General features: G+C 46.6%; 55 protein-coding genes (2 of these 55 cut by a window edge). 43 read left to right on the forward strand and 12 right to left on the reverse strand.

From position 1 onward, the window contains the following. The 3 genes from cyoE to MHI55_RS13120 all read left to right on the forward strand — a co-directional run. Positions 1-187 carry the end of a heme o synthase gene (cyoE, locus tag MHI55_RS13110; RefSeq protein ID WP_076318604.1) on the forward strand. It extends 671 nt beyond the left edge of the window, so 187 of the gene's 858 nt are visible here — the last part of the coding sequence; the start codon falls outside the window, past its left edge; the stop codon is at positions 185-187. Positions 188-383: 196 nt separating this feature from the next. Further along, positions 384-866: a tetratricopeptide repeat protein gene (locus tag MHI55_RS13115; RefSeq protein ID WP_036609020.1), complete on the forward strand. Its 483-nt coding sequence runs from the start codon at positions 384-386 to the stop codon at positions 864-866. A 32-nt stretch (positions 867-898) separates the two neighbouring features. Beyond that, the gene (locus MHI55_RS13120) at positions 899-1,096 is read left to right on the forward strand and encodes a hypothetical protein (protein ID WP_340390187.1); all 198 of its coding nucleotides are present in this window, start codon (positions 899-901) and stop codon (positions 1,094-1,096) included. Positions 1,097-1,138: 42 nt separating this feature from the next. On the opposite strand, the gene MHI55_RS13125 is transcribed toward MHI55_RS13120, so the two are convergent. Next, a complete protein-coding gene (locus MHI55_RS13125; RefSeq protein ID WP_340390189.1) occupies positions 1,139-2,017 on the reverse strand; it encodes a LysR family transcriptional regulator in 879 nt (292 codons plus the stop codon). Positions 2,018-2,182: 165 nt separating this feature from the next. Here MHI55_RS13125 and MHI55_RS13130 point away from each other — a divergent pair, with 165 nt between their 5' ends. From MHI55_RS13130 to MHI55_RS13175, 10 genes are all read left to right on the forward strand, one after another. Next, the gene (locus tag MHI55_RS13130; protein WP_047842617.1) at positions 2,183-3,130 is read left to right on the forward strand and encodes a DMT family transporter; all 948 of its coding nucleotides are present in this window, start codon (positions 2,183-2,185) and stop codon (positions 3,128-3,130) included. A 205-nt stretch (positions 3,131-3,335) separates the two neighbouring features. Beyond that, positions 3,336-4,349 carry a LacI family DNA-binding transcriptional regulator gene (locus MHI55_RS13135; RefSeq protein WP_340390191.1) on the forward strand — a complete coding sequence of 338 codons (1,014 nt, stop codon included), beginning with the start codon at positions 3,336-3,338 and terminating at the stop codon, positions 4,347-4,349. Positions 4,350-4,595: 246 nt separating this feature from the next. Further along, on the forward strand, positions 4,596-7,145 hold the full coding sequence (locus MHI55_RS13140) for a glycoside hydrolase family 2 protein (protein WP_340390193.1): 2,550 nt from the start codon (positions 4,596-4,598) through the stop codon (positions 7,143-7,145). Positions 7,146-7,311: 166 nt separating this feature from the next. Beyond that, complete coding sequence (locus tag MHI55_RS13145; RefSeq protein ID WP_101313885.1) at positions 7,312-7,827, forward strand: hypothetical protein; 516 nt, start codon at positions 7,312-7,314, stop codon at positions 7,825-7,827. A 77-nt stretch (positions 7,828-7,904) separates the two neighbouring features. Beyond that, positions 7,905-8,609: a response regulator transcription factor gene (locus MHI55_RS13150; RefSeq protein WP_101313886.1), complete on the forward strand. Its 705-nt coding sequence runs from the start codon at positions 7,905-7,907 to the stop codon at positions 8,607-8,609. Beyond that, positions 8,606-9,646 carry an ATP-binding protein gene (locus MHI55_RS13155; protein ID WP_017688949.1) on the forward strand — a complete coding sequence of 347 codons (1,041 nt, stop codon included), beginning with the start codon at positions 8,606-8,608 and terminating at the stop codon, positions 9,644-9,646. The genes MHI55_RS13150 and MHI55_RS13155 overlap by 4 nt, the downstream gene beginning before the upstream one ends. Positions 9,647-9,680: 34 nt before the next feature. Next, positions 9,681-10,406, forward strand: coding sequence for a cytochrome c biogenesis protein CcdA (locus MHI55_RS13160; RefSeq protein WP_257467851.1), 726 nt, complete (start codon positions 9,681-9,683; stop codon positions 10,404-10,406). Between the two features lie 18 nt (positions 10,407-10,424). Beyond that, the gene (locus tag MHI55_RS13165) at positions 10,425-11,006 is read left to right on the forward strand and encodes a redoxin family protein (protein ID WP_101313888.1); all 582 of its coding nucleotides are present in this window, start codon (positions 10,425-10,427) and stop codon (positions 11,004-11,006) included. Positions 11,007-11,022: 16 nt separating this feature from the next. Beyond that, positions 11,023-12,111 (forward strand): peptide-methionine (R)-S-oxide reductase MsrB, encoded by a 1,089-nt coding sequence (msrB, locus tag MHI55_RS13170; protein WP_340390195.1) that lies wholly within the window; start codon positions 11,023-11,025, stop codon positions 12,109-12,111. 236 nt (positions 12,112-12,347) lie between these two features. Beyond that, on the forward strand, positions 12,348-14,258 hold the full coding sequence (locus MHI55_RS13175; protein ID WP_340390197.1) for an AraC family transcriptional regulator: 1,911 nt from the start codon (positions 12,348-12,350) through the stop codon (positions 14,256-14,258). 82 nt (positions 14,259-14,340) lie between these two features. Here MHI55_RS13175 and MHI55_RS13180 read toward each other — a convergent pair whose 3' ends face one another. Both MHI55_RS13180 and MHI55_RS13185 read right to left on the reverse strand, forming a co-directional pair. Next, the gene (locus MHI55_RS13180) at positions 14,341-15,066 is read right to left on the reverse strand and encodes a hypothetical protein (RefSeq protein ID WP_340390200.1); all 726 of its coding nucleotides are present in this window, start codon (positions 15,064-15,066) and stop codon (positions 14,341-14,343) included. A gap of 44 nt (positions 15,067-15,110) precedes the next feature. Next, positions 15,111-15,632, reverse strand: a complete 522-nt coding sequence (locus tag MHI55_RS13185) for a hypothetical protein (protein ID WP_076318667.1) — start codon at positions 15,630-15,632, stop codon at positions 15,111-15,113. Between the two features lie 228 nt (positions 15,633-15,860). Here MHI55_RS13185 and MHI55_RS13190 point away from each other — a divergent pair, with 228 nt between their 5' ends. From MHI55_RS13190 to MHI55_RS13210, 5 genes are all read left to right on the forward strand, one after another. After that, a complete protein-coding gene (locus tag MHI55_RS13190) occupies positions 15,861-16,538 on the forward strand; it encodes an SOS response-associated peptidase (protein ID WP_036608866.1) in 678 nt (225 codons plus the stop codon). Positions 16,539-16,725: 187 nt separating this feature from the next. Beyond that, positions 16,726-17,856: an NADH-dependent flavin oxidoreductase gene (locus MHI55_RS13195; protein WP_340390202.1), complete on the forward strand. Its 1,131-nt coding sequence runs from the start codon at positions 16,726-16,728 to the stop codon at positions 17,854-17,856. Between the two features lie 137 nt (positions 17,857-17,993). Beyond that, positions 17,994-18,761: a DeoR/GlpR family DNA-binding transcription regulator gene (locus MHI55_RS13200; RefSeq protein ID WP_047842629.1), complete on the forward strand. Its 768-nt coding sequence runs from the start codon at positions 17,994-17,996 to the stop codon at positions 18,759-18,761. Positions 18,762-18,781: 20 nt separating this feature from the next. Beyond that, positions 18,782-19,240, forward strand: a complete 459-nt coding sequence (locus MHI55_RS13205; protein ID WP_036608858.1) for an OsmC family protein — start codon at positions 18,782-18,784, stop codon at positions 19,238-19,240. A 58-nt stretch (positions 19,241-19,298) separates the two neighbouring features. Then, a complete protein-coding gene (locus MHI55_RS13210; protein ID WP_036608856.1) occupies positions 19,299-19,889 on the forward strand; it encodes a DUF2062 domain-containing protein in 591 nt (196 codons plus the stop codon). Here MHI55_RS13210 and MHI55_RS13215 read toward each other — a convergent pair. Further along, complete coding sequence (locus MHI55_RS13215; RefSeq protein WP_036608854.1) at positions 19,867-20,796, reverse strand: AEC family transporter; 930 nt, start codon at positions 20,794-20,796, stop codon at positions 19,867-19,869. The genes MHI55_RS13210 and MHI55_RS13215 overlap by 23 nt on opposite strands. Before the next feature lie 214 nt (positions 20,797-21,010). Between MHI55_RS13215 and MHI55_RS13220 the strand changes: the two genes are divergently transcribed. The 13 genes from MHI55_RS13220 (at position 21,011) to MHI55_RS13280 (ending at position 36,925) form a co-directional block, all read left to right on the forward strand. Next, the gene (locus MHI55_RS13220; RefSeq protein WP_338708592.1) at positions 21,011-22,093 is read left to right on the forward strand and encodes a lactonase family protein; all 1,083 of its coding nucleotides are present in this window, start codon (positions 21,011-21,013) and stop codon (positions 22,091-22,093) included. Between the two features lie 381 nt (positions 22,094-22,474). Next, on the forward strand, positions 22,475-23,107 hold the full coding sequence (hxlA, locus tag MHI55_RS13225) for a 3-hexulose-6-phosphate synthase (RefSeq protein ID WP_036670570.1): 633 nt from the start codon (positions 22,475-22,477) through the stop codon (positions 23,105-23,107). 4 nt (positions 23,108-23,111) lie between these two features. Further along, entirely contained in the window at positions 23,112-23,675 is a 564-nt protein-coding gene (gene hxlB / locus MHI55_RS13230; protein WP_339286519.1) for a 6-phospho-3-hexuloisomerase, read from the forward strand. Positions 23,676-23,942: 267 nt separating this feature from the next. Continuing rightward, positions 23,943-24,302, forward strand: coding sequence for a helix-turn-helix domain-containing protein (locus tag MHI55_RS13235; protein WP_062833989.1), 360 nt, complete (start codon positions 23,943-23,945; stop codon positions 24,300-24,302). A 387-nt stretch (positions 24,303-24,689) separates the two neighbouring features. After that, positions 24,690-26,492 carry an oligoendopeptidase F gene (gene pepF, locus MHI55_RS13240; RefSeq protein ID WP_101313895.1) on the forward strand — a complete coding sequence of 601 codons (1,803 nt, stop codon included), beginning with the start codon at positions 24,690-24,692 and terminating at the stop codon, positions 26,490-26,492. A gap of 111 nt (positions 26,493-26,603) precedes the next feature. Continuing rightward, positions 26,604-27,119 carry a DUF2500 domain-containing protein gene (locus MHI55_RS13245; protein WP_245838093.1) on the forward strand — a complete coding sequence of 172 codons (516 nt, stop codon included), beginning with the start codon at positions 26,604-26,606 and terminating at the stop codon, positions 27,117-27,119. 235 nt (positions 27,120-27,354) lie between these two features. Continuing rightward, positions 27,355-28,848 carry a rhamnulokinase family protein gene (locus MHI55_RS13250; RefSeq protein WP_340390204.1) on the forward strand — a complete coding sequence of 498 codons (1,494 nt, stop codon included), beginning with the start codon at positions 27,355-27,357 and terminating at the stop codon, positions 28,846-28,848. Between the two features lies 1 nt (position 28,849). Beyond that, the gene (locus MHI55_RS13255; protein ID WP_340032755.1) at positions 28,850-29,611 is read left to right on the forward strand and encodes a DeoR/GlpR family DNA-binding transcription regulator; all 762 of its coding nucleotides are present in this window, start codon (positions 28,850-28,852) and stop codon (positions 29,609-29,611) included. Positions 29,612-29,724: 113 nt separating this feature from the next. Next, the gene (locus MHI55_RS13260) at positions 29,725-30,453 is read left to right on the forward strand and encodes a (Fe-S)-binding protein (protein WP_017688927.1); all 729 of its coding nucleotides are present in this window, start codon (positions 29,725-29,727) and stop codon (positions 30,451-30,453) included. Next, positions 30,450-31,967 carry a LutB/LldF family L-lactate oxidation iron-sulfur protein gene (locus MHI55_RS13265; protein ID WP_101313898.1) on the forward strand — a complete coding sequence of 506 codons (1,518 nt, stop codon included), beginning with the start codon at positions 30,450-30,452 and terminating at the stop codon, positions 31,965-31,967. The genes MHI55_RS13260 and MHI55_RS13265 overlap by 4 nt, the downstream gene beginning before the upstream one ends. Further along, a complete protein-coding gene (locus MHI55_RS13270) occupies positions 31,957-32,682 on the forward strand; it encodes an LUD domain-containing protein (RefSeq protein ID WP_101313899.1) in 726 nt (241 codons plus the stop codon). The genes MHI55_RS13265 and MHI55_RS13270 overlap by 11 nt, the downstream gene beginning before the upstream one ends. Positions 32,683-32,897: 215 nt before the next feature. After that, positions 32,898-33,452 carry a glutathione peroxidase gene (locus tag MHI55_RS13275; protein WP_101313900.1) on the forward strand — a complete coding sequence of 185 codons (555 nt, stop codon included), beginning with the start codon at positions 32,898-32,900 and terminating at the stop codon, positions 33,450-33,452. Positions 33,453-33,751: 299 nt separating this feature from the next. Beyond that, complete coding sequence (locus MHI55_RS13280) at positions 33,752-36,925, forward strand: bifunctional cytochrome P450/NADPH--P450 reductase (protein ID WP_340390206.1); 3,174 nt, start codon at positions 33,752-33,754, stop codon at positions 36,923-36,925. Between the two features lie 199 nt (positions 36,926-37,124). On the opposite strand, the gene MHI55_RS13285 is transcribed toward MHI55_RS13280, so the two are convergent. Beyond that, positions 37,125-37,547 (reverse strand): hypothetical protein, encoded by a 423-nt coding sequence (locus tag MHI55_RS13285; RefSeq protein WP_340390208.1) that lies wholly within the window; start codon positions 37,545-37,547, stop codon positions 37,125-37,127. Between the two features lie 123 nt (positions 37,548-37,670). Here MHI55_RS13285 and MHI55_RS13290 point away from each other — a divergent pair, with 123 nt between their 5' ends. Beyond that, positions 37,671-38,015 carry a hypothetical protein gene (locus MHI55_RS13290; protein ID WP_047842639.1) on the forward strand — a complete coding sequence of 115 codons (345 nt, stop codon included), beginning with the start codon at positions 37,671-37,673 and terminating at the stop codon, positions 38,013-38,015. A gap of 172 nt (positions 38,016-38,187) precedes the next feature. Here MHI55_RS13290 and MHI55_RS13295 read toward each other — a convergent pair whose 3' ends face one another. The 7 genes from MHI55_RS13295 to MHI55_RS13325 all read right to left on the reverse strand — a co-directional run bounded on the left by MHI55_RS13295 (position 38,188) and on the right by MHI55_RS13325 (position 47,850). Further along, positions 38,188-39,843: a hypothetical protein gene (locus tag MHI55_RS13295; RefSeq protein ID WP_340390210.1), complete on the reverse strand. Its 1,656-nt coding sequence runs from the start codon at positions 39,841-39,843 to the stop codon at positions 38,188-38,190. Positions 39,844-39,873: 30 nt separating this feature from the next. Then, the gene (locus MHI55_RS13300) at positions 39,874-41,181 is read right to left on the reverse strand and encodes an extracellular solute-binding protein (RefSeq protein ID WP_340390212.1); all 1,308 of its coding nucleotides are present in this window, start codon (positions 41,179-41,181) and stop codon (positions 39,874-39,876) included. A 39-nt stretch (positions 41,182-41,220) separates the two neighbouring features. Beyond that, the gene (locus MHI55_RS13305; protein ID WP_047844271.1) at positions 41,221-42,060 is read right to left on the reverse strand and encodes a carbohydrate ABC transporter permease; all 840 of its coding nucleotides are present in this window, start codon (positions 42,058-42,060) and stop codon (positions 41,221-41,223) included. Between the two features lie 5 nt (positions 42,061-42,065). Further along, complete coding sequence (locus MHI55_RS13310; RefSeq protein ID WP_340390596.1) at positions 42,066-42,980, reverse strand: sugar ABC transporter permease; 915 nt, start codon at positions 42,978-42,980, stop codon at positions 42,066-42,068. 116 nt (positions 42,981-43,096) lie between these two features. Further along, positions 43,097-44,656, reverse strand: a complete 1,560-nt coding sequence (locus MHI55_RS13315; protein ID WP_340390214.1) for a response regulator — start codon at positions 44,654-44,656, stop codon at positions 43,097-43,099. Further along, positions 44,628-46,445, reverse strand: coding sequence for a sensor histidine kinase (locus MHI55_RS13320; protein ID WP_340390216.1), 1,818 nt, complete (start codon positions 46,443-46,445; stop codon positions 44,628-44,630). Before MHI55_RS13320 ends, MHI55_RS13315 begins: the two co-directional genes overlap by 29 nt. Before the next feature lie 115 nt (positions 46,446-46,560). Further along, the gene (locus MHI55_RS13325) at positions 46,561-47,850 is read right to left on the reverse strand and encodes a Gfo/Idh/MocA family oxidoreductase (RefSeq protein ID WP_036670584.1); all 1,290 of its coding nucleotides are present in this window, start codon (positions 47,848-47,850) and stop codon (positions 46,561-46,563) included. A 127-nt stretch (positions 47,851-47,977) separates the two neighbouring features. On the opposite strand from MHI55_RS13325, the gene MHI55_RS13330 reads away from it, so the two are divergent. From MHI55_RS13330 to MHI55_RS13380, 11 genes are all read left to right on the forward strand, one after another. Then, positions 47,978-48,880 (forward strand): AraC family transcriptional regulator, encoded by a 903-nt coding sequence (locus MHI55_RS13330; protein WP_340390218.1) that lies wholly within the window; start codon positions 47,978-47,980, stop codon positions 48,878-48,880. After that, positions 48,877-49,323: a RidA family protein gene (locus MHI55_RS13335; protein WP_340390219.1), complete on the forward strand. Its 447-nt coding sequence runs from the start codon at positions 48,877-48,879 to the stop codon at positions 49,321-49,323. Before MHI55_RS13330 ends, MHI55_RS13335 begins: the two co-directional genes overlap by 4 nt. An 8-nt stretch (positions 49,324-49,331) precedes the next feature. Further along, on the forward strand, positions 49,332-49,922 hold the full coding sequence (locus tag MHI55_RS13340) for a GNAT family N-acetyltransferase (protein WP_340390221.1): 591 nt from the start codon (positions 49,332-49,334) through the stop codon (positions 49,920-49,922). A 146-nt stretch (positions 49,923-50,068) separates the two neighbouring features. Then, positions 50,069-50,245 carry an aminoglycoside phosphotransferase family protein gene (locus MHI55_RS13345; protein WP_340390597.1) on the forward strand — a complete coding sequence of 59 codons (177 nt, stop codon included), beginning with the start codon at positions 50,069-50,071 and terminating at the stop codon, positions 50,243-50,245. Between the two features lie 66 nt (positions 50,246-50,311). Beyond that, positions 50,312-52,534 carry a class I SAM-dependent methyltransferase gene (locus MHI55_RS13350; RefSeq protein ID WP_340390225.1) on the forward strand — a complete coding sequence of 741 codons (2,223 nt, stop codon included), beginning with the start codon at positions 50,312-50,314 and terminating at the stop codon, positions 52,532-52,534. After that, the gene (locus tag MHI55_RS13355) at positions 52,531-53,109 is read left to right on the forward strand and encodes a histidine phosphatase family protein (RefSeq protein WP_235431550.1); all 579 of its coding nucleotides are present in this window, start codon (positions 52,531-52,533) and stop codon (positions 53,107-53,109) included. Before MHI55_RS13350 ends, MHI55_RS13355 begins: the two co-directional genes overlap by 4 nt. 60 nt (positions 53,110-53,169) lie before the next feature. Beyond that, complete coding sequence (locus tag MHI55_RS13360; RefSeq protein ID WP_282321701.1) at positions 53,170-53,832, forward strand: 3'-5' exonuclease; 663 nt, start codon at positions 53,170-53,172, stop codon at positions 53,830-53,832. A 22-nt stretch (positions 53,833-53,854) separates the two neighbouring features. Continuing rightward, a complete protein-coding gene (locus MHI55_RS13365; protein WP_315370902.1) occupies positions 53,855-54,229 on the forward strand; it encodes a hypothetical protein in 375 nt (124 codons plus the stop codon). Between the two features lie 178 nt (positions 54,230-54,407). Next, complete coding sequence (locus tag MHI55_RS13370) at positions 54,408-55,412, forward strand: ABC transporter substrate-binding protein (protein WP_036608793.1); 1,005 nt, start codon at positions 54,408-54,410, stop codon at positions 55,410-55,412. Positions 55,413-55,703: 291 nt separating this feature from the next. Then, a complete protein-coding gene (locus MHI55_RS13375) occupies positions 55,704-57,182 on the forward strand; it encodes an AraC family transcriptional regulator (protein ID WP_340390227.1) in 1,479 nt (492 codons plus the stop codon). 219 nt (positions 57,183-57,401) lie between these two features. Then, on the forward strand, positions 57,402-57,671 hold the 5' portion of the coding sequence (locus MHI55_RS13380; protein WP_340390229.1) for a hypothetical protein. Its footprint extends 204 nt past the window's final position; only the first 270 of its 474 coding nucleotides appear in the window; its start codon is at positions 57,402-57,404; its stop codon lies off the right edge, out of view.

A 57,671-nucleotide genomic window follows, 5' to 3' on the forward strand; every position in this document is an offset into this window, starting at 1 on the left:
TTACGACTACGTAGGTCTGGTATTTCTGATTGTATCTCTGGTCGGTGGATTGATCTGGTTTGTGCATACCCTTAGCGGACTGAAGACACAGGATGATGAGAAGTGGGCAAAAGTAAACTTTCTGATCTCGGTGAACTATCTCATGCTTGTATTTATTGTTATGGTAGCGAATACGGTATGGTCTTAATTAGACGATGAACAGATCGTTTTCAGAGAGATTTCAGCTTAAACTAGCTGGCTGCATCGAATGAAAAAGCACACGATGGAATAGCGTTTGGACAACCTTGAGTTGTTACAACATATTCTCTAGGGTGCTTTTTTGGTATAATAAAACAATTGAATCATATAAGTGGAAATTATAATGCAAGATGGGAAGTGACAGCATGAGTAATTTGGAACAGGCCGTGCGATGGAGACAAGAAGGCAAGGTGCAGGAAGCGATTGAACTACTGCAAGAGATTACAGTCCAGGAACCCGAGAATGCGAATGTCTGGTATCAGCTGGCTTGGGCACATGATTCGCTTGGATTGGAGCGGGAAGCTGTCCCGCATTATGAGAAGGCACTAAGTCTTGGTCTTTCTGATGAGGACAGAGCAGGGGCGATACTCGGGTTGGGCAGCACATATCGAACGCTTGGACAGTATGAGCAGGCAAAGGTTTGGTTTGAAAAAGGGATGAAAGAATTCCCGGCGTACCGGGAATTTGAAGTTTTCTATGCCATGGTGCTCTACAATCTGGGTGAACATGCAGAAGCGATGCAACGACTGCTCGTGCAACTTGCGGACACATCAAGTGACAAGAGAATCAATGACTATAACAGAGCAATCCGTTACTACGCAGATCAGCTCGATCGGGTGTGGGAATAGATCGAATACACAGAAAAGGGAGAGATGGATGAATGAACTCCAATCAAGATCTGAAACAGGTAAATGAAAGGTTGGATCAAATTGAGCGAAAGCTGGATAACCTGGGAGGCAGTCAGCAGAACAAACGCTCACCTGGCGTGCGCTTCCTGATTGGTTTTGGCATCACGATTGCGATTATATCTGTACTGCTGCTGACTCTTGGTGTTATCCAATTTGTGAGTACCGGATAGGAGAAAAAGGATCATACCGATAAAGGTAGTGATTCTCCACATTTACTTACATAGCCTGGCAAGCCACTGTTGCACCTCTTCAATGAACCGCCGCGTAGCGGGCGATAGATTGCCCAAAGATGGGCAGGCGATGCCAATTGTACGATAAGGATCTCCAGAGAGTGGCACGAGCGCGAGTGAATCGGTATGATTTTGAAGAACCATTTTCGGAAGCAGGCTGATACCGAGGCCATTACGGACCATCGCCATAATGGCTTGATCCTCGGCTACTTCATAGGCGACATTGAGCTTGGCCGCATGCTGCCGGATCAGTCGTTCAATCTCGTTATCTCCACCCCACTTGGGCAGAATAAAGGGTTGTTCCAGTAAAACATCAAACGAAACAGACTCCTCTGAGGCGAGAGGATGATCCAGAGGCAGGATGCACATCATCCTGTCTTTTTGTAATGGGATCGTCTCAAAAGGTGATGAATCGCCGAGGGATAGAAATCCGAGATCGATGGCACCTCCAGCTAGCCAGCCCTCAATCTCAGCATAATCGCCTTCCCACAGCTTAATCTCAATTCCGGGATGACGCAGGCGGAATTGTTTCAGGATACCCGGCAACCATTGTGTGGAGACACTTGCGAAGGTACCAATACGCACCGTACCAATCTCCGCGCCGCGAATGAGGGAGATTTCCTGGTTCATCAGTTCCGTCCAGCGCAGAATCTCACGTGTGTATCCCAGAATGCGTTCCCCTTCAGCGGTAACCCGCACACCGGAGCGGCTGCGATGGAGCAGGGAAAAACCACATTCTGTCTCCAGACTGGCGATGGCATGGCTGACTGCGGATTGGGTGATGTTCAACGCTTCTGCCGCTTTGGTGAGACTGCCATATTCCACAACAGTATTTAATATTTCGTATTTGATCAGTGACATGAATGGTTCCGTTCCTTTCCATTTTTGATGCATGAATTTATTTCATATAATATATTATAAATATTCATTTTTATAATGCAAAGAGATCGTTTATACTTGCCAAGGCGAGTTAGTTTGACGCACGATCACACAGCTCAGAATACATAGAATGAAGGTTGAAGCAAGATGAATGGTGTACAGGTTAATCAAGGTCAGACAACAAGAAGAGCGGACATACAGATGCTGCTCGCAACGGTTATATGGGGATCTTCCTATCTGTTTATGAAATCGGGTCTGGAGTCCATGCAAGAATTGAATCTGGTCGCATTTCGTTTTGGAATTGCCTTTATTGCCGCAGGACTTCTTTTTCATCGGCGGTTGTTTAACATGGATCGCAGAACACTTGTGGCAGGCGCTATTATGGGGACAGCTTTATTCGCTGCATTTGTATTTATCACCTATGGTGTGCAACGAACAACGACATCCCAAGCGGGATTCCTGATAAGTTTGGCCGTTATTTTTGTACCGATCCTGACGACGATCCAGCATCGTCGTATGCCGGATAAACGATTGACACTCAGTATCCTGGTTGCAGTTACCGGGCTTGGCTTGTTGACGCTTCAGCATCAGCTTAGTCTGCACATGGGAGATATTCTGTGCATACTAGCAGCACTTGTGTATGCCATCTATATCATGATTGCTGGCAAGTTCACACCGAAGCATGATCCGTTAACATTAGGGACAGTTCAATTAGGTGTTGCAGCGATGTGGGGAATTGCAGCTACATTTATGCTGGAAACGCCACGTATGCCCGATACGGCTGAATCCTGGGCAGCCATTCTCGGGTTAGGTGTTTTGTGTAGCGGCTTGGGGTATATTCTGCAGACACTCGCGCAGCGTCATGCCTCTCCTACAAGAACAAGTCTGATTTTTTCACTCGAACCACTGTTTGCAGCAGCCTTTGCATTTACCTTTCAAGGGGAATCGCTAACGTTGCAAGGGTATGCGGGAGCAGCTTTGATGTTGGTCGGTGTTCTGATCACAGAGATCAAACTTCCACAGCCTATCTTCTGGCGCAGAAAACGCCCGGTTTTACAGTCGGAACTTGGCGATCAGGGAGTATCAGGCGTATAATTGGGGGACAAGGGTCCTTTCGTCATCTTCTATGGAAGGTGGGGAGAGGGCCTTTTTGGTTATGTCGCACACCTTGTGAAACAGATAAACTACTACCTAACAAAAACAGAATAACATAACCTTGTTTTGTTGATTTTTGTTTTTTATGCTACACTGAATGGAAAATTAGGAAAAACGGGTGAGTAGGATGGCCAAAAGAGTAACGATGCAGCAAATTGCGGATGCTGCGGGGGTGTCCAAATTCGCAGTCTCCCGTGCGCTGACGGGCAAGCCTGGTGTGAGTGAGCATACACGCGAGATGATTGTCAGAACGGCGGGGCAGCTTGGGTATTTCAGAACTGAGCCTAAGCGTTATCCGGGGGAGACACAGATATCAGCTGAGATGAAGCCAGAAGCGGAGCGACAAGGCACGATATTGATTTTGTTTCCTAACGTTCGTTCTCAGAATCGATCTTCCTTATACTGGGGGCCAGTATTTGATGGCATTTCTGAGAGGTTGAATGAGAAGGGAATGGATATTTTAACGCTGACAGAACCCTCTTCAGATCGGATGTTCTCGGTCCTTAATCCCGAAGCGATCAGCGGAGTCATTACCGTGGGTACCATCTCGACATCGGTATTGCTGGAGATTTACAGGCTGCGTATTCCGCTTGTCATGGTGGATCATGAAGACCCTGCCATATACGCAGACTCGGTTTTTACGGACAATATGAAATGTATGAAAGAACTGGTTCTTATGCTCGTTGGAAAAGGATATAGAAGGTTCCAGTTTGCAGGGCAACTGCCCGATGCGGCAAGTTTTAGAGAACGCTGGCTTGGATATCGTACGGTGCTGGAAGAGAAGCAGTTGGAGGGGAAACAGCAAGAAGGCTTGCTGGGACCAGAGTATGATGAGATCCGGAGATCCATTGCTGAAATGGAACTGGAGGATATACCTGAAGTTATCGTATGTGCAAATGACCATACAGCTGTCATTGTCATTCAGGCACTCCAAAGTCGAGGCATTCAGGTGCCCGAACGCTGTGCCGTAACCGGATTTGACAATACGCAGACGGATGAACCCATTCTTGCTTCGGTACATATTAACAAAGAGAATCTGGGAACGAGAGCAGTAGATCAGCTATTGTGGCGGATTAAACATCTCGATGAGCCTTATGAACGCAAGCTGATCTATTCGGAATTAATTATTCGTGATGAATATAACGCCAGTATACAGTAATGGGATATGAATTTAAGGGTCATTTTAACAATGATCATACGGGTAAATGAAATCAGGTGAAAGACATGGAGAGGTTAGAGCTTCATGTCTTTTTGGTATGCAGAAACCAAATAATAAATTAAATTACAAAACAGATTGACTATAAGAAGCATATCGTGTTAATTTTGTTTTGTAAGTTATTTGTTTTTATAATAACAAAACCTAACAAAATAATGTTTACCAACTCTAACAACAATGGAGGCTGTCATGAGCACAATACAATCACATGTTTTTCAGAATTGGACGTTCAAGGCTTGCGAAGATCAAGAGTGGATGCCGGCTCAGGTGCCCGGCTGTGTGCATACAGATTTGCTGAAGCTGGGCAAGATTCCAGATCCTTTTTATGGAACAAACGAGAAGGAAGTACAATGGATTGATAAGATAGATTGGGAATATCAGACGGAATTTGACGTTGCCGAAACGTTGTTCTCGCAGGAACATCTGGAACTGGTGTTTGATGGTCTGGATACATATGCTGATGTGTATGTGAATGAGGTGCATGTGTTATCAGCAGATAATATGTTCCGAGTATGGAAGGCAGATGTAAAGTCTGTATTGAAGGGGAAAAGCAACATTCTCCGAATACGTTTTCGGTCACCAATTCAGGAAGATCTGCCGAAGCTAGAGAAGCTCGGATATGCATTACCGGCATCGAATGATCAGTCCGATGTTGGCGGACTTGGCGACAAGAGAGTAAGTATTTTTGCACGTAAAGCCCCGTATCACTATGGTTGGGACTGGGGTCCGCGTTTTGTAACCAGTGGGATCTGGCGTGAAGCACGTCTTGAAGGTTGGACACAGGTACGAATCAATGATGTGTATATCCAGCAAAATGAAGTAAGCGCTACCTCAGCTTCATTAACTGCTGTTGTGGAAGTCGAGACATCACAAGCGGTAGATACGATTATTCGTATCGGCGCAGATGGACAGAGATGGGAAAGATCCGTATCACTACAACCCGGAACTCAGACTGTGGAGATTCCAATCTCCATGGATGAACCGAAACTGTGGTGGAGCCGTGGGCTTGGTGATCCGCATATGTACACCTTCCTTACCGAAGTGCTTCAAGGTGAGCGAGCTGTGGCTGAATCTACAGTGAAGACTGGGCTTCGTTCCATTCGCTTGGTACGTGACAAAGATGAAGCAGGAGCATCCTTTTATTTTGAATTAAACGGGGTTGCGGTCTTTGCCAAAGGGGCCAATCACATTCCAAATGATAGCTTCATCACTGAAATTACTCATGAACGTTATCGTCATGAGATCGTATCCGCAGCCGAGTCCAATATGAATATGCTGCGCGTGTGGGGTGGCGGAATCTATGAGCAGGATGTGTTCTACGAACTGTGTGATGAATACGGAATCCTGGTATGGCAAGACTTCATGTTTGCATGCAGCATGTATCCAGGAGATGAAGCGTTCCTGAACAGTGTGAGACATGAGGCGATTGATAATGTGAAACGTCTGCGCAACCATCCAAGTATTGCACTCTGGTGTGGGAACAACGAGATTGATTCGGCTTGGGCTCACTATGTTGAGAATGGTGGCTGGGGTTGGAAAAAGGAATTTACTGCCGAGCAGCGTGAAAGCATCTGGGCCGATTACGAAGCCATCTTCCATGATCTGCTGCCAGAAGTCGTTGAAGCGTATGCGCCAGGTGTGGATTACTGGCCTTCCTCACCACTGGTATCACTGACAGGGGATGAGACGCAACATGCGCACCCATCCACAGCTGAAGGGGATATCCATTACTGGGGCGTGTGGCACAATGTAGAACCATTCGAAAACTACAACGTGCATGTGGGTCGTTTCATGAGTGAATACGGATTCCAGTCTTTCCCGGAGTACAAGTCAGTACGCACTTATGCAGAAGAAGAGGATCTGGCTCTGGAATCGGAAGTCATGTTGGCTCATCAAAAGAATGGAGCAGGTAATCGTCTGATCAAACAGTATATGGATATGTACATGCATGAATCGAAGGACTTCCCATCGTTCCTGTATATGAGTCAGGTGCTTCAAGCGGAAGCGATGAAGACAGCCATTGAAGCGCACCGTCGCCGCAAACCATTCTGCATGGGCACACTTTACTGGCAAATGAATGACTGCTGGCCAGTGGCTTCATGGGCAGGTATGGACTACCTTGGTCGTTGGAAAGCATTGCAATATTATGCGAAACGCAGCTTCAGCGATGTGTTGGTATCGGTAGATGGAACAAAAGAAGATACAACAGATATATATATCATCTCGGATCAATTACAACCTGTAAAAGGGCAGTTACAGATTCGTTTGCTCGGGTTCGATGGAACGGTGCATTGTGATGAAACACATGACGTGACCTTGGCATCTAATACAGGTGATCGAGTGCTGTCATTACGTAACGTGGAATGGCTTGAAGGTCATGATACAGCTAACACGCTGCTGCGCCTGGATCTGAAACAGGAAGGTGCTGCGAATATCGTACAGGAACACTATTTTGTACCGTCCAAAGACCTTGCTCTGCAGCCTGCAAACATCAATGTAAGCGGAGGAGCGGATGAGAACGGCGTTCATCTGGTACTGGAAAGTGACGTGCTTGCTAAACAGGTATGGTTATCTTCGGATGTGGAGGGTGTCTTCTCAGATAACTTCTTCGACTTGATTCCTGGCATTCCGGTGAAGGTGCAGTTCACTTCCAGAGAGGGATTGCAGTCTAATGATGTGATATCAAATCCGGGACCGATCGAGGTTCGATCCATGATTGATTTTATTCGTTTGACCTAGAAGAAACGGTTGGAGTCTCTCGTAAGAGAGATTTCAACCGTTTTTTTATTGAAACCTGACCCCATTTATATATCGTAATGGTTTCGTAATACTTCGCTTAGAGAATCGTAAGCTGTCTTGCTTATTGTAATCCATGTAAGTAATAAACGAATGGAGAGTGATAAGAATGATGAAAACAAATAAGAGCAAAAAAGTGATGGTAGCAGCGGTATTGGTGATGTCTATGGCCTTTTCTGGATTGGCAAGTGCTGCAGATATGAAAACGATTAAAAAGGATGGCATGGAGCTTGTTCAATTGAGACAGGCGGCGAAAATGTATGATTACAGCATTATGTGGGACAGCAAGGATAGATCTGTAACTCTGATGTATATGGGCAAAATGGACGACAAGATGATGAAAGACGACAACATGATGGAAGATGACATGATGATGAAAGACGACAACATGATGGAAGATGACATGAAGATGAAAGACGATAAGATGATGAAAGACGACATGATGATGGAAGAAACGATGATGCCTGCGGGAAAAACGATTAAATTGTGGATTGGATCGAAAAAAATCATGGTAGACGGTATGCAAGTTAACTTGAAATCGATGCCTGTCATCCATGAAGGGAATTCGTATGCGGCTGAGTCTGTAATTAAACAATACATGATGCCCGCCATGGTAATGAAGTAATTTAAGGGCTAAGCATCGCCATCACCATATGATATGATTGGCTCAAATGTATTTTCTGGAATATGGGGTGGGTTCGTTTGAATGAATGTGTACTTGTTGCTGATGATGATACAAATATTACGGACGTTTGTCGCAGGTATCTGGAACGGGAAGGTTATCTTGTCGTGACGGCTAAGGACGGTTTGGAGGCTATTGAGCTGTGGCACAGCGAAACGCCAAGCTTGATTGTGCTCGACCTGATGATGCCACATAAGAATGGCTGGGAAGTTTGCAACGAGATTCGGCAAACTGAGGATGTGCCCATTGTAATGCTGACGGCCCGGGGTGAGGAACAGGACCGTCTGATGGGACTGACGATGGGGGCGGATGATTATCTGACCAAACCATTTAGTCCGAGAGAACTTGTTTTACGTGTAAAGGCAATCCTGCGGAGAATGCGAACTGCGCAGGCATCACCTGTTACAACATCTGAATATACGATCAATTATGAAGGGCTTACCATTGATTTTACCAAGCGTGAAGTGCATATCAGCGGGCAGGTAATTGAATTGACCGTTACAGAGTTTGAGATGTTGTATTTGCTGGCAAGTCACCCGGGTCAGGTGTTCTCCCGTAATCAGATGTTAAGCAAGATTTGGGATTTTAGCTATGAGGGAGATACAACAACGGTGACTGTACATGTTCGGAGATTACGAGAGAAGATCGAACAGAATCCTTCTGATCCAAAATATATTAAAACAGTTTGGGGCATAGGATACAAGTTTGCGGGTGGTAGTTCATGAAACTTCGCACATACTTGGTGTTGTCCAGTCTCACGGGCATTGGCGTATTATTAATTTGTTTGTTCATCAGTTATTCCAAAATGCTGCTTACGATCGAACAATTGTATTGGTTATCGGCTATAACGGCAGGGGTAGGCTTACTTTCGTTTATTCTTCAATATTTGCTGACTAAGCCATTAGAGAAATCAATTGCGCGTATTACACAGCAGACTATACGAATTGCCGAAGGGGATTTCCATACGGAAGTCCCTCTCATCGGTACGCAGGAATTTAAGCTTCTGGCACAGCAATTTAATGAAATGAGTTCCAAGCTGAAGGAAAGCTTTGATCATCTGCATCACTCAGAAACCGCCAGACGAGAGTTGATCGCCAATGTTTCCCATGATTTACGGACTCCATTGGCATCCATTCAGTCATTCGTCGAAGCGTTGGAGGATGATGTCATTAAGGATAAAGAAACCTTTCAACGTTACCTGAACACGATACGACTTGAGACGAAGCGTTTGGGAGGGCTTATTCAAGATTTGTTTGAATTATCCAGCCTGGAAGCGCAAGGGGAGGTATTTGACCCTCAGCCTTGTCACGTCGATGAGTTGCTGCTCAGTACGTTGGAGAGTTTTTCGTTTCATCTCGCCGAGAAAACGCTGAACGTTGAAATCGATTTGCCCGATAAATTACCAGCCGCGGTCATGATGCCTGCACAAATGAAGCGGGTCCTTTCCAATTTGCTGCAAAATGCCATTCAATACTCTCCTATTGAAGGGAAAATCATTCTGGCTGCCGAAGAAAAGGGGCCGTTTATACGAATTTCAGTTACGGATGAAGGGGAAGGCATTGAAGCGGAGGAAACTTCGCGTATATTTGAACGTTTTTATCGAATTGACAAATCACGTAGCAAGAGCAATGGGGGGGCCGGGCTTGGCCTTGCCATCGCTCAATCGATTGTGGAACTCCATGGTGGCGAGATCGGGGTTCAGAGTACAAAAGGAGAAGGAAGCTGCTTCTGGTTCACGCTTCCGATCTACGTCAGTCGTTAACCTTGGTTAATCCAACGCAGTATTTATTCAGGTGGTGAATGACTTGACCAGTGATTTAGTATTCCTTTTCGGTGTTTTTGGTGCAGGATTGTTATCGTTTTTTGCGCCATGTATTCTGCCGCTGATCCCGGTATACGTGTCTTATCTGTCCGGAAGCATGGTCAACGGTACGAATCAGCAGCAGTCCGACACCACTTCGGATCGGTTGCGGTCCACACTTGTTTTGCGGACATTTTTATTTGTTCTTGGGCTGTCCCTGGTATTTGTTTTACTCGGTTTTGGTTCCGGCATCGTTGGTAATTTGATCTCAAGTCCTGTGTTTATTGCGATCTGCGGAGCCATCGTAGTGCTTTTTGGGATTTATCAAACCGGGTTGATCCGACTATCCTGGCTGGAACGGGAGAGAAAGCTGTCAAACAATCAAGCCAAACGGGGAGGGGATGTCGGAGCGTTCCTGTTGGGTCTAACGTTTAGTTTTGGCTGGACGCCTTGTATCGGGCCTGTGCTCGCGGCCATTCTTGGTATCGCCGCAGGAGAAGGCTCTCCACTGTATGGCGGGTTTCTCATGTTCCTGTATACCCTTGGGTTAGCGATTCCTTTTCTGATTCTGTCTGTTTTTTCGGAATATGTTATGAAGCGGATACGTCGTTTATACAGGTACATGGGCGTCATCAAAATAACTTCCGGCTGTATTCTTATTATCATGGGACTATTGTTAATGACAGACCGGCTAAACAGCTTAGTGACCTGGTTTCAATAATCATTGGAGGAATTTGGTATGAAGACGGCACGGAAATGGATGGTATCTGTAATCGTATTCACTGGAGTACTATTGATCTTGAGCGCATGTGGATCACAGCAAACAGATACAAAACAAACGGGGTCATCATCAACCCCAGCATCAACATCCGATATGAGTTCGTCAACCATGATGAACAAGGGAGAGACGGCTCCTGAATTTTCATTGCGTGATCTGAAAGGAAACACGGTTGGACTTTCTGATGTTCAAGGCAAGAAAGTGTATGTGAAATACTGGGCTTCCTGGTGTTCCATCTGTCTTGCGGGTTTGGAAGACCTGAACAATTTGGCTGGTCAAAACAATGATTTTCAAGTCATTACGATTGTGACGCCAGACTACAAAGGAGAGAAATCCTCCCAAGCGTTTACCGAATGGTTTGACCAACAGCCGTATGATAACATAACTGTTCTTTTGGATGAGAAAGGTGTATGGGCCAAGAAATTTGGCGTAAGAGCATATCCTAGTTCCTTTTATATTGGCTCTGATGGTATTTTAACGAAATCGCAGCCAGGGCATGCATCCAATGAACAGATCATGGAGTCATTACAAGAGATTTTGTGAGAAAGGAGGAAGTGTCATGAAAAGGACGCTGCTGGGCCTGTGCCTCCTTGTTATAGCGATAGTTGTGTCTGCTTGTGGAAACAGGGCTGAGAGCCATTCAGCTTCATCTTCGATATCCACTCAACCTGTCAAGGCATCGAGTGTCTCCGAGGAAAACCTGAGTAACCTGTACTTGGCAGGAGGCTGTTTCTGGGGTGTGGAGGCATATATGGCTCGTATTCCGGGGGTTCAGGATGTGACTTCCGGTTATGCCAACGGTGAAGGAAAGAATCCAACCTATGAGGATGTTATACGCGGGGACCAGGGGTTTGCGGAGACTGTTCATGTAAAATATGATCCGCAGCAAGTATCTTTGCAGAAATTGCTTGAATCTTATTTTCGAGTTATTGATCCTACCAGCTTGAATAAGCAGGGCAATGATCGTGGCATTCAGTATCGGACTGGAATATATTATACGTTGCCTGAAGATACCAAAATTATCGAGCAGGCTGTAGAGGCAGAGCAAGAAAAATATGACCAACCTATTGTAACGGAAGTAATGCCTCTGCAGAATTATTATTTGGCGGAGGAGTACCATCAGGATTATTTGGAAAAAAATCCGAACGGATATTGTCACATTGATATGACTGTCCTAGATGACCTGGAGATTGGAATTGATCCCGCTCAATATCCACGTCCAACAGATGAACAATTAAAGGAACGATTAACAGACGAACAGTATGCGGTCACGGTAAACAATGATACGGAGCATGCGTTCAGTAACGAATACTGGGATAATGAGGAGCCCGGTCTGTATGTGGATATTGCAACGGGAGAGCCGTTATTCACCAGTCGAGATAAGTATGATTCCGGTTGCGGGTGGCCGAGTTTTACAAAACCGATTGTACCTGAGGTTGTTACCTATACAACGGATACGAGCTTTGGGATGGATCGCACGGAGGTACGAAGCCGGGCAGGTGACATCCACCTCGGTCATGTGTTCGATGATGGTCCCAAAGATCGCGGCGGCAAACGTTACTGTATTAACAGTGCATCGATCCGGTTTATTCCGTTAGACAAGATGGAGGAAGAACGGTACGGATATTTATTGTCTTTTGTCGAGTAGAGAAGGGCAGCTGACTTTATTAAAAGATAATAAGGCCATAATCTTAGAACGGTTGAGATCTCTCTATGAGGGATTTCGACCGTTTTTTATTTTGCGGCATCTAACAAAAACGAAGGTAGGCTTCAAAGATGGTTGCATCATTGTTATAATTGATAATCATTATCAATTATAGGTGGGTTTTTAGTCACAATGCCAAGGTATTGTGTGTGTTTGATCGCTTAGGAGAGGGAGTTTATATGGGAATTCAGAATGACATCAAGCTGTGGGATCAGGTTCAGGTTCGCGTGCTTGATGTGCGTCTTATATCACTCGGAACACACGAGTTCATACGCAATTATGTGTTACCGACGAGTGCATTTGTGTATGTTCAAGGCAGGGGGCAGGTCTGGCTTGATGAAGAGGTATGGACTACAAACCAGTTCTTGTTGCTGCATGGGGGAAAAGGAAGACGCCTAACACTTGAAGCGACAGGGGTTATGGAGGTACATCTGATTTTGTACAAATCAACCTTGCCCTCCAATGTGCTTGTGGAGTACCGAATGATGTTGAACCAGCGTAATCCGTTTGAAGAGTCCTGGGCGACAGTGCCGGATCATACACTTGAGCTGCGTGAGCTTGTGCGGAATATACATGAATGCTGGTCAGGGCAGGAGCGAGTGGGCAAAATTCAGGTTAAAGTGTATTTTTTTCAACTGGTACAGCTTGTCTTGTTACAGCGGAGTCGCATGTTTAACGAATTTCAACAGCCTTCGCTTACCGATCAGGTTTTGCGATATATCAAAGCTCATTACCGGGAATCCATCTCACTTGATTTGCTTGCCCAGTCCTTGAGTTACAGTCCGCAATATTTATCACGCAAATTCAAGGAACAGACGGGATGTACACCGACAGAATATGTGATTCGGTTACGAATGGGTGAGGCAAGGAGTCTGCTTGCGTCCACAGAAGCTTCATTACAGGAGATTGCTGCGTATGTGGGTTATGTGGACCCATTTTATTTCAATCGTATATTCAAAAAAGAGACCGGAATCACACCAGGGCAATATCGGTTGAAGCAGCAGGAAAACTCGAAATCAGTTTCAAAAAGTACATTAAATGCAATAAATCAATCTATTGTAACAGGAGGGGATGAACGTTATCCTTTAATTGATGATGATAATCATTATCAATATAAGGGAGATGAGGAAATCAACATGTTTAACCATTTTAAATCAGCGATTATGTCGCTTGCGCTTGTACTCACATTGAGTGCTTGTGGAACAGCCCAGCAGGGGGCAGAAACATCCGAAGTTGCGGCTGAACCCGAACAACCGGCAGTCGTGGAAACCCAAATGGTAAATACGACCTTTGGTGAGGTAGAGATTCCTGCACATCCCGAGCGAGTTGCTGCCATAGATTATCTGGGAACGGTGCTTGCTCTTGGTGTCAAACCGATTGGTGGAGGCCAATTTCTGATGAACAGTCCTTATCTGGAAGGTCACATGGATGGTCTTGAAACGATAGGGGATTCCGTTGAACAATTGATGGAGCTGGAACCTGATCTTATTATTACATTGAATCCGGACAAGGCGGCTTATGAGAAATATAGCAAGATTGCTCCGACCGTTTCGATCGCATCCATCACTTTTCCGACACTCAAGGACGAAGTGAACTATTTCGGTAAAGTCCTTGGCAAAGAAGCGGAAGCAGAGAAGTGGCTGGCTGATTTTGATGAGGAGATTGCCAAAATCAAGCAGGAGGTGCAGAGTGTTGTTCCAGCTGATGCTACATTCTCCGTTATGCAGGAATATGATCGCCAAGTCTTCATTTTTGGCAATCAGTCGGGCCGGGGAGGGCGTAACATCTACGAATTGCTTGGTTTGCAAGCACCAAAGAACATTCCATCCGAGTTGATGCAGGGCGCCTATCATGAATTCTCCATAGAACTGCTCTCCAAATACGCTGGAGATTACATTGTGCTGACCAGCAAGTCTCAGTTGAAAGACCTTCAGGCAGATCCGATCTGGGGTTCATTGCCTGCTATCAAAAATGGAAAAGTGTACATATGGACGGAAGAACAATCCTGGTTCCGTGACCCTATTGCCTTGTTGAAACAGACACAGGATCTGGCTGAATGGATTATTGGACTTAATACACCGTCTAAATAAGGAACTTCAAAAAACCGTGCCGCCCAGTTTGCTGAGCAGCACGGTTTTCATTTTCTTATGTAGGACTGAACAGTAGAGGGGATTAGCTGCCTGTACGGAGATGAAATAACAGTGTGGTGTGATTACCGTATAAGAGTTTATTCGCTCTTTTTTCGTTCTGAATTTCTTGCAGATCCTCCAGTTGCAGTGTGAGGTCATTCTCGGGGTTTGCGCTCACAATGACTTCTGACTGTGATTGTTGCTGACCTGGCTGATTCGACTTGAAGGCAGGTTTAATCACGTAGAGACTTTGAACGGAGTTGAGCAGGCTGGCAGGGGTGTCTTCATACGTTTCCAGGAAGAGTACATAGTCTTTGGTAGGAATCAGCTTGAGGTTGTCATCATTAATAATCTCGGTGTTGCCAAGTTGTCCGCCAAGTTGCTTCACTTCAAGTTTTTCCCCGGCAGTGTAACCGCCTTTATAGGATTCAGCGACCTGAATCGTGTGGATCGTATAGATTTTGTCAAAAGAAGATGGCTCTCCACCCGGATCGGACGCAGGGTTTAACTCGTTTTCATTGGCAGCATCAGTAACTTGTACGATATCGTTTAAAGCTTCCACACGAGTCTCAACAACACTACCTTTCACAATGGTATTTGCTCTCTCGGACAGGTCGCCAATGCTGCCATAACTCGGGTAATCTTCAGAAGCAATAATGGTCATGGGTGCATCGGATGGGGACGCGGTAGGTGTAACAGAAGAACATCCAACAGCAGATAAAATGAAAATGGAAGAGAGAAGCAGCGTTAATACTCGATTTTTGTTCATGGACAGGAATCCTCCTTGGATTTTTGGGATAAGTTCGTAGCGGATTAGTACTTGGATTTTACGTTATTGATATCAAAAGTTTGGGGTTGGGTCATGGAATTGCGGTTACGGGAGTAAGACATAATGGAAGGACTACTTGTTGTCGGGTTGTCACCGAGCCAGATGGAGTGTCCGAGTTCGTGGACAAATACGCTTTGAATGAAGTTGGATAAGTTGGTCGCGTCAGGGGTGATTGTGGATGCATTGAGTTCGATGCGGAAGCTTACGACTTGACTGCCGGATACGGAGGCGTAGTTGACACCATATGCTGTATTATTGAAGTTTCCTGCGGTGATGGTGTTTGGGGAGTTACTTGTTTTGGTGAATTTAACTTTGGCACCTGCATTGTTCCAGTTGGTAAGGGAAGTGTCCATGGGAGTCTGCCATGCGGCGGCGTAATTATACGTACGAATGGGGATGGTGGTGCTGGGATAACCGTAGGTCAGAAAGGTTGCCGCATAGATGGTACTGCCAAACATCGCAATCGCTGAGAACAACATGATGCTCATCAAAAACTTCCTTTTCATACTTAAAACCTCCAATAAATGTATTTTATTCTCTATTATAGTAACAAGTAATATTGGAGTTGAAATGAGTCCGAGGTCGTTGTTTTTGTCGTGAAAAACATGAAATATATCTTGATCCGACCCTAATGGTGTCAAAATAAGTCATTTTCTGTTCAATGTTCATGAATAATTTCCCTAAAATTACAAACAATACGTTCAACTTCTCATAGGGAAAGGTAGTGCTTGAACATGTGCAACCGTTTTTCATTGGCAGCTGATTTGGACGATGTCAGAGATCATTTCAAGATTCAGCGAGTGATGTATTATTACAAAAACCGATACAATATCAGCCCAACCCAGCATACGCCGATTATTTTGCATCAGGATGGTGAGCGTGTATTGGATGAGTTCCGGTGGGGGTTCATTCCATTCTGGGGTCGTGATGCCGTTAACGCAAATCTCATGACAGTGCATGAGAATCCTTCCTATTACAAACTGGTAGAGACCAAGCGCTGCGTTATTCCCTGCAATGGATTATATTACTGGCGGCAAGAGGGCAAAAAAAGTTATGCGGTTCGTGTTGTTATGCCGGATCGTGGCCTGTTCGGTATTGCTGGGTTATATGAGGTGTGGAGAGATACACGGAAAGAGCCGCTTCGTACCTGCACGATGCTTATGACAGGCGCAAACATGGTTACACGCGAGTTTGGCAGTAAAATGCCAGCGATCCTTTCCGAAGAAGAGATCAACACCTGGCTTGACCCGGCAAATACACGGGTGACTCAGTTGTTACCGCTATTGAAATCGTATAACAGTACAGAGATGAATCTGTATCCAGTAACCCCAATGGTCGCCAACGATGAACACGATTGTTACGAATGCGTAGAAGAGATGGATCAGAAGCTGGCTTACGTTCGGAGTTTCTGAGTATCTTTTGGATGATGTGAAGAAAATGAAGAGGGCTGAGAGTCTGGAGACACTCTGCTCTTTTTTTCCTTTCTGAAAATGAAAAGTTGCAATTGCAGTGAAACGTAACTATAATCATTACAGTAAGTGAACGCATATATTCATATATCTATTAAAAGAGATATTTATAATCAGGAGGGAACCACGAATGAATCCAAAGTTTAACCAGATGTTTGAACAAGTTTCACTACCGACTGGCATTACACTGAAAAACCGAATCGTGCTCGCTCCCATGACTCATATGTCCTCGAATGCTGATGGTACAATATCCGACGCTGAACTTGCTTATTATGCACGTCGCATCGGTGGTGCGGGCATGTCAATTACGGCTGTAGGGCATGTAACAGAGACAGGCATTGGTTTCCCAGCTCAATTTGGTGTTTATGACGACCGCTTCATTCCTGGTCTGAAAAAACTGGCTGAGACCATTAAAGAACAAGGCTCCGTAGCCGTATTGCAAATTTTCCATGCGGGCCGTCTGACGCCTGAACAAGCTGTACCTGCGGGTCAAGTGGTTGCTCCTAGTGCGGTTGCAAGTGAGCGTCCAGGATCTCCTGAACCAAGAGAATTGACGGATGCCGAGATTACTTCGATTATCAAAGACTTTGGTGAAGCGACACGTCGTGCAATCGAAGCCGGCTTTGATGGTGTTGAGATTCACGGTGCTAATGGTTATCTGATCCAGCAATTCTTCTCCCCGCATTCCAACCGACGTGAAGATCGTTGGGGCGGAAGTGTAGAGAAACGTCTGACATTCCCGCTTGCTGTAGTAGATGAGATTCAGAAAGTGGTTGCCGAACATACCAAACTGCCGTTCATCATTGGTTACCGTTTCTCTCCGGAAGAACCGGAAACACCGGGACTCACAATGGAAGATACGTACCTACTAGTGGATGCGCTGAAAGATAAAAACCTGGATTACCTTCATGTCTCTGTGAACGAGTTCTGGTCCAAGCCAAGACGTGGCGAAGCAGATACACGTTCTAGAATGGAATTCATCCTGGATCGTGTGAACGGCAAATTGCCTGTTATCGGCGTAGGTTCAATTCATACTGCTGATCAGGCCGCTGAGGCGCTCCAAACGGGAGTACCTCTGCTAGCCATTGGACGTGAACTGATTATCGAACCGGATTGGGTCGAGAAAATCGAGAGCGGACGTGAAGAAGATATTGAGACGATTCTGACCAAATCCGATCAGGAACGTCTGGTTATCCCTGACGGGTTGTGGAATGCAATCATCCACACGCCAGGCTGGTTCCCTATGGCAGAAGATAAATAAGATACACTTCAGAACTGGAATGGAGGGGGCGAAAGCTCCCTCTTTTTGCACATGGTCCAAATTCTCCTTGTCATCGCTCTGTGGTATGATGGATGAACAGGATCAACTGGATAATCAACGGTTTGGAGTGAAGGAATATGCTCGTAGCTGAACGGTATGAGAAAATAGTGGAATGGGTGGATACGCAAGGCAGCATGCGTGTGACCGAACTTAGTGAGCGCTGCGGGGTGACGGAAGAGACGATTCGTCGTGATCTGGACAAGCTCGAACAGGCGGGCAGGCTCAGACGGTCCCATGGCGGGGCGGTCAGCGTAAAATATAAGGATGAGTTACAGTCGGAGATTCCGTATCCGGAACGGGCTGTAGCCCATGCAGAAGAGAAGCGCAGAATTGCAAGCGAAGCGGTGAAAATGGTGGAATCCGGCGACCGGATCGCCTTGGATGCAAGTACAACGGCGTGGTATATGGCGGCAGGATTGCCAAACATTCCACTGACGGTATTAACCAACTCGATTAAGGTCGCCGCTGAGCTGAGTAACAAGGAGCAGATTCGTGTGATTGCCACAGGTGGGCAATTGGCTTCGAAGTCACTGTCTTTTGTAGGACCGCTGGCGGAACGTTCGCTTGATGCCTATCATGTGGATAAAGTATTCCTGTCTTGCAAAGGAGTGCATCTGACCAAAGGCATCAGTGAATCCAATGAATTACAGGCCTTGGTGAAGCAGAAAATGATCCATATTGCGGATGAGGTCATTCTACTTGCAGATTCCAGCAAATTTAACATACAGGCGTTTACCAGAGTTGCTGCGATGAGCAGTGTGGGCAAAGTGATTACAGATCAGGGTGTAGATGAAGAGCACGTTAGCGCATTGATTGAGCAGAATATTACGTGTATACGTGTGTAAACAAGAAAGGAATGAATGTCATGAAACATCCTTTTCATCTGAAAGCGGTATGGAATGGTGGGCGTAACAGTGAGGGAACAATCGATGCAGGTGGATTAAAAACGGTCATATCGATTCCGCAGGAGATGGGCGGACCCGGTACGGGAACTAACCCGGACGAGATGCTGCTGGGTGCAGCCTCCACCTGTTACCTGATCACGCTGGCAGCGATGCTGGAGCGTTCGGATATTACGCCGGATGAATTAACGCTTGAATCGGAAGCAACGGTAGATGTTACGAATAACGTATTTACGTACGAACGGATCGTACATAGACCTCGGATTGTGCTCAGCGCAGATGCCTCTGAGGCGGATCTGACAAAGGCTGAGCGCTTGGCGCATAAGGCTGAATCCTCCTGTATGATCTCCCGAGCGGTGGCAGGTAATGTCCAGATGGAGACACAGCCAGTCATTGTTATCACTGGAGCTAACGCGGTGTGATATACTGAAGAATAGACGATTCAAGTCGTCATTTGTACAAAATAAGGAGAAATTCGGTATGAACACACAGAAGCGCAAGACTAACCTCTGGGTACGTTTAACACGTGCTATGAAGCTGAATTTCCTCAAATTGTTACGTGCTCCCGGAGGTGCTCATAAAGTATCTACCGGATTTGCCATAGGGTTCGGACTGGAGCTGATCGTGATCTCGACCGCATCCCTGATATATCTCATATTCTACCCAATTGTGCGACTGTCTGGGGGTTCGATGCCAGCAGCGATTGTTGGTAACGTGATTGGAAAACTTACGTTTTTGCCTATCATTCTGATGCCGCTCGCGAAGCAGATTGGTTCCTGGATTCTACCTGCGCACAGCATGGGACAAGGACCGGTACATGAGAGTGCATTCATGGAGCTGTTTCGCGGGAACTGGTCGGCCGTGAGTGAATTGTTGCTTGGTGGACTGGATATTCTGGCAGGGATGTCAGTGTTTGGTGTCATTCTGGGTGTGATTTCGTACTTTGTCGTGAAATTCTTCTACGTCAGAGCGCTCAACCGGCGTTATGAACGCCGGTTGGAGAAACGCCGACAAGCGGATCTAGCGTCGGTGTCGCCTCCGGTACTAATCAGGAAGCCATCACAATCATAATCGGCAGCATCAACATGGATGCAGCGGTTGTCCACAGGATGCAACGGGATACAAACTGCGGAGAAGCATTGAACTGTTCAGCCAAAATAACGGCGTTCACTGCGGTCGGCATCGATGCGAGGATCAGCAGCACACTGAACAACGTACCCTCGACCTGAAGCGCGGTCAGAATCACCCAGGAGAGGATGGGCGCAGCTGCGAGACGGACCACAAGTCCGGTCCAGAAGGCTCGGCGTACATTGGGCAGCCAGGGCACTGTAGCACCTTTTGGTCTGAGCATCTGTGCTCCCAGAATGGCGAGAACGACAGGAGAGTAACCCGCGGCCATCATGGAGATGCCTCCATCGAGTGCGTCAGGCAGGCTCAGATTGGACGCACGTAGCATAATGGCGATGCCAGCAGCATAGATGGATGGCATGCGGAAAACGGACAGAATCGCATCTTTTACCGTGAATTGGGATCTTGCGGCAAAAAAGATACCTACCGTATTAACAATGATCATCTGTCCAATGACATAGACGGAAGCCTTGTCCAGTCCAAGTTGACCAAAGGCAAGCAGTACAAGCGGGAGCCCGTAATTCACGCAGTTCGTAAACGTGGACACGAGGGTGAGACCCGCTTTTTCGCTTGCACCCAGACGGAAAACCCGGCTTAACAGCTCGGCGAGTGCCCAGAGGGCAATCAGATTAATAATAGAGAACCAGAACGTGCTGGTGACGTCCGTCCAGGTAATCTCTGCATGCAACAATGTATTGAAGATGAGCGCAGGGCTCAAAATATAAAGGGAAAAGGTCGAGAGCGACCGGGTATCCCAATTTTTAAAGCGTTTTAACAGAATACCTCCGATCACGGGAAGTGATATGGGCAAGAACACATGGTATAAGGTGAGTAAAAATGAGTGAAGCAATGCAATTCAGTCCCTTCTGGATGAAAAACCTATCTTATCATAGCAGAAGATGCATCTCATATGAATGGATTTCAGTATGATGATGTGTAGTAATCGCCTTGCTTAACTAAGGATTTCCCTGATGGGCAGCGACAGCGGATTGCTATTTTGATATGGCAGATTTATTATAGAAGAGGTGCAACAAGATTACATACACATAGAGGAGGAAACTGTAATGAGTGAATCAAAACGCTTGCTCGTACTTGCTGGCTCTTACGCCGAAGCGGAAAATGAGGGCATTTATGCATATGAATTGAATGAGGATACAGGCAGCTTGTCCAAGCTTGACGGCATCGCGGGTGTGAAAAACCCAACGTTTGTCAACGTGGATGCTGAAGGAAACAAACTGTATGCGATTGGTGAAACAGCGTCAGCTGAAGGCAACAAAATGTCTGAAGCTGTAGCTCTGAGCATTGATCCTTCTACAGGAAAATTAACGTTGCTGAACCGGAATAACTCCATTTCAGCTCCGCCATGTCATATCCAGCGTGACCCTTCCGGCAAATACTTGATCCTCTCCAGCTACCACGGTGGTCTGGTAGGTCTGCAAGCCTTGACGGATAACGGTGAAGTTGGAGCGCTTCTGGACGAGAAGAAACATGAAGGACAAGGTGCGCATCCTGAACGTCAGGACAAGCCACATGTTCACTCCGCATTCTTCAGCCCAGATGGTAAATACATGATGGTACAGGATCTGGGCGCAGATAACATCGCGATCTATTCTATTGATGCAGACAAAAATGAACTTGTGCTGCACAGTGAAACGAAAACACATCCGGGAGCAGGCCCACGTCACTTGGCGTTCCACCCGAATGGTCAGTTCGCATATGTCATCAATGAAGTGGATTCTTCCATTACTTCGTTCAAATATGATGCAGCAGCGGGCACGTTGACTGAATTGTCTACTGTATCCACACTGCCTGATGGATATGATGGCAAAGAGAATACAACAGCCGAAATCACGGTTTCCAATGATGGACGTTATGTATATGGTTCTAACCGTGGACATGACAGCATCGTTGTATTTGCAGTAGATGCAGACAAAGGTCACCTGACACTGGTTGAGCATGTATCTGCAGAAGGTGAGCACCCGCGTCACTTTGCGCTGACACCTAACGGCAAATTGCTGATCGCAGCTAACCGCGATACCAACAACCTCGTGACATTCACGGTAGATCAGGAAAGCGGACGTCTGAAATACACTGGTCACAGCACAGGTGTATCCAAGCCGGTATGCGTGAAACCTGTATATCTGTAAAATGATAAATTTCTAAACCAGCTTTGGCTGGATTGAAAATGAAACGATAAAGATAAAGACCCTGCCATGTGGCGGGGTCTTTTATATTGAATATATAATTGGATGATTAGGCTGCTGTTCTGCTGTAAGCATGTGGATTGGAATAGAGGATTAATTCTATGTTTGATTCACCTAACAACGAATAACTATCAATAGTATCCCCCAAGTAACTACCCCACTTCAAAGTGCGTACTTCCTGAATGGATAGTCAGGGTCTACAATGAGTGAGTAGCCAAAACAAACACTGCATGCATCTGAACAGACAAATTGGTGCAGGCTAAATATCTGATTATTATTTTTACAGGAACGAATCATACTTGAACAACAAAGGAGAAATAAATGATGAAATTGCAATTGGCGCTTGACTTGGTAAATATCCCTGAAGGTATCGCACTGGTTAAAGAGGTTGAACAATATATTGATATCGTTGAGATTGGTACTCCAATCGTTATTAATGAAGGTTTGCACGCGGTAAAAGCGATGAAAGAAGCATTCCCTAATCTGCAAGTTCTTGCAGATCTTAAAATCATGGACGCTGGTGGTTATGAAATCATGAAAGCAGCTGAAGCTGGTGCGGATCTAATCACTGTGCTTGGGGCAACCAATGACAGTACGATCAAAGGTGCAGTAGCAGAAGCGAAGAAACAAAACAAACAAGTTCTTGTGGACATGATCAACGTGCCTAACCTTGAACAACGTGCTCGTGAAATTGATGCGCTTGGCGTAGATTACATCTGTGTACACACGGGTTATGATCTGCAAGCTGAAGGACAAAGCCCATTCGAAGATCTGCAAACGATCAAAGCTGCTGTGAAAAACGCTAAAACGGCTGTCGCTGGTGGAATCAAGCTGGAAACATTGCCAGAAGTAATCAAAGCACAACCGGATCTGGTTATTGTAGGCGGCGGTATCACAGGACAAGCAGACAAAGCGGCAGTTGCAGCTGAAATGCAACGTCTCGTTAAACAAGGGTAAGCAGATGAGCAAAACACAGTACGCAGCTGACATCTTGAAGGAGCTGGAACGTACGTTAAGCCAGATCGAAGATGCAGAGATGCAAGCGATGGCTGAGCACATTCTGGCTGCGGAACAGATTTTTGTAGCAGGAGCAGGCCGGTCAGGACTTATGGGGAAGGCTTTTGCCATGAGACTGATGCAGATGGGGCTTCGTGTATATGTGGTGGGCGAGACCGTAACACCTGGGATCAGCTCGAAGGATTTCCTCTTGCTGTGCTCTGGCTCAGGAGAAACAGGCAGTCTGGTGGCCATGGCTCAAAAGGCTAGTCAAGCTGGTGCGCCTGTAGGTCTCATTACGATTAAGCCAGAGTCCACGATTGGGAAATTGGCAACTACGGTAGTACGTCTCCCGGCTTCAGCCAAAGAGGACACAGCAACTTCCGGAGCGGCAGTAACCATTCAGCCGATGGGCTCGTTGTTCGAACAAGGACTGTTAATCGGCATGGATGCTCTCATTCTTACGATGATGGAAATGAAGGGTATGACCGGAGCGGATATGTTTGGCCGCCACGCGAACCTGGAATAGTGAATAGATGAAAGACCGGAATCCTTTGATCATGAAGGGTTCTGGTCTTTTCTGCGATACATAATCATTCATCTATATAGGTTTTATCCGTGATTTACAGTTAAACTTTGCATCCCGACCAGGCTGTAGTAGAATTAATAGATAGCTGTATCGAATGAATGTACTTATTACATCATGCATGGAGCGGAAAGCTTACCTCGTGAGAAGTGTCCCCGTGATATGTGTAATATACGCGATATAAGATTGAAGATGAGGGGGCTCGGAGCCATGGCAGCCGAAGTGAAGGAACGGATTAATCTGAAAGAAATCAACTGTGAGAAGGAATTGACCCTTGCGGTGATCGGTGGCAAGTGGAAACTGATTATTTTGTGGCACTTGGGCCTGGAAGGCACCAAACGTTTCAGTGAGCTGAAACGCCTAATCCCTCATATTACCCAGAAGATGCTGACCAACCAGCTTCGTGAGCTGGAGGAAGACAAACTGATTGAACGCAAGGTGTATGCAGAGGTACCACCTCGGGTGGAATATACGTTGACAGATCACGGTCAAAGCCTGATGCCCGTCCTGCACGCGATGTATAACTGGGGTAAAAATTACGGTGAAAATGTAATCTGGAAAGAAAGCTAAATAAGTAAGTTCTATAATGAACCGCCGGGTAAATGGATTCTTCCATTACCTGGCGGTTTTTTTAGTTACTTTCAGACCATGGTCACATGAGCAAAAGCATATACTGGCCTTTATCCTAGATACCCCTTTTATATAGATGGAACTAAACATTCACACGAGAACGTAGAGGACAGAAAGAACCTGAAGAAGCGGAGCGTGCGCCTTTATCACCGGATTTTTACCTTTGAAAAAGGGGAATCAAAAAATCTGGGGATAACAGCGATCGGAAGGTTGTTCTGTCATCGAAGTGGTAAGTGAGAATAATCTTTAGTCCAATCTATACTCCCTTGAACTGGAATATGATACGATGAGAGATATTGGAAAATGCAAGGAGGATGACAACTAAAGATGGAAAAAATACGTACACGTGCTGAGGTAAACCCAGAAACCACTTGGGATCTGAGAGACTTGTTTGTAACCGATGTAGAGTGGGAGCAGGAGCTTCGATCACTTCCTCAGGCTGCTACCCAGATCGAAACGTTCAAAGGACGTCTGGGCGAAGGGGCTGAACAATTACTGGCTTGTCTAGATGCGCGTGAAGCTTTGCAGGAGCGGATCGGCAAGACGGCTTCTTATGCTCGACTGAAGCAGTCAGAGGACAGCACCAATCCGGTGAATATTGAGAATTCAGCCAAGGCAGGAGATATCCTATCAAATCTGTCTTCGTCCTTGTCTTTTGTCAATTCGGAGATCGTTGATCTGCCGGAGGGAACCGTTGAACGTTACCTTGAAGAACTTCCGGGATTGGAGCCGTATGCGCGCAGTTTGGAGCGTTTGATTCGAGAAAAAGAACATCGGCTTACGCCCGAGACCGAGAAGGTACTCGCTTCATTAGGAGAGGTACTGGATTCGCCATACCGTATCTATCTGCGCGGTAAACTGGCAGACATGACGTTTGACGATGCTCTCGATGGAGAGGACAATAATCGTCCGTTATCCTGGTCATTTTATGAAAATAATTATGAGATGTCGTCTGATACAAAGCTGCGCCGTTCTGCTTATGCTGCATTCAGCTCGACATTAAATGATTACAAAAATACGTTTGCAGAAGGTTATGCAACCGAAGTGAAGAAACAGGTTGTTTTATCCAGGCTGCGTGGTTACGACGATGTTACAGATATGCTTCTCAGCCCACAGCAAGTGAGCAAAGAGATGTACAATAATATTCTGGATATTATCCAGCAGGAACTCGCACCTCATATGCGCAGACTGGCGGCTCTCAAGAAACGTGAGCTGGGTCTGGACAAACTGATGTTTTGTGATCTGAAGGCGCCGCTTGATCCTGAATTTAGCCCTGCCATTACATATGATGAGGCGTGCATACTCATTCGAGAAGCACTTGATGTGCTTGGGCCGGAGTACGGCGAGATCGTAGAGCGCGCATTCAGTGATCGCTGGGTGGATTACGCAGATAACGCAGGCAAATCCACAGGGGCATTTTGCTCCTCTATATATGGTTCACACTCTTATATCTTAATTTCATGGGCGAACAATATGCGCGGAGCATTTACACTTGCCCATGAAGTGGGGCACGCAGGCCACTTCATGCTTGCGGGACGTTACCAACGGCTCACGAATACACGGCCATCTCTTTATTTCATTGAGGCGCCGTCGACCATGAATGAAATGCTTCTGGCCGATCATCTATTGAAGCGTTCCGATAATCCGAGAATGCGTCGCTGGGTCATTTTGCAATTGTTGAACACGTATTACCATAACTTCGTTACACATCTGCTGGAAGGTGAATTACAGCGCAGGGTGTACGCACGCGCAACCAATGATGAGCCCATTACGGCGAAGACGTTAAGTCAACTCAAGGGAGACATCCTTTCCGAATTCTGGGGACCTGATCTGGTAATTGATGAAGGGGCCAAGCTCACGTGGATGAGACAGCCTCATTATTATATGGGACTATATCCGTATACCTATGCGGCAGGCTTGACGGCTTCCACAGCGGCTGCACAGCAGATTCGTGAAGAAGGACAGCCTGCGGTAGATCGCTGGCTTGATGCACTCAAAGCTGGTGGAAGTCTCACACCACAGGAGTTAATGAAGCTTGCGGGTGTGGATATGTCCGGACCTGAGCCGATTCGCTCTGCGGTTGCTTATGTCGGCAGTCTGGTCGACGAACTTGAACGTCTGTATTCCTGATCTGGTTCATATAGTATATGGACAAGGCAGAACGGGTTGTCTGCATGCACCGCCTTCCTTGCGTGGGGGGCGGTGCATCTTATTTTTGCAAGGGGAAAGGAACGATGATGAATGGCGTTAACGAGCGTGTCCTCATCGATGGGCCGATTAAGCGTAGACGGCTTTGGTGTGTTTGACGACATGAATGGAGTACCAGGTTTTGAAGGCAATCAGGGTGGTTTTTTTTCGGGATTTAATGAGTTTGCTACAATGAATGCATTTGCTTCGATTTTCATTGGCGCCATATTTCTCATCATTGCGGGAGTCATTGTTTTTGTTATTATTTCAGGCATACGCTCAGGGATGTCAAATAACGCGGCAGCCTTGTTAACCCTGCACTCAACAGTGGTAGCCAAACGAACGGAAGTCTCAGGTGGAAGCGGCGATAGCAGTGCGACTACCCGGTATTATGTTACATTTGAATTCGACAATGGGGAGCGCACTGAACTGATTGTTGGCGGAAACCATTATGGTATGATGGTGGAAAATGATCGAGGGATGCTGACGTATCAGGGGACACGTTTCAAGCATTTTGAGAGAGATGTACAACCCCAGTCGGGGGTAAGCAAAGGTCAATTTTATACGTAAAAAAAGAAATGCGGCTCCTCCCAGGTGGGAGAGAGTCGTTTTTGGTATACCCAAAAGAAAGAAAAACTGAAGGGTATTCAAACGCTTACATTGGTGATATACTCGTAAAATAAAGTTAAACAGTATTAAACAAAAACAAACAAACAATAAATACAGAATAAAGTACAGGGTTACGGACTGAATCAAGGGATACCGTTTGGAAAATAGGATGGGTTCGAAAGGTTGGTGAAGCGCGGTGAGTGTGCTGGCTTATGATTTGGGCGCTGGGAGCGGGAGAGCGTTACTGGGACATCTGAATGATCGAGGGATCGAAACGAGCGAAATCCATCGGTTCAAGAATGAACCAGTGAAGGTTGGCGAGCGGATGCACTGGGATATTCTGCGATTGCATCATGAATTGTTGCAGGGGCTTACCCTTGTGAAACAGCAGGGAGAACAGCCGGAGAGCCTGGGGATCGATTCCTGGGGCGTTGATTTTGGTTTGCTTGGCAGTAATGGTGAGTTGCTGGGTAATCCGTATCATTACCGTGATACACAGTTTAACGGCATGATGGATCAGGTACGGCAAGAGCTGACCTCTCAGCGAATCTTCGAACGTACAGGGATACAGTTTCTTAGCTTTAATACCCTGTATCAATTGGCAACGCTTCAACGTAGCGGTTCCCCGTTACTTCATGAAGCAGAGCGTTTTCTCATGATTCCGGATTTGCTACGTTATTTCCTGACAGGAGAAGCGGTGAATGAGTTCACCAATGCAACGACAACGCAATTATACAATCCATCGGCTGGTCAATGGGACAGTCAGTTGCTGGCGCATATTCGTATTTCGGAAAAACTGTTCGGTGAAGCCGTACTGCCAGGTACCCGTGTTGGACAGTTACGCAGCAGTATCTGTAACGATCTGGGTCTTACCCCGATTCCTGTGATCGCGGTTGCAGAGCATGATACGGGTTCAGCCGTTGTGGCTGTTCCTGCAACGGAACGTTCATTTGCTTATCTGAGCTGTGGAACCTGGTCCCTGATGGGTACGGAGATAGATCATCCTGCGATAAGTAGCCAGAGTCTGGCCTTGAACTTCACGAATGAAGGCGGGGCGGGCGGAACATTCCGTCTGCTGAAGAACATTATGGGTTTATGGATTTTGCAGGAAAGCATGCGCGAGTGGGAGCGCCAGGGGCAGGGAATTAGCTATGATGCGTTATTGGCAAAGGCGGAACAGGCACCTCCATTTTCCAGTTTGTTTGATCCGGATGATGAACTGTTCATGCCTGCAGGAGATATGACGACCCGTATACGTCAGTATTGCCGTGATACAGGGCAAGTGGTACCAGAGAATCAGGGGGCTATTGCCCGGGCAATTCTGGAGAGTCTTGCATTGAAGTATAGAAGAGTTCTGGAATGGACGGAGCAATTGTCGGGTCAGGCGTTCAACGGGTTGCATATGGTCGGTGGAGGCATCCAGAACCGCCTGTTATGTCAGTGGACTGCAAATTCCATTGGTAAGCCGGTATGGGCGGGTCCAGCAGAGGGAAGTGCCATCGGGAATATGGCTGTGCAATGGATGGCGAGCGGAGCTTTTAAAGATATCTGGGAAGCGCGTAAGGCCATTCGTGATTCATTTCCGGTAACTGTGTATGAGCCGCAGGACAGGTCAATCTGGGAAGATGCTTATGGCAGATTTCTGCGTGTGACGGCTTCATCTAATTCACAAGCGGGGAGTGAGGTGTAACATGCTGGCAGCCGAGCGGTATGACCGGATTGTGGAGATGGTGAATGTAAAGGGCAGTATGCGTGTATCCGAGCTTAGTGAGCGCTGCCGGGTGACGGAGGAAACCATCCGGCGTGACCTGGATCGGCTGGAACACGCAGGACGACTACGCCGATCTCACGGTGGTGCAGTGAGTGTGAAGGAAGATCAACCGGAGATCCCTTACCGGATCAGGGAGACAACCCATGCGGAAGAGAAAAAGCGGATTGCACAAGCGGCTCTGACGATGATTAATCCGGGTGATCGCATTCTGTTGGATGCGAGCACAACGGCAGGTTATATGGCAGCGAACATGCCGGATTTTCCGCTGACGGTCTTAACCAACTCGATCCAAATTGCCACTGAACTCAGCAACCGTGACAAGGTTGAGGTCATCTCAACAGGGGGCCAGCTGGCATCGCGCTCGTTGTCTTTTGTTGGGCCGCTGGCGGAGCGTTCTTTGGAAACGTATCACGTGGATAAAATGTTCATGTCGTGCAAAGGTGTACATCTCGAAGGTGGCGGAATCAGTGAATCCAATGAACTCCAGGCAAGGCTGAAGCAGAAGATGGTTGGCATATCCGATCAAGTCATCTTACTTGCAGATGCCAGTAAATTTGGTGTACGTGCTTTTGCCCGAGTATCCGGGTTAAATGCAGTCCATATGATCGTTACCGATCAGCCATTGGAGGCTGAACAGACAGAACATTTGAGCGGATACGATATTGGTATCATCACGGTTTAATCTTTCAGATTTTATCTATATAAAATGAACTAAACATTTACACGAAACGGAGTGTCCAGTGTAAATATTCATAGTAAATTTATCTACTAATCAGTTAATAGGAGCGTGTAATTATGAAGGTCTCCTTATTCATTACCTGCCTCAGCGATGCCATCTATCCCCGAGTGGGGGAGGCCATGGTCAGATTGCTCGCCGCTCATGGCGTTCGGCTGGATTTTCCGCCGGTGCAGACCTGCTGCGGTCAGCCTTCCTACAATAGCGGGTACTGGGATGAGACTCGGGTAGCGGCCAAAACGATTCTTGAAGCGTTTGACGACAGTGATTTTGTGGTATGTCCTTCGGGATCGTGTACGTATATGATTCATCATTATCCCGAGCTGTTCGCGGATGAACCAGTATGGTTGGAGAAGGCAAAACGATTGGAAGCCAAAGCTTATGAGTTTACTCAATTCCTCGTTCAGGTGCTCGGGATAACCGATCTGGGCGCACATTTTCCGCACAAAGTAACCTATCATCCATCCTGTCATGGTAGCCGTCTGCTTGGTGTGAAGGATGAGCCGATGGCGCTGCTCTCTCAAGTAAAAGGTCTGGAATTGGTTCCGCTCCCATTTGCTGAGGATTGCTGCGGGTTCGGGGGCACGTTTGCCATCAAAATGTCCGATATTTCAGGAGCGATGGTGACGGAGAAGGTCGATCATGTCAAAGAGACACAAGCCGAAGTATTGGTGGGGCTGGACATGGCCTGTCTGATGAATATCGCAGGTAATCTGCGTTATCGGAATGAACCGGTGCGTGTAATGCATCTGGCGGAACTACTGTATGAGGGGGTGCGAACAGGATGAGCCAACCGGGAGTTATGGATACTACGGTCAAAGAACGTGCCGGACTGGCCTTGAATGATGATTTTCTGCGAAAAGCAGTCAAATTCACGACAGAACGATTGCGTAACGGCAAGAAGTCTGCCTCAGAAGAACATGGAAACTGGGATGAATGGCGGGAGCGTGGCCGTCAGATTCGTTTGCACACGATTGCGTATCTGGATTATTACCTGAATGAATTTGTGAATAACGCCCGTGCGAACGGGGTTCATATTCATTTTGCAGATACATCGGTGGAAGCAGCGGCGATTGCGCTGGATATTGCGGCGCACAAGCAGGCTTCTACGGTGGTGAAGTCCAAATCGATGGTGTCGGAGGAAGTACACCTGAATCATGTATTGGAGTCGGCGGGCATTGAAGCCATTGAGACCGATCTGGGTGAATACATCATACAGTTGGCAGGTGAAGCCCCTTCTCATATTGTCATTCCAGCCATCCATAAGAACCGCTACCAGATTGCAGAGTTGTTATCGAAGGAAGCGGGTGAAATTCTGGAGCCGGACACAACGGTACTTGCCGGATTTGTTCGCAAAAAGCTACGCGAGAAGTTCCTCGAAGCAGATATCGGCATGACCGGCTGCAATTTTGCGATTGCAGAGACAGGTTCCATGGTTTTGTTCGAAAATGAAGGCAATGCCCGTATGGTATCCACTGTTCCAAAAACGCAGATTACACTGATGGGCATGGAGCGGATCATCCCGTCGTGGACGGATCTGGAGGTCATGGCAACCTTGTTGCCACGCTCCGCAACAGGTCAGAAATTAACGATGTACATGTCAGGCATCACAGGTCCTCGCCGAACAGCGGATGCGGATGGACCGGATGAAATGCATATTATTATCGTGGACAACGGTCGATCCTTACAGCTCGGTGATCCTGAATTCCAGGAGTTGCTGAATTGTATTCGCTGTGGTGCTTGTCTGAATGCTTGCCCAGTATATCGTCATATTGGAGGTCATGCCTACGGTGGAACATACAGTGGTCCAATTGGCGCAGTACTGACACCTGCACTTAATGGCAACATTGATGAATGGAACGATATTGCGGGTGCTTCGAGTCTGTGCGGAGCCTGTTATGAAGCATGTCCAGTTAAAATTCCATTGCATGATATGCTCGTTTATTTACGCAGGCGTAAAGTGGAAGACGGCCATGGAAACAAAATGGAAAGCATGGGCATGAAGGGATTTGCCGCTGTTGTATCCAATTCCAAACGTTTCAGTGCGGCCATACGCCTGGGACAGATCGGGCAGAAGGCAGTTGTACGCAACAACGGCATTTCTCTCAAGTTGGGTCCTCTCAAAGGCTGGAACAAGTATCGGGTTGCCCCAAGTCTCGCCAAGAAATCCTTCCGGCAACAATGGAACAAGCTGGATCAGGAACTGAACCAAGAGCAACCGGCCATGGATTCTTCCGTTCGCAGTCGTATGGAGCAGATTATTCGTGAACGAGAAGAAGGGGAGGATAAGCATGGTCACTGAACATCAGCAATGGCTCGCACAATTGGAGAAGAAGTCCATGGAGAAACAGGAGCAGTTCATGAATGATATTGCTTCGAAATTGAGGAGACCAAGGCAACGCCATGCGCCGACCCAACCCTTTCGGGGAGCACCCGACTTTTGGACTGAACTGGAATGGGATGAAGAGAAGCGTATTCAAGCATTTACAGATAACTTTGTGAGTGTAGGCGCACACATTGCCCGGGTTCAGAACATGGAAGAAGTATCTCAATTTATTGCCAACAAGTCTCATGAACTGAGTGCCAGGTATATCATTCGTCAGAATGAACAGGCGTTACAGGATCTCGGATTGGAAGAGCAGCTTCCGGATGTACAGATCTCAGTCTGGAATAGTCAGGCGGATGAGAACTGGAAGGCTCGGGCAGCTGAGGCTGATATCGGTGTGGTCATGGCGGATTATGCAACAGCATACACAGGCTCGGTTACTGTACTTTCTTCACCGGAAAAAGGTCGTTCAGTCAGTCTCTTGCCTACGGTACTCATCATCATTATTCCAGTAGATCGACTGCACACCAGACTGGGTGAGACGCTGGATCGATTTGACGAAGCGGGGAGAGAGAATCTTCCAGCAGGCATCCACTTTATTTCCGGGCCAAGCCGCTCTTCCGATATTGAAAATGATTTAACCATTGGGGTACACGGACCAGGCATTGTATATGGTTTAATTATGGGTTAACGATGTGTTTAGCGTGATTTAACATCATGATTTTGATAACTGTCCGAGATGCAGTGTGTGACTGCTAAGGGCAGTTTTTTATTTCGTATACTATAGTTAAAAGCTATTAAAATTATATTTATTATATATTTCACCTATTAATAATGGAGGTGTATAATCCATCTCAAGAGAGAGTTCATATGAGATACAAAAGAGAAAGAGGAGGATGAATACAGATGAGTATATTTTCTTACCAAGTTCCGTTTATGGATAGACACAAGGGTGATTTTTCTGCTTTTAAAGGGAAGGTGCTACTTATTGTGAATACAGCAAGTCGGTGCAGCTACTCCCGGCAATTCAGTGAACTTCAGCAGATGTATGAGAAATATGGTGATCAGGGGCTGGAGATTCTGGCGTTCCCGTGCAACCAGTTTAACGACAAAGAACCTGGTAGTAGCGCTGAGGTAGCTGAGTATTGCAGAAGTCAGTTTCAGATATCCTTTCCGATTTTGGAGAAGGTTGAGGTCGTTGGGCAATCGATGCATCCTGTGTTTCGTTATCTGACTACAGAAGCGCCATTTCAAGGTTATGATCTGGACACGAAGGAAGGAGAGTGGATGGACACCTTTGTGAAAGAGAAGCATCCAGAATTGTATCAAGGTGACGGCATCAAATGGAATTTCACCAAATTCCTGATTGACCGTAATGGGGACATCCATGGCCGTTATGAAACGACAGTTGCTCCATTAGAGATGGAGTCTGTTATTCAGGTTCTGTTAAAGAATTCATAATTATACCTTAATCCCTGTCCTGAGGTCCTATGACTTTGGGACTGTTGAAGATTAGAACTGGAAATGTTAGGGTAAAAGAAGATAACGAAGTGCTCCATTTTTTTTAATCAAAAATGACCAATATACCATTTCAGTCAGTTAGTTCTTTGATGGTTTTATCGTTATCTGGATGAAATATGAAAATGTGCAAAAAATAACTTGAATCTGTTGATCTGAAGAGTAAGTGTAATCGAGTCTGTAAATCAAGTCATTATTTTTTAGTTGTAGAACTCTTACCTTGGAAAGAAGGAGTGAGCGTCATGCCACCAATTTCAGTGCCTCAACCAAAAACATTTGGCCCACTGGGCAATTTGCCGCAATTGAACTTTGAAGAGCCGGTGCAATCCTTGGTGAAACTGGCTGAAGAATACGGACCGATCTTTCGTATGGAGTACCCCGGACGAAGTGAATTGTATATTTCCGGTCACGAACTGGTCGCCGAGGTAACAGATGAATCCAAATTCGACAAACGGGTGTGGGCACCCCTTGCGAAGGTTCGTGCTTTTGCAGGAGATGGGCTATTTACGAGTTGGACCGAGGAGCCGAATTGGAAAAAAGCCCATAACGTACTGCTGCCAAGTTTCAGTCAACGTGCGATGCAGGGATATCACAACAAAATGATTGATCTGGCTGTGCAGCTGGTTCAGAAATGGTCACGATTGAACCCGGATGAGACGGTTAACGTTCCGGATGATATGACACGTCTTACGCTCGATACGATTGGCCTGTGTGGGTTCAACTATCGGTTTAACAGCTTCTATCGGGAAGAACCACATCCATTCATTACGAGTATGGTTCGTGCGTTGGATGAATCCATGAGTTCATTGCAGCGACTGCGTCTGCAAGACAAGCTGATGATCACCAAAAAGAAACAGTTTGAACAGGATATCCGTTCCATGTTCTCTTTGGTGGATCACATTATTGCCGAGCGCAAAGAGAAACCGCAGGAAGGCGCAGATGATCTGTTGTCCCACATGCTCAGTGGCAAGGACCCGGAAACAGGAGAAACGCTGGATGATGAGAACATCCGTTATCAGATTATTACATTCCTGATTGCTGGACATGAGACCACAAGTGGACTGTTATCCTTCGCCGTTTATTATCTGATGAAGAATCCGGATACGCTGGCTAAAGCACAAGCTGAGGTGGATCAGATTCTGAAAGATCCGGTTCCCACGTACAACCAGGTTCGCAATCTGAAGTATGTTCGCATGGTTTTGAATGAAGCACTGCGGTTATGGCCTACGGCCCCGGCATTTTCCCTGTATGCAAAAGAGGACACGGTACTTGCGGGTCAATATCCTTTGCAAAAAGGAGACAGTGTCAGTGTACTTATTCCCAAGCTGCATCGTGACCGCGAAGCATGGGGAGACGACGTAGAGAAATTCCGCCCGGAACGGTTCGAAGATCCGAGCAAAGTGCCGCATGATGCCTATAAACCTTTTGGTAACGGTCAACGGGCCTGCATTGGTCAGCAGTTTGCACTTCAGGAAGCAACGCTGGTACTGGGCATGGTGTTGAAGCATTTTGACTTCATAGATCATTCGGATTATCAGTTAAAAGTGAAAGAAACGCTGACGCTCAAACCGGATAACTTCACAATTCGTGTACGTGCGCGTGGGGGGCAGCCAGTCATGGCCGTTCCGGGTGTAGCGGTCGAAGAACCAAAGCCGGTTGCCAAAAGAACGGAGCCAGATGCAGCCAATGCTCACCACACACCGATGCTTGTTCTGTACGGTTCCAATCTGGGTACCGCTGAAGGCATTGCACGTGAAATTGCGGATACCGCCAGATATCAGGGTTTCCGGAGTGAGGTCGCTACGCTGGATGATCGTGTTGGCAAACTGCCAAAGGAGGGTGCCGTCATTATTGTCAGTGCATCCTATAATGGTCAGCCGCCAAGTAATGCCAAGATGTTTGTCGAGTGGATCGAACATGCAGATGCGAATGAATTCAAAGGTGTGCGTTTCGCCGTTCTTGGATGCGGTGACCACAACTGGGCCAGCACCTATCAGCGTATTCCGCGTTTAATAGATGAACAGTTATCTTCCAGAGGAGCAGAGCGGTTATCACCGCTGGGTGAGTCCGATGCCAGTGGAGATTTCGAGAAACAGGTGGGGGATTGGACAGAGCAATTATGGCCAGATCTCGCACGAACGATGGGACTGAAACTGAACACAAGCTCCAATAGCGAACGCAGTTCACTATCTGTACAGTTTGTCAGTGGACTCGCCGTAACACCGCTTGCGGATACGTATGATGCACATGTGGCAGAAGTACTTGAGAACAGGGAGCTTCACGACGCGGGCAGTGAACGAAGCACACGTCACCTGGAGATCAAATTGCCAGAAGGCATAACCTACAGGGAAGGGGATCACCTGGGCATTCTGCCGCAGAACCCACCGGAGCTGGTGGAACGCGTACTTCGTCGTTATGGATTCACCGGAACGGAGCATCTCGTTCTGGATGCATCCGGTCGCAGTGCCGCGCATCTGCCGCTGCATCAGCCGGTGAACCTGTATGATCTGCTCAGTCATAGTGTTGAGCTTCAGGAGGCGGCAACTCGTGCGCAGTTGAGAGAAATGGCAGCATACACCGTATGTCCACCACATAAGAAAGAACTTGAAGCGCTGCTTGATGAATCTGTGTATATGGATGAAGTTCGGAACAAACGGATATCCATGCTGGATTACCTGGTGAAATATGAGGCATGTGAACTGCCGTTTGAGCGTTTCCTTGAATTATTGCCTTCATTAAAAGCCAGATATTATTCGATCTCCAGCTCACCGCGTGTTCAGCCCGATCAAGCGAGTATTACGGTCAGTGTTGTGCGCGCCCCGGCATGGAGTGGGCAGGGGGAATACAAAGGTATTGCGTCCAACTATCTGGCTACCCTGAAGTCGGGTGACAAGATCGTGATGTTCACGCGGACACCGGAATCCGGGTTCCAACTGCCGGAGGATGCACAGGTTCCCGTCATCATGGTAGGCCCGGGTACAGGTGTTGCTCCATTCCGAGGTTTCTTGCAAGCAAGGCATGTATTGAAGGAACAAGGTCAAGAGGTTGGTGAAGCCCACCTGTACTTTGGATGCCGGAATCCCGAACATGATTATCTGTACAAAAATGAACTGGAAGCAGCCCAGCAAGAAGGGCTTGTGAAGCTTCATACGGCCTTCTCCCGTGTAGACGGGGAGGAGAAATGTTATGTACAGCATCTGATGAGAGACGATGCCCATCATCTGATTCCTTTGTTTGAAGAGGGTGCGCATCTGTATATCTGCGGTGATGGCAGCAAGATGGCACCTGATGTGGAAGCTACACTCCAGCAGGCATACGCTGATATTCATGGCAAATCCGCGAAGGAAGCAGAAGATTGGATTAATCAGCTTCAGCAGGAAGGTCGTTATGCCAAGGATGTATGGACAGGCATCTGATGTACACATGTGAAGGGTCAGCTTGATCCGTAACTGGCTGAGCGGTGAGATACAGAAGGAGTTCTGTTCTCACCGCTTTTTGACATAAAATGATTCTTCAGCAGATAAGTGGTTGCATGGGTTATAATTATATATTGGAAGGGAGCACCCGTATGCAGACATTTGGGAACCATTGTATGGCTTGCGAAAAGAACCAGCTTTACTTCCGCCTACAAGGCCGTTTCAGGTTTTTTCTTCCGGTGGTTGGCCGATAGATCGACTCGACGCTGGAGAGAGGAAATAATATACGGGAAGGGACTCTGCCTTTTCCCTGGAGTTCAAGATAATCCAGTCCCACGCCCACAAGTCTGATATTGTTAAATGCATCCCTGGAAGGGAAAGTCGTGCGGATTCCCACTCTGACGCCTCGCCGTGTTCGAGGAATATCGAATACCCGAATGGAATTCAGACTAAGTGGAATGAATAACTGCCGGTTTACTTTGATAAACTGCCTTGGATAGACACGACGAATACGTCCCGGTTCCAACCCGGAGAGTGGAGTATTCAGTTCTGCAAGGTGCCCCTGGAGTTCTGCCAGGCGCTGCTGAAGTGTTTTTCCAGTATGGAGATGCTGCCAGCTCATAAGTATTCCTCCGTTCGCCATTTGTACCTAGTATATGAAGGAACGGGGTAGGAAGGTGTACGTTTGATAGCCCATGTTCGTTACGGCTAACGGGGTTTCTTTTATAATAGAGGAGTGATTCACATGATCGTAGAGATGTATAAAGACCTCATTAAGGATGAGCGTGGCAATTATTATCTAGCAGTGCAGATCGAGGGCAATGAGCTTACGCTCGTTAATGCTTTCGTCGAAGCGGCATTCACACCTGAACTGATCTACAATGAAGAGTTTCGTACCAAGCATAAAGAGATGGAAGGCGGGTTTGTTGGCAAAATTGCGATGGACCTGCTAAGGCATGATGTGGTCATGGGGATGAAGCAAATCGACCGCAAACTGTTGAACCTGTCGGATGTGGAACAGCAGTTCACGGTAAATTATATTGATACGATTGAATTTTATCGTCACCCGGCGTGGAACCGGAAGGTGTAAGGTGAAACTCATCTCCTCTGTAACCAGAGAGAGAATGATTTCCGCAGTGGTAGTCAATTTCTATCTTGTGTCCTTATGAATAAGAAATAAAGAAATATAAACGCGCAAAAGGGGAAAGCGCAAGTGCAGGGGAAGTATACCTCGGCAACTTGCGCTTTTTGCATACAAACAATTAACGATACGTAGGATGGATGATGCCAATATCGCGCTCGGTGCTCAAACTTCCATCAGCGTAACGCTGCATTTCATTTCCTTTGACCCGAATCGGAATGCGCTCTCCTTGATAGAAAAGCTCTCCCTCGACCGTGCGAACGCTCATTCCAATAACGCCTTCCAGATGTCCACTATGATCCGTCACCAGTCGAATCCCTGACGGGCCATCCAGATGAACCTTGCCTTCCAGATATACCGTCATGCGATCAGGCGTGTTGACCAATTCATATCCTACTCCGTTGACTTTCCGGCTATAAGCCGTGTTGCCAGATACGATCTCAGCATGATCCATGTCGATGGGGAGCAGTCCGGTAAACCAGAGCTGATTCGATCCAACAGGCATAATTCCGCATAGTCGCTCCACATAATCGAGGAGACAGAGGATGGAGGGTGAGTACGTCTCGGTAAAACCTTGTTCTCCGGTCCAGGGGCTTAGTACCTGACCAAATCGCTTATCTTTGGATAGAGCGGACAAGATAGGCTGCATTACCCAAGTTAGCTCTACATATCGATGATGATACTCGAATGCGTGTGGCGCCCGAATCAGACTCAGGAAATTGGATGCCCCTCCCCAGCTGTTATAGGAGGAAAAGGGATCGAATCTGGGATCATCCATTGAAATCGATGTAAACGGGTATTTAGCGAAAAACTTGCTTGTATTCAACAGGTACCGACGCAGTAGGTTATCGAATAATTCACGGTCGCCCACCTCGCAGGCCATTACGCGGAGCAACACATCAGATTGGACTCTGACCAATTCGTCATTGCGATCCCGATCATAGAAGAACATATCCTGTTCGTCGTAACAATAACGGAAAAGACTTTCCAGGCTAGACTCGGCTTTTGCTTTCCAATCCGTTCCCGATTCCCCCAGTTCTTCAGCCATACGGGACAGATACATGCGCTGACAATAGATATTGGCGGTCAGATCCGGTGCCAGAAAAGGCAGAATCGGAGAATCCGGATGATAGGCAGAAGCATCATTCATATAAGGTGTATCCGGAACATGCCAGAATCGCGGGGATAAGTCATGTCCGGTGTCAAACGTACTGAAGGCCTCTACACAGCCAGTTCCTCGGGTATCACGGTTGCGTGCAATCCACTCATCGTAACGAACCATAGCCTTATACATCGTGTTCAGGAAAGGCGATTGCTTCCCATGATTGCCATGAAGCTGATAGTGGTTCCATACACTGCGTGCCAGCGGAGTGACCAACTGGATTTGCCGGAAAGAGGGTCCGTTTGCCGTGAGTTTATACGGGAGCAATCCATCATCTCTTTGCTGCTTGGCAAATGCGAGGTACGTTGTTTCGGACACAGATGGAAGCAGGCGAGACAGCAGCTCTGCATTGATGGTACCTGTACTCTCTAACCAACAACCCAGATAGATGCCACCTTCTTGTAAAATAGGATCGTTGTCTCCCATGGGCAGAATACAAGCAAGCAATTTCTCCACCGCTGCAAAATACGTAGCTTCCAGTTGTCCGCCCGATGCCGCAAACCGGATACCCGACGCATGCCATTCTTGTAATAACTGCTGATCTTCCGGTTTAACTGGCTGAACTTGATCCATAATCGAAATGTTGCGCAGCCGATTCAGTATCTCTTCTGTCATATGTTCCTCCTCACAGTGTCTGGTTTCTGGTTATTGATTCGATTCAAAAATACGAACGGTCCCGTTATAGAAGTCGGAGACAGCTTGCTCCACACTTTTTCGTCCAAACCCGATCTCTTGATTTGTCGTCTGAGCTAACTTGGAGAACTCTGCAAATCCAGGTGGGTTGTAACTCACGTCAAAAGGTTCAGTCTTCGTTGCTTCAGAGACAAGGTTTGTATAGTTATAGACAATCTCCTCCACAGGACCAGCGCCTTCCTGAAGAAGATTTCGATTGGCTTCCGTAACGGGCACGCCGCGGTCATTACCAAGGATTTTGGCTGCTTCCGGATCATGAATCCAGAAATCCATTAACGTTGCCACTTCCTTCGGATGTTTGGTATTCGCATAACCCGATAATCCCTGACTGGATTCAAATACAACACCCGTTCCCTTAGGGCCTCGTGGTACAGGGAGTAACACCAGAGGATCTTCCGTCAAACTCTGGAATGCAGCAAGTTGGTTGGATGGTAGTAGAGTCATGGCTGCTTTGCCTGTGATCAACAGGGACTTACTGGTGTCATCATGCGGGTTGGATACCTGTAATTCCGGTGTGACTACACCGCCGGATGCCGAAGTCTTTTCCCAATACTGGAACCATTCCAGAATGTCTTCCTTGGCGAATCCAAGTGTGCCATTTTTCATGTCATACAGTTGTTTACCCCTCTGTTTTAGATAAATATCCATCCCGTCGACGGTAAAGTTGTACGTTCCATAGAAGCCGTCTCCGAGCTTGTCGGACAACTCTTTGCTAGTGGCGGCATAGTCCGCCCAGTCCCAATCGGAAGCTGGCAAAGGCACGCTGGCTTTCTCAAAGAGTGCCTTGTTAACAACAATTCCTCGTGCGTTCGCACCGGCAGAGATATGTTGTAGCTTCCCGTCGAGACGTCCGTATTCGATCATAGTTTCATCCATACCGTCCAAATTCAGTTCGTTGCCAACATACGGGTCCAGGTTAAGGAGGACATCTTTTTTGGCATAATCAACGACATTTCCACCTAGGAAAAAGATATCCGGTGCTGTGCCTGATGCCAACTGGGTATTCAGCTTGTCGAAATATCCGGAGGAAGGTGCAAATTCTCCTGAAATTTTAATATCTGGATATTTCGCCTGAAAGACTTTGAGGGCTTCATTCGTAATATCTGCCCGTTTCTGGTCACCCCACCACATGATGCGAAGTTCGACCTGTCCGCCCTCGGTAGTTCCATTATCATTAGCCCCTGTATGGTCTGTTCCAGAGCAAGCTGTTACGAGTAACAAAAGTGAAGTAATTATACCAATCATGAAACGTTTGAACATGGTAAATCCCCCTGTCTATGGATAATGAGAAACGTGTTGTTACTTCAGACCTGTGGTCGCAATGCCCTCAAGGAAATATCGCTGAAACAATAAAAAGATGATGGTCACGGGAAGCAGTGACAGGGTGGACATGGCGAGTAATGCGCCCCAATCGGATTGTCCTGAGGGATCAAAGAGAGAGCGAATGCCCAGCTGCACGGTGAACAGATCAATTTTGCTCAGATAGATCATCTGGCTGAAAAAGTCATCCCAGCTCCACAGGAAGGTGAAGATCGCTGTTGTAATCAGTGCCGGAACGAGCAGAGGCACTACGATTCGGAAAAAGATCTGTGATTGCCCGCAGCCGTCAATGGTCGCACTCTCGTCCAGCTCTCGCGGTATACCGCGTATAAATTGAACCATAAGCAAGATGAAGAAGGAATCCTGCGCAAGCCACTTAGGCAGAATCAGCGGGAAATACGTATTAATCCATTGAAGCTCATTATAGAGAATATACTGGGGCACTAGAGTAACATGGTAAGGCAACATAATTGTGACCAACATCATGCTGAACCACAGGCCTTTGAATCTAAATTTCAATCTGGAGAAGGCGAAGGCTGCAAGGGAACAGGAGATCACATTGCCCAGCACACTCATGACCGAGATCAGCACGGAGTTGCCGAAAAAACGGCCGAAGGAGATGCCCTGTAGACCTTTCCAACCATTAATATAGTGCTCCAGCGTGAAGCTGGTTGGAAATAGACTACCGCTGGTGAAAATGAGATGGTTCGGTTTAAATGAACTGAGAATCAACCATAGTACTGGATATAACATCAGCAGACCGAAGAGTATAATGGCGGCATGCCTCCCGGCCTGAACCAGTTGTCGTTTGATTGGCATATGCATTACCTCCCCTCCTGATTATCCCCGTAGAACACCCAAAATCGGGATGTAACAAAGACGATTGCGGTGAATACTCCGATAATGACCAACATGATCCAAGCCAGAGCTGAAGCATAACCCATATCAAAGAACGAGAAACCTTTCAGATACAGATACAAGGTATAAAACATCGTTGCGTCGAGTGGACCCCCGCGGCCATCTCCGATCACGTAAGCTGGTGTAAACGCCTGAAATGAATTGATCATGCTCATGATCAGGTTAAAAAAGATAACGGGGGAGAGCATGGGCAGAGTGATTCCGAAAAATTGACGTATTTTTCCCGCTCCATCGACATCGGACGCTTCATATAAGTCTGCCGGGATCTGTTTCAGGCCAGCAAGAAAGATGACCATGGCAGACCCGAATTGCCACACGGATAGTGTAATGATGGTGTAGACCACATAATCTGGATGCGCAATCCAGGATGGTCCCGAGATACCAAACCAGCTTAAAAACTGATTGACCAATCCATTCCCCTCAAAGAGTTGCCGCCAGACGATTGCAATCGCAACGCTGCCGCCCAAGAGGGAAGGGATGTAATATACAGTCCGGTAGATGCCGAGGGCTCGAATACCTTTGTTCAGCGCCATCGCCACCAGTAGAGCAAAGGCAAGCCTTAGTGGAACAGATAGAAAAACATAATAAAACGTCAGCCCAAGGGACCTGCGAAAGGTATCGTCCTCGGTAAAGATGTGAACATAGTTGCTAAGTCCAGTCCAAGTCGGTGATGACAGTAGATTGAATTTGGTCATGGATAAGTATAGGGACGCAACCATCGGTCCCAGTGTCAGACAGAAGAGTCCGATCAGCCAGGGCAGAAGAAACAAGTAGGCTGTGGTATTGTGCTGACCGTATAAGGGTTTGGTCTTTTTTTTCATCATGTGCCTCCCTTCTGAATGGGTAAGAATAATAGTTACCAGTTATGAATCCGCTTACAACATGCGGCGTTCTCTTGGTAACCACATCATACCGGGGAAGGGGAGAAGCTTGAATCTCATTTCTTCGGATCATGGCTATCGATTTTTTCGGAATGCAGCAAGCGATAGTCTGACGGACTCATGTTGAACATTCTTTTGAATTTCGAACTGAAATAACTTGGCGAACTGAAACCGGTCAGTTCTGTAATATCCCATACGGTTAATTGGGTTTCCTTCAGCAGTTGCAAGGCGTGTTTCATCCGAACACCCGTCACATACTGAATAAAAGAGGTCCCTGAACCTTCCTTAAACAGTTCGGAGAAATAGGTAGGATAATAGTTAAACCGTTCAGCGAGTAACGTCAAGGTTAGCTCCTGCATGTAGTTCTCCTCGATATATCGCTTGGCTAAGTCTATAACCGTCTCATCCCCATCTTCTGAAGGAAGTTGTCGACTCAGGAAGTCTTGAGCCCATTGCATTAATAAGCGTTCTGCTTGATCTGGCGTCTTAAGCCACAGTATCCATTCCGGGGCTATAGGAAAATCCATCAACAGTGAAATTTGAAAAATACTTCGTGTCATTCGAGAGGGAGAAAGCTGGAATGCCTCGTGAAGTTCCTTGTGGATGATGCTGCGGAAGGAGCCCAATTCTCCTCGAATGAGGCAACGATGCAGCTTGCGTGTTGTTTCTTCAGGCAGTAATGGACTATAGTCTGTTCCTGCCTGAAGGTTTGGCCCGCTGACAGCCCGTTCAGCTGAATTCCATGCCAGAAGGGAATGGATATAACCTTCTTTCCAGTGCTCAAGTCCGGAACCAGAAAGCCCCACCCCAATCTTGAGTTCCATGGAAAAAACGGATGCCGTATGTTCCGTAAGCTGTTGGATGAATTCATGCTGCATACCATCTTGCACTATGAAATGCATGATCCCTGCGTGTGCCGAATCATGAAAAACCTGGACATTGTCTGAATCAGACTGGGCGATTTCATAACATACCATCTCAAAAGGAAGATGCATCTGCTCGTGTGAGCGATCTTTTCGAATATCCTGCTTGTCCGATTGACTTATACTGGCGGTGATGAAACAGACCTTCTGATCTTGCCATGATTCGAGATGAAATAATCTGAGCCGTTCTGGCATGGAGGAAGGCGGTAGGCGATTGCCTTTAACGAGATCAAGAAGGAAACGTTCCTTCATTTCCCGGTAATACTGAGAGAGTCGCCATTGCATCAATTCGGAATTGCCTCGAACTTTACGTTGTTCATCCAGATCCGCTTTGATTTTGCCTAATGTGGCTTTCAGTTCATCCCGGGTTACAGGCTTCAGTAAATAATCCATGACCTGACTGCGGACCCCCGCTCTGGCATATTGAAAATCTTCATAACCCGTGATAATGATAATCTGAATAGAAGGATTATAACTGCGGCAGACATCCAATAGTCTGATGCCATCCATGACAGGCATATTCATATCGGTAATCAGCAAGTCAAAATGTTCAGATTTCAAAAGTTCATCCGCTTCGATCCCATTAGAGGCTTCTCCTGTTATGACAAAACCCATGCCATGCCAATCGACTTTCAATTTTAATCCTTCGCGAACTTCGATCTCGTCATCTGCGATTAATACGTTGTACATCATATTCCTCCTGTACGGGTAGAATCAGTTCAATACATGCGCCTCCGCGCTCATCGTTCTCCATGTGGACAGTGAACAAGCCACCATAATGCAGACGGCAACGAGCAATGACATTGCTCAGTCCAATATGCCAGCCTTCATTATGTAATATGGATTCCAATGAGGAGGGAGCAACCGGATGTTGCAACTTGTGGATTATTTCTGCTGGGATACCCGGTCCATTGTCTGAAACGCTAATGTGCAGACGATCATACATCCGATTGATTCGTATCCTTACCTGAGCTGTCGTCTGATGCTGGAAGCTGTATTTCACTGCATTTTCAATAAGTGGTTGAAGAATAAACTTGATGATGACCACGGAGTTCAGTGTGCCTTCCAACGTTACCGAAATGTCTAGCTTATGACCGAAACGAGTCTGCAAAATGGAGATATAACGCTGCACATAATCCAGCTCTTCGGTTAGGGAAACACGGTCGTCATTGGTGTTGATAGAAAAGCGCATCATTTTACCCAAATCCTCAATGACCTGAACCGTATCATCCGTTCGGCGCTGAATGGCAAGGCTGCTCACCAGTTCCAGGGTATTAAACATAAAATGTGGATTAATCTGTATGAGAAGTGCTTTGTACTCTGCTTGCTGGCGAAGCAGTTTCAGTTCAAATTCATTCTGAATATGCTGGCGGAGCTGACTGATCATATAACGGAAAGTGAAGATTACATAACTAATCTCGCTCTTTACATTTTTATCTGGAGGCAGTAGTGAATCCGCTTGATCAAAAGCACCTCGTTGAACCTGTCTCATTGCCAGCACCAGTCTGGTCAAAGGTTTGGTTACGCCATGAGATAGCCATGCAGCAGCCAAGAGGGAGACCAGAATCAGGGCAATCGTCACCACCACAATTGTGCTTTGGAGTTTATGGAGAGAGAGGTACATTTCCTTTTCCGGTGCAAGACCCGCCAACATCCAGCCGGTACGTCCCAGTTTCTTGAATACAAAAATGTCTCGCTGTCCTTCCTGGTTCGTGAGGTATGTCACACCGGATTTGAGTGGGCTTTTTCGAATACGATCGATCTCTGCGGTAGCTACAGCACCCAACGTGTCTACCTGCTGTGACAGAATAGGATTTCCTTGCTCGCCCAGTAGAAAAATAGTGCTACTCTCCGCAAGATGTATGCGCCGGAGCGGCTCCAGAAAATAAGATTCACTGACATTCACCTTCATGACATTCTGCGCTGTAGCATGATGAAAGGTGCCAATGGGCATCAGCAGACTGACCACCGGATTGCCATGATCTCTGACACGTTCATATTGATCGGTGTGTGCAGGTAACCAGTGTTCCCCCAACGTGTAGAAATTCGTATACCAGGATTCTTGTACAAAGGCAGGGTCATATGTTACCTGATTCTCGCTGCCAATTCGCAGTCCATTCCGTCGATAGATGGATACATCCGAGATACTAGTGTAACTGTTGGTTGCCTGAGTGAGAAAACGGCTCATCGCGAGGTTGGCCAGCATCTTTTCTCCTTCCGGCAGGTTCAGATCACCGATCGCGTTATCCCAGTTTTTGCCCATATCACTGTTGAAAACAAGAGAGGCGACATCATAGATCTGCATCTGCACCATGTCTACGTATGAACCGTATTCCTCCATTTTCTCAAGAGCAGAGGATTCGATGTAAGAGCGAATGACCGTGCGTGATTCCTTGAAGAGCAGGTAGGAGAGTGTGCCAAAAGCGAGGACAAACAGGACAACGATAAAGGCAATCAGGCGGTTTTTTAAAGAGAAGAACATAGATTTCCTCCTTCTACCGAGTCGAGTTGCAGATTAGCCACAAAAATATAAAAAAGACTGCGTGATATGCGCAGCCTTTAAATGAAATTAATAATGTATTGCAGACCTGGGGGACTTAGAAACGAACCAGATTATTGACGTTGACAGGCAAACCCGTCGCGATGGCGCGATTGGCAGCAATACCCGTCAGAATGGATCTGGCACCGTCCACGTGGTTAGCAGCGCGATGGAACGGATCTTCAACTGGCTCTCCAAACAAATCATTCAGCAGAACCGGGTCACCTCCGCCATGTCCACCTGCTTTCTCTTCCACTTCAACCTCATATGGCGCATCAAACATTGGAAGAACCCGCAACGTTTTACCGATTAAAGCACCTTCTTTACTTTTGTCACCCAATGAATTGACATAGGATTGCTCCACAATGTTCATTTCAATCCGGCCTTTGGTGCCATTAATGGCAATGCGATAACCCTCCCATGGCTGGTAGGCAACGAGGGAGTAGGTCAGAATGGCTTTGTTCCGATACTTCACAAGAACACCCATTGTATCCTCAATGTTGATGCCATCCCCAAATACACTCTGATCGCGCTGGTAACCATCTTCCGATTCGGCATCCAGATACATGGACTTCATATGTGCGTCTGAATCCAAATGCAGTGCAAAAGGGTCATCCTTTGCGATCGGGTTGCCGGTTGCCCGGTTGTAGAATTGCGTTACACCGCGTTCTTCTGCGTTTTCTCTGCCGTAATACATCAGATCACCAAATGCAAACACGGTATCCGGTTGCGAGCCAATCCAGAAATTCACCAAATCGAAGTGATGGGTGGATTTGTGCACGAGTAATCCGCCGCTATTACGCTTGTCCCGATGCCAACGGCGGAAATAATCTGCCCCGTGGCGGGTATTCAGCAGCCATTCAAAGTGAACGGAAGTGACTTTCCCGATGGTATCATTCAGAATAAGTTCTCGAATCTTAGTATGGTGCGGTGCATAACGGTAGTTAAAGGTGACTCTTACGTTCTGGCCAGTCCGCTTGACAGCATCCAGAATCTCCTGACATTTCTCCTCATCGATGGTCATCGGTTTTTCGGTGACAACGTCACAACCCAGTTCCATCGCACGAATGATGTACTTGTGATGGGTGCGGTCAACACTCGTTACGATGACATAGTCAGGCTTCTCGTTCTCAATCATCTGATCAAACTGATCTGCAGGATAAGTGGGTACCTCAGGATACTCGTACTTTTCCTTCAATAGTTGATTCGCGTAGTTCATGCGGACTTGATTTATATCACAAAAGCCGACAAGCTCGGATGTATCCCTATAATCCCGGGTCAAAGCACCATAAAAAAATTCGGCGCGGCCGCCAGTTCCGACTAATACATAACGTTTCTTGTTACTCATGTCTATCGCCTCCTTGAATATAGCTCTAGACTATAACAAGGGAGTACTTCTTTCGCCGCATTTTATGCGTAACCGCTTTCAAATGCCGCATATTTTGCTATAATTTATGGAAAGGAGAGAGGGCGATATGACAGAACCTTTCAGTGCAGATTTTCATGATCCCTCGGATTTACTGCACATCGAATATGATCGTCGAATCGGATATTTCTCGATGACGGATGACCATCTGCATGATCATTATGAGTTATATTACCTGTTGTCTGGTGAGCGTATCTATTTCATCAAGGACCGGACTTACCGGGTAAAGGCTGGTGATCTGGTGTTTGTTGACCGAAATACGGTTCATAAAACATTGGAGAGCGGTATGCCTGACCATGAGCGGATGGTGCTGTATTTGAAGCCTGAGCTTTTTGCAGCCATAGCTATTTCCGCGGAGTTAGTTGAAGGCTTGAAGGAACCCTTCTGTTGGGAGATTCCTATTGTAAGGTTTCCATCTCAAGTCACTGAGGTTCTAGAACGGATGGTTAGCGAAATGGTGGATGAAATGCTTCGTCCTCAACCTGGAAGCAACCTGTTGCTCCGTCACCGGGCTGTTGAATTGTTGCTCCATGCCTATCGTAATCAACACTTGGGCAGGTTAAGCTCCGATGATCGTGAGCCGATTCTTCATCCCAAGACACAGGCAGTTGTACGTTACCTGAATGAGAACTATCAGAAACCACTGACATTACCGGAGGTGGCGGGCATGTTTCGCATTAGTCCGCATTATCTGAGTCGATTGTTCAAACAAACGACGGGCTTTACCTTCAGTGATTATCTGAATCTGTTACGGGTGAAGGAAGCGCAGCGTTTACTGCGAGAAAGTGAAGAATCCATTACGGACATCGCCTGGCTTGCGGGGTTCAGTAACTTCTCTCATTTTGGCAAGATGTTCAAACGTACCGTTCAGGTATCACCAAGAGTTTATAGACAGGAATACAAGGAATCGGGTTCCGTGAGGACCATAAAAGAGGGAGAGAATATACGATGATTGAAGCGAGATTAAATGAACTGGGGATCATTTTGCCACAGGCCAGTGCCCCCGCAGCGAAATACGCCAATGCCGTTATTGTGAATGGAATTATGTATGTATCGGGGAAAGGACCGGATACCTCCGAACGTGGCAAACTGGGATCAGACTTCACAACAGAGCAGGGGTATGATTTTGCCCGGAATGCTGGACTGGAGGTGCTTGCTGTCGTTCGAGATGTGTTGGATTCACTGGATCGGGTGAAGAGAGTGGTTAAAGTGCAGGGATTCATTAATGCGTCCGCTTCGTATCAGGAGCATCATAAAGTGCTAAATGGATTCTCGGATCTGATGATGGAGGTATTTGGGGATCAGGGGGTACACGCTCGTTCCGTGTTCGGTGCAGTGTCCGTAAGGGATAATTTGCCGCTGATCATTGATTCTATTTTTCAAGTGGAGGAGTAGGTATAACGATGACAGAATCGTCAACATTTAATCCGATTATGCTAACGCTTCCCGAGAGCTTCCATACGGAACGCCTCACAATTCGAGCACCGCAGTGGGGGGATGGCGCAGCCGTTAATGAAGCGGTCCGTGAGAGTGCGGAGCAGCTGCGGTTGTGGTTACCTTTTGCCGAGAAAATCCCTTCATTGCAAGAGTCTGAAGTGACTGTTCGCAAAGCAAGGCTGCAATATCTGGAACGTACCGACATGATGTTACATTTGCGTGATAGACATACGGATGAATTCGTAGGTAGCAGCGGGTTACATCGCATTGACTGGAATGCACGCTGTTTTGAGATCGGTTACTGGATTCGAACATCGCGAGTTGGTGAGGATTTGATGACGGAAGCGGTGAGAGGCATTGAGCAATTTGCCATTACTCATCTGGAGGCGAACCGGCTGGAGATCCGCTGTGATGCCCGCAATGTGCGAAGTGCCAAAGTAGCCGAACGAGCGGGTTATACACTGGAAGGTGTACTGCGCAAGATGAGACGTGACAGCACAGGTACGCTGGTTGATTGTATGGTTTTCTCCAAAATCAGAGGCAGTGAGTTCGAGTAAAGGGAGGGTAGATATGGAGCGAATCGGTCAGGGAAGAACTGCGGAAATCTATGCCTATTCGAACGAGCACATTATGAAGTTATATAGAATGGATTTTCCACTCTAAGCAGTCCAGAAAGAATAAAATATTGCCTGATTAACAGCAGATCTGTCATGGCGATTTTCACCCTGATAATGTTATGCTCAGTGAGGGCGGCGATCAATACTGGGTCATTGATTGGATGACTGGTATGTCGGGTGATCCTGCGGGTGATGTGGCTCGAAGCTGGGTAATATTAATGAGTGGTACTTTACCGGAGGATACAGAGCCAGTTATACAATAGTTTAAAATCTATAAACGAATCTAACTATATTATATATAAGGGTAGAGAAAGAGAGGGGACATATTTATGCTGCATTCATTAAAGGCCATACAATCATACAAGTCAGGTAATACGCCGGAAGCCCAGCAGCTATGGCTGCAACTGCTGGCAGCAGCGGAGAAACCCCATATTAACCTCGAACGCATTCATTCCATTGCCGAACTTGAGGGAACAAATCCAGTACTGGACTACACCGAGCGTACACTGCATGTGTTGGAGGAGCTTCAGGTTTCTTTTTGGGTGCGAGAAATTCTGGAAGACGTATTAACCTGGTCAGAGACGGCGAAGGCCGGATCACGGGAGCAACGGCGGGTATGGCAAAAGCAGGGCGTTAACTTGTTTGTACACAATGTGGGGTCCGCTCAGTTATATGACTTATACGCAGTGGCAGAGCACCTGGATAATGACATCGATAAGACCAAGGAGACGAGTATATATCAACTTGGTTCTCCGAGTGGTGCTCTAAGTAACAATGCGGATATAAGCGAGCATGATGCGCTGAATACACACACTCCAAGGCATGAGATTATACGTACTCTAATTGCTACACATGGACTTATTGGTCAATACATACGGGGTGAGATTCCATTTGCCGAAAATGCTCCGCTTCACGGCTTGATCGTCAAAGGATGGCTTACTACAGATGAATTGCACACCATACTGATGGCATTAAATGAGTGCATTATTGCAGGCGTTGATCGAGCGTTATGGAATCAGGTTCAGGCTGAGGTACAGCGAATTGTAGGCTGGATTATCACCGGACCGAATCATGAGGACTGGAGCGTGAAGGAACGGTTATCCCGCTTAAGAAGTTCATCCATTCGGCAAGGAGAAGCTATGGATACGGCTTATGCCAGGCTCCAAACGGAACTGGATGTAGAACAGGCGCTGGCTCCGCTGGCTCATCGCACATTATGGTATGTGGAGTCGGCCATGCAGGATTTTTCGTTGCAGGAGATGGTGAAAGTGTTCCTGTTGACACTTCGCAGCGAGAGAATGCATCCAACATCCATGGAGAGTCGATCTGAAATCGTTCGCCATATCAGCTTTGAACCATTGATGAATACGATGTATTACGACTATAAGGGCGTCAAGAAGCTCAATATTTACAAGAAACGAATGATTGAAAAATATTTGGAACAGTATTCGTGGGAACAGATTGTGGCAGGGGAGCAGATCGTCTATCCCCATCTAACCCATCGCATTGAACGTCATACGGATCTGCCGGATACATTATTCGTGACCTTCGAATTTTCTCCGGCTGCCGAGAAGCTGATTGCATTCTGTATTGAAGCGGAGAAGTCGCCGTTATACGAGAAGGCTGTACTGCTGTTATTTGACCTGTTCGGATTACGCCGGGATGCGTATGATCGTTTCCACAACGAAGAGACGTATTTGTCCGATATGAACAGCTCCGGTGATTACAAAAAAGTACTGCTCGACTATATCGTTGGTAAACGAGTACTGGATATTGGTCCAGGTGGAGGAATTCTGCTGGATCTGATTGAGCAGGAAAAACCGGAAGTGGAGCCGATTGGTATCGATATCTCAGCCAATGTCATTGAAGCGCTGGAACGCAAAAAACAACGTGAGGGACATCGCTGGCAAGTGATGAAGGGCGATGCCCTACAACTGGAGCAATATGTGCAGCCGGGCACAGTGGATACGGTTATTTTTTCATCCATTCTGCATGAATTATATTCATATATTGAACTGGACGGTCGAAGATTTAATTCCGATACGGTTGTAGCAGCGCTGAGAAGTTCATTCCGTGTGCTGTCACCTGGAGGAAGAATTCTGATTCGGGATGGGATCATGAGTGAGCCGGAGGCGCAGAAGCGCCGGATTCGTTTCCTGGAACCGGATGGGATGCGCTGGCTGGAGCGGTATGCAGAGGATTTTCAGGGACGTGCAATTCAATATGAGCGGGTCTCAGACAATGAGGTCGTATTGCCGATCAACGATGCAATGGAGTTTCTCTACACCTATACGTGGGGCGAAGAGGCATACGTGCATGAAATTCAGGAACAGTTCGGTATATTCACGCCGACAGCCTATGAGAACTGTATTCGAGAAGCGCTGGGTGAACAAGCCGAGATGATTACGTTCCGACATTTTCTCCAGGAGGGGTACACGGAAGCACTTGGAGAACGAATGATCTTCATGAAGGAAAATGGTGAGCCTGCGCCTTTGCCAGACAGTACCTGCCTGATTGTCATTGAGAAGAAAAAAGGGGTGGCGGATGGATGATGAGTGAGGCCAGTACGTTTTTATATTTTGTCAGACATGCGGAGTCTCGATATGTTGAAGGACAGGAACGCGAGCGTGGACTGACAGAGCAAGGTCATCAAGATGCGGGAACGGTTGCCAGTCTGCTCCATGGGGAGCAGATTCAACTGTTTTATTCTAGCCCCTACAGGCGAGCGGTAGATACGATTCAGATTCTGGCAGATTGGTCAGATGGAATTGTGGTGACAGAGGAAGATTTGCGTGAACGCCAGTTGTCGAGTTCAGATGTGAAGCATGCTAATTTTCGTGAAGCCAAGCAGCAGTTGTACCGTGATCCTACGTATGCGTATTCAGGTGGGGAGTCTGGTGAACAGGCTCGCTCAAGGGCAGTAGCGGTAATTGAGAAAATTTTGGATAAACATGTGGGTCACAAGGTAGTCATCGGAACCCATGGAGATGTAATGACACTTATTTTACAACACTATGATTCTTCCTACGGGTATGACTTTTGGGAGAGTACTACGATGCCGGATATTTTTAAATTGCAGTTTGATGGAACGCGCAAGTTGGTCCAGGTCACCCGATTGTGGGAGTGACAGAGTTATATATGAGAAATGCATTTGCCAGAATGATAGTGGGGAGGAGTGAGTTGGCGGATGAAAATTACGCTTTTGCCTGATACATACTTTATTGAAAATCTAAGCGTATCTCCATTACAGGATAGAATGTACTGCATATTTGATCTCGAAGGTACAGGCATTAATCCTGTGGTGGAGAGTGTGACTCAATTTGGTGCGATGCATTACCAAAGAGGTCAACAATGCAAGACAACATTTTCTTCACTAACACGCGCGAACAAACCAATACCAGAACCTGTGGCGAAATTAACAGGAATTTCGAATGAGGAAATGTTGGAGGCTCCGTCGTTCGTAGAAGCATTTCAGGAATTTCAGAAATTTATTGGTGATAACGTTCTTGTGACACAAGCTGGATATGAGTATGACCTACCCATCTTGAAGCGGCATTGTGATGAGTATGGGCTTCCGATGTTGACCAACCCGGTGCTCGATACAAAAGCGATGTTCACCTACATTCATCCTGAGATTAACGAGGTCGTTTCTACAGATTTTCTGATTCGGTATTACGATCTGAATACAGATGGAATTCACAGGCACAATGCTTTGGCAGATTGTGGTGTGATCGCTGGTATCTTTGAAAGTATCCTTAGCGAATATGAGGAACTTCAATTGGATCATTTTACAGCCGATCCAAAGCAGATGATGAAACGTTTCGTTATACCAGAGATGTATCTGACTTGACGAGGAACTGGAGGAGAGATCAATGAGCAAAACGGATGTGGAGAAGCTACTGTTGGATCTTAACGAGGGACAGATTCTGACCCAGCAGACATTCGAAGGATTGGATGTGGAAATTTACTTGGATGAAAGGGATGCTTCTGCATTTGCTGACGAGTGGATGCAAGCTTTTGTACGATGGGCTCAAGATACCGCGGTAGCTGAAGAAGAGGTGCTGCGCGCATGCAGGGAACAGGCGTTTAAACAAACCTTGGCTCTCACCGGCGAACCTGAGTTAGCGGGGTATGTGAGTGATGATATGGGTTTAATTGGTGCTGCATTGTTACAGGGTACGGCGAACGATTTCTTTGTGGATCAGTTGTTGGAAAGTTACCGTCAAGGCAGGTTGCCCCTGCGATAAGCGGGGGAGGACCAACAGGGTTGTTTTCGTTTGTATAAAAAAACAGCATCAAATGTACATTGTGGGTCGGCTGAGGCATAAGGTACAATTCACCTAAGCAATCGATGAGAATGATAATCATTATATGTGAGATATTCTCACGGTTACATCAACAGATCACATAGGGGTGAAGGGTAACATGGTAGGTTTAGTTAAAGGTTTCAAAGGGTGGACGATTACATTACTGCTCATGGGTCTGGTTATTTCAGGATGTAGTACAAATACCGCTACGAATGCGGAACAGACTCCTGCAACTGCAACTGAAAGTGCGGCTTCTGGAGAAAATACTTCTGGAACCGAGACAGAGCCTGCGACACGAGTTGTACAGGATGAATTTGGAGATGTGACAATTCCGGTTCAACCACAGCGGATTGCTGGAATATATGTGGAAGATTATTTGAAGGCGCTTGATATTACACCTGTAGTGCAGTGGTATAACCCGATGTGGGGTGTACAGGATTATTTAGGACTGGATGTTCCTCAATTTGATACTACGGGGAGTATTGAAGCTTTGTTGGAATATGATCCGGATCTCATCATTGTAGATGGTGGGGTAGATATGGAGAAATATGAGATGTACTCCAAGGTGGCACCGACATATCGTCTGCCTGAGAGCGTACTGCAGGATTCGAATCAAATTTTGAAAACCATTGCCGATGTTGTAGGGAAACCGGACAAGGGTGAAGAAGTTGCTGCGGCATTTAAGGCCAAGATTGCAGATGCTAAGGCGAAGTTGCAGGAAGCGGTTGGAGACGAGACTGTCGCAGTTGTCCGACTGAATGTTAACGATGATACACTGGCACTGTTCGGTGTGAAAAATCGGTTCACCGGATTTATTTATTCGGAGCTTGGCCTAACACCTCATCCTCTGGTTAACAAGATGGAAGAATACCAGGAAATTCTGTCTGAAGAGGCCGTGCCGCAACTTGATGCAGATCATCTTATTGTGTTCCCTTCCAATGGTGAATGGTCTTCTCCTGAGAACAAGGAAGCCTTGAAGGTACTTGACAGCAAATTGTGGAAATCTCTTCCGGCCGTTAAGAACAATCAGGTATATATTATGGAAAGATCACATTGGCAATCAGGTGCGATTACAGCAAATTCCATGAAAATTGATGATCTCTTGGAAAAATTGACTCCATAATTGAATCGATTACTTAAAGAAAGTTCTTCAGCCAGGGTTGAAGAGCTTTCTTTTTTCGTATACACTATTTTAAATGATAATAATTCTCAGTTAAGGACGATGAACATGTGCCCTACGATAATACAACTGATCCCCAAGCCCTGGCTATGCTCACTTCAGCATATGGAATACGTAGATCACCATCAATCTCATATCGATAAACGTTTGTTATACAGAACGTCGTCTTCACACGCTATTTTTGTTGTAACGTCTGGGAAGGGTTCAATAGTTTGCTCAGATCGGGAATCTCATTTGGAAAAAGGAATGATTATGTTTGTTCCGGCTGGAACATCCGTTAAAATAGAAGGTTCGCCTTGGACAGAAAGTGAATTGCAGTATTATAAGCTTGATCTGATGGTGGCTGAGTTAAGCGAAGATATTTCGAACGCTTTGTCTAGAAGAAACACGGAGGAGCAGCAGGAACTTTTCCAAAGTTCAGATTCTTCGACATTTTTACCTCTTATGCAACTCAGCTTCAGTCCGTGGAGTTCTTGTCTGGAAGCCTTGGAACAAATACTGCGTCAACAGGTCACTGGCGATTGGCTGGAGCAATGGGAGGTACAGCTTCGTTTCCAAGAGTGGTTCCGTGCCTTAATTCGCCAGAGTGCCCCCGAAACAGAAGTACCCGATGATCGTGCCCGTCTTCAAAGTTCAATTCGTTATATTGGCGACCACTATGATCAGACGATAACCGTGGATGAGCTCGCGGCAGATATTGGTCTTACCAGAGCCAGCTACACTCGGCAATTCAAAAAAATTACGGGCAAACTCCCGCTTGAATATGTAAATGCGGTTCGGCTTGAACGCTCGAAGCAACTATTGCAGCTCACAGATGATCGCATCCATGAAATTGCACAGAATGTGGGATTTAGCAGCGAGTATTATTTTGGCCGCCGATTTAAGCAATATGCTGGTATTTCACCTGGACTATACCGCCGTCATCACCGTCAAGAGGTTCGTGTCTTTGCTCCGTATCTGGAGGACTTTGTGTTGGCTCTTGGCGTAAAACCCGTATTGCAATGTTCGCATCACTCCTGGGGTAGACAGCATTATTTGGGATTGGATGACGTACCTGAATTTGATGTGAGCCAGATGGATGCGCAGTTTAATCTATGCAATGTACCTGATTTTATCATGCTGGATAAGGGATATGATCGATGGAATCTGGACCGCTTTGAGCAGGTAGCACCTACATTTTACGTAGATCATCTGGGGGAGGATTGGCGCTCTATTTTGAGATCGACCGCCGATGTATTGGGAAAAGTGAATCGGGTTCAAGATGTAATTGGTGCGTATGAGGACAAGGCAATGGAAGCTAAGAGCCGGTTAGCACGTTATATGCGTGGTCAGACGGTAGCTTTTTTGCGTATATCTGCTTCGGATATTACTCTCTATGGGGATCAGCAGGGTTACGTTGGGCCTGTAATTTATCAGGATCTTGGACTGACTCCGCACTCCCGTGTACAGCAATGGACAAGACACGAGCGGAGGATTTTCATTGGATTGGACCAGTTAAGTCAGCTTCATGCGGATCACTTGTTGATTACATTTGACACTGGAAATTCTGCCAAACCTGGAGATGAGCGCGAACTACTCGAAAGGGATGAATGGAAACGTCTGCCTGCGGTGAAGAGCGGCAATGTGTATGAAGTGGATTTCATGTCGTGGATGAACTACGGTGTGATCTCTCATGGGAAGAAGATTGAGGATATATTGCGGTTTATGGCTTGAGGGATCGCATCCTGGTGCACCAATTTAAGATGGAAGAAATGTCATAGGGTTAAGACGCTATTTCTTAGCAGTGTTCCGCGAGGTAAATGGAGACATGAGAGACCCGAAAGCAGAAGGATAAGTGTGGTAGTTTGGGAAAAATAATTCCGAAGACAATGGTAAAAGGGGTTGTCAGTATTTTGATGGCGGCCCTCTTATTTTGTTTGAAAGGATGAGTTTATGGATGTTGTATCTGAAGTTTTTACTCAAATAGGTCAAACTGCAGTGATAGTGGGTGGGGCTGGTTGGCTTACAAAGTCCATATTTTCTAGTTGGCTCAATAAAAATGTTGAATCCCACAAATCCGAATTAAATAAATCAGTGGAGCAATATAAGTATGAAATTCAAAGAGAGTTGCAGTTGCATCAAATTAGAAATATTAAATTGCATAATGATCGGGCAGAAGTGATAAAAATTATGTATAGCCATTTAGTGAAAATGGAGCATTGG

It is taken from the genome of Paenibacillus sp. FSL E2-0151 (assembly GCF_037993015.1).
Classification (GTDB): Bacteria; Bacillota; Bacilli; order Paenibacillales; family Paenibacillaceae; genus Paenibacillus; species Paenibacillus amylolyticus.

Coding starts and splice junctions, on each gene's coding strand:
- MHI55_RS13130 (WP_047842617.1), top strand. CDS start 2,183: ATGAATGGTGTACAGGTTAATCAAGGTCAGACAACAAGAAGAGCGGAC.
- MHI55_RS13195 (WP_340390202.1), top strand. CDS start 16,726: ATGAATCCAAAGTTTAACCAGATGTTTGAACAAGTTTCACTACCGACT.
- MHI55_RS13165 (WP_101313888.1), top strand. CDS start 10,425: ATGAAGACGGCACGGAAATGGATGGTATCTGTAATCGTATTCACTGGA.
- MHI55_RS13335 (WP_340390219.1), top strand. CDS start 48,877: ATGATTGAAGCGAGATTAAATGAACTGGGGATCATTTTGCCACAGGCC.
- MHI55_RS13295 (WP_340390210.1), bottom strand. CDS start 39,843: ATGACAGAAGAGATACTGAATCGGCTGCGCAACATTTCGATTATGGAT.
- MHI55_RS13320 (WP_340390216.1), bottom strand. CDS start 46,445: ATGTTCTTCTCTTTAAAAAACCGCCTGATTGCCTTTATCGTTGTCCTG.
- MHI55_RS13200 (WP_047842629.1), top strand. CDS start 17,994: ATGCTCGTAGCTGAACGGTATGAGAAAATAGTGGAATGGGTGGATACG.
- msrB (WP_340390195.1), top strand. CDS start 11,023: ATGAAAAGGACGCTGCTGGGCCTGTGCCTCCTTGTTATAGCGATAGTT.
- MHI55_RS13255 (WP_340032755.1), top strand. CDS start 28,850: ATGCTGGCAGCCGAGCGGTATGACCGGATTGTGGAGATGGTGAATGTA.
- MHI55_RS13285 (WP_340390208.1), bottom strand. CDS start 37,547: ATGAGCTGGCAGCATCTCCATACTGGAAAAACACTTCAGCAGCGCCTG.
- MHI55_RS13305 (WP_047844271.1), bottom strand. CDS start 42,060: ATGCCAATCAAACGACAACTGGTTCAGGCCGGGAGGCATGCCGCCATT.
- MHI55_RS13125 (WP_340390189.1), bottom strand. CDS start 2,017: ATGTCACTGATCAAATACGAAATATTAAATACTGTTGTGGAATATGGC.
- MHI55_RS13190 (WP_036608866.1), top strand. CDS start 15,861: ATGTGCAACCGTTTTTCATTGGCAGCTGATTTGGACGATGTCAGAGAT.
- MHI55_RS13140 (WP_340390193.1), top strand. CDS start 4,596: ATGAGCACAATACAATCACATGTTTTTCAGAATTGGACGTTCAAGGCT.
- MHI55_RS13265 (WP_101313898.1), top strand. CDS start 30,450: ATGAGCCAACCGGGAGTTATGGATACTACGGTCAAAGAACGTGCCGGA.
- MHI55_RS13340 (WP_340390221.1), top strand. CDS start 49,332: ATGACAGAATCGTCAACATTTAATCCGATTATGCTAACGCTTCCCGAG.
- MHI55_RS13185 (WP_076318667.1), bottom strand. CDS start 15,632: ATGAAAAGGAAGTTTTTGATGAGCATCATGTTGTTCTCAGCGATTGCG.
- MHI55_RS13300 (WP_340390212.1), bottom strand. CDS start 41,181: ATGTTCAAACGTTTCATGATTGGTATAATTACTTCACTTTTGTTACTC.
- MHI55_RS13205 (WP_036608858.1), top strand. CDS start 18,782: ATGAAACATCCTTTTCATCTGAAAGCGGTATGGAATGGTGGGCGTAAC.
- MHI55_RS13155 (WP_017688949.1), top strand. CDS start 8,606: ATGAAACTTCGCACATACTTGGTGTTGTCCAGTCTCACGGGCATTGGC.
- MHI55_RS13175 (WP_340390197.1), top strand. CDS start 12,348: ATGGGAATTCAGAATGACATCAAGCTGTGGGATCAGGTTCAGGTTCGC.
- MHI55_RS13360 (WP_282321701.1), top strand. CDS start 53,170: ATGAAAATTACGCTTTTGCCTGATACATACTTTATTGAAAATCTAAGC.
- MHI55_RS13270 (WP_101313899.1), top strand. CDS start 31,957: ATGGTCACTGAACATCAGCAATGGCTCGCACAATTGGAGAAGAAGTCC.
- MHI55_RS13275 (WP_101313900.1), top strand. CDS start 32,898: ATGAGTATATTTTCTTACCAAGTTCCGTTTATGGATAGACACAAGGGT.
- MHI55_RS13245 (WP_245838093.1), top strand. CDS start 26,604: ATGGCGTTAACGAGCGTGTCCTCATCGATGGGCCGATTAAGCGTAGAC.
- MHI55_RS13135 (WP_340390191.1), top strand. CDS start 3,336: ATGCAGCAAATTGCGGATGCTGCGGGGGTGTCCAAATTCGCAGTCTCC.
- MHI55_RS13260 (WP_017688927.1), top strand. CDS start 29,725: ATGAAGGTCTCCTTATTCATTACCTGCCTCAGCGATGCCATCTATCCC.
- MHI55_RS13330 (WP_340390218.1), top strand. CDS start 47,978: ATGACAGAACCTTTCAGTGCAGATTTTCATGATCCCTCGGATTTACTG.
- MHI55_RS13180 (WP_340390200.1), bottom strand. CDS start 15,066: ATGAACAAAAATCGAGTATTAACGCTGCTTCTCTCTTCCATTTTCATT.
- MHI55_RS13115 (WP_036609020.1), top strand. CDS start 384: ATGAGTAATTTGGAACAGGCCGTGCGATGGAGACAAGAAGGCAAGGTG.
- MHI55_RS13120 (WP_340390187.1), top strand. CDS start 899: ATGAACTCCAATCAAGATCTGAAACAGGTAAATGAAAGGTTGGATCAA.
- MHI55_RS13235 (WP_062833989.1), top strand. CDS start 23,943: ATGGCAGCCGAAGTGAAGGAACGGATTAATCTGAAAGAAATCAACTGT.
- MHI55_RS13355 (WP_235431550.1), top strand. CDS start 52,531: ATGATGAGTGAGGCCAGTACGTTTTTATATTTTGTCAGACATGCGGAG.
- MHI55_RS13350 (WP_340390225.1), top strand. CDS start 50,312: ATGCTGCATTCATTAAAGGCCATACAATCATACAAGTCAGGTAATACG.
- MHI55_RS13310 (WP_340390596.1), bottom strand. CDS start 42,980: ATGAAAAAAAAGACCAAACCCTTATACGGTCAGCACAATACCACAGCC.
- pepF (WP_101313895.1), top strand. CDS start 24,690: ATGGAAAAAATACGTACACGTGCTGAGGTAAACCCAGAAACCACTTGG.
- MHI55_RS13290 (WP_047842639.1), top strand. CDS start 37,671: ATGATCGTAGAGATGTATAAAGACCTCATTAAGGATGAGCGTGGCAAT.
- hxlB (WP_339286519.1), top strand. CDS start 23,112: ATGAGCAAAACACAGTACGCAGCTGACATCTTGAAGGAGCTGGAACGT.
- MHI55_RS13210 (WP_036608856.1), top strand. CDS start 19,299: ATGAACACACAGAAGCGCAAGACTAACCTCTGGGTACGTTTAACACGT.
- MHI55_RS13315 (WP_340390214.1), bottom strand. CDS start 44,656: ATGATGTACAACGTATTAATCGCAGATGACGAGATCGAAGTTCGCGAA.
- MHI55_RS13370 (WP_036608793.1), top strand. CDS start 54,408: ATGGTAGGTTTAGTTAAAGGTTTCAAAGGGTGGACGATTACATTACTG.
- MHI55_RS13280 (WP_340390206.1), top strand. CDS start 33,752: ATGCCACCAATTTCAGTGCCTCAACCAAAAACATTTGGCCCACTGGGC.
- hxlA (WP_036670570.1), top strand. CDS start 22,475: ATGAAATTGCAATTGGCGCTTGACTTGGTAAATATCCCTGAAGGTATC.
- MHI55_RS13145 (WP_101313885.1), top strand. CDS start 7,312: ATGATGAAAACAAATAAGAGCAAAAAAGTGATGGTAGCAGCGGTATTG.
- MHI55_RS13220 (WP_338708592.1), top strand. CDS start 21,011: ATGAGTGAATCAAAACGCTTGCTCGTACTTGCTGGCTCTTACGCCGAA.
- MHI55_RS13325 (WP_036670584.1), bottom strand. CDS start 47,850: ATGAGTAACAAGAAACGTTATGTATTAGTCGGAACTGGCGGCCGCGCC.
- MHI55_RS13365 (WP_315370902.1), top strand. CDS start 53,855: ATGAGCAAAACGGATGTGGAGAAGCTACTGTTGGATCTTAACGAGGGA.